Raw genomic sequence first — 55,620 nt, 5'->3', positions numbered from 1 at the left:
CTCGGCGTGCGCCGACGCCGCGGCGGCGAGCACCCGTCGAGAGAACCGCGTGATCTTCCAGTAATCGATCCCCGCCTTGACGATTCCCGACCGGCTCCTGAGGTCCTTTGTGAAGCGCCGCGCGAGGTCCGCCTCGTTCAGCGCGACGAGAGGATGGTCAGCGCGGTAATGCGATTCCCGGTGGGCCCCCGTAGCCGACACGATCCGAAGCCCTGTGGCGGCGGCGACGCGTGCCAGCGCGGGAACGTCCCGGCCGAGACCGAGCGGGGTCGCGTCGATCATCGCTTCGAAGCCGGACTCACGCAGCTCGGCTGCCTCGGCCGCTGCGGCCGACTCGTCATCGAGCTCGTCGCCGGGAAGCAGGGGCGTCACTTGGAAGAGATGCTCGTGGTAGTCCACGCGACCGAGGTCGCCGGCCGCGACATCACCGGCGACTGTGCGTACGCGCCCCGTCATCACCTCGGGCTCGAAGGGCGGCGTCATGCTTCTTTCTCCAGGGCCGTGATCAGGTTGCGTACCGCATCGGCGGCCGCGCGGCGCACGCTCGCATCCGTGTACGCGCCAAGGTGGGAGGTCGCGATGGTCGCGGGGTGGGCAAGCAGGCGGCTGGGTGCCGGGGGCTCCGTGTCGTAGGCGTCGACCGCGTAGGCGGCGAGCTGATCACTCTCGAGGGCCGCGAGGACCGCGTCATCGTCAACGAGCGCGGAACGCGAGGTGTTGATGAGCACTGCGCCGCGTCGCATCCGCGCGAGGCGCGCTCCGTCGATCACCGGACGCCCTTGCGGGCTTGGTGGAATGTGCAGGGTGACGACATCGGCTCGTGCGATGAGGTCGTCGAGGGGAACAAGGTCGAAAGGCGCCTCGGCGACGAACGGATCGTGCGCGACGACGTCCGCGCCCAGTGCCGCGGCCATCGTCGCGACGCGGCGACCGATCGCACCGAGACCGACGACGCCGATCGTCACGTCGCCGAGCTCACGGCCTTCGCGGCGACGCCACTGGCCATCCGCGAGTGCGCGTGCCGACCAGGTGATGCCACGAAGCCCGTCGATCGCGAGTCCGATGGCGAGTTCGGCGACGCCTTGTGCGTTGGCCCCGGCCGCGCGGACGACCCGTACTCCGCGCTCCGCGGCCGCGTCGTGATCGATTCCATCGACCCCGGCGCCGTTGCGGCTGATCACCCGCAGCGCGTCTGCCGCATCCAGCACGCGGGCGGTGATGGGTTCAACTCCAGCCAGCCAGCCGACGCAACCGGGAAGAACTCGGCGCAGCTCCGCTTCGGCTGGGATCTCTCCAGGGGTGCATCCGACCAACTCGTAGCCCGCCTGCCGGAGCAGATCAAGCGGGCCCTCCGCAATGAGACCTTGTCGTGTGAGGGAGCGCGGTGTGATGAGAATTCGGCCGCGTCCGATCACGGTGCGGCTCCAGGTCGCGAGGCGGCGCTCTCCTCGCTGCCGCGCATGCGCGCCAGACTCTGCTTCATCTCCTGGACGCGCTCGAGATCCGCAACGGAGCGCCGGGTCGCAACCGCTGTTGCAAGGATGTCAACGATGACGAGGTCTGCCAGGCGGCTCACGCTCGGGGTGTATACGTCGGTGTCCTCGAATGTGCTGCTGCGGATCTCGACGTGGGCGAGCGAGGAGAGTGGCCCCTCGTCCCCCGTGATCGCGACAACACGGCCTCCGGCGGCGCGGGCAGCCTCGGCGACCCGCACCACCTCTCGAGTGCGCGCGGTGTGAGAGATCGCCACGGTGACCGTTGTCGGGCGGCTCATCGACGCGGCGATGAACTGCTGATGGAAGTCCGACGGTGCCTGGCACGGCACGCCGAACAGAGGGAACTTCTGCTGGGCGTCCTGCGCGACGATCCCGCTCGCGCCGAATCCCACGAAGATCAGATCGTCGGCCTTCACAAGAAGATCGACCGCGAGGCCGATCCGCTTTGTGTCGAGGTGGCGTCGCGCGCGATCGAGGCTCGAGATCGTGTGGTTGAAGACCTTCTCTGCCAGGGCGTCGAGCGAATCGCTGCGGCTGATCGCGGAGTACGTCAGCGGGAGCCCGACCGCCACGGACTGCGCAAGCGCGAGCTTGAACGACCGGAAGCCGTCGAATCCCAATGCGGCGCAGAACCGCATCACGGTCGGCTCGCTCACACCCGCGGCGTCCGCGAGGCCCGCCATGTTGAACTCCACAGCCTCGGCCGGGTCCGCCAGGACCACGTCGGCGACCTTGCGTTCGGACGCGCGGAGGTCCGGCATCGTCGCGGTGAGGGTCTCGAACAGACCCGATGCGGGGGCGGCGGAGCCGGCGGAGAGGGCGTCGTTCATGGCTTCCATTCAGCGGGTCGAAGCGGCGAGCATGGCGAGATCGTCGAACACCGGACCCGCCGTGGGGACATCCTCGTGAAGGACCTCGGCGATCACCCGCGTCCAGCCGTGGAGGAAGTACACCCATCCATCCTCGATGCGTAAGCGGCGGGGGCCCGCTTGGGCGCGCGCCTGATCGAGGAACACAAGCTCGCCGCGATAGTTCAACTCCCACGCGAAGCCGTCGGCGGGGAAGCGTGCGTCATCCGTGAGCGGTGAGCCCGGCGCGTCCTTACCGAGTCCCGTCGCGTTCACCACGAGCGAGCCGGACGGCATGCGCGTAAGCACGCGGTCGTTGTCCACCGGCGAGGGCGCGAGCACGGTCTCCAGAGGCACGTCGGTGCCGAACTGCGCGTACACGTGCTCCAGATGCGCGAGACGCTGAGGGGAGCGGTTCGTGACAACGATCCGATCGGGGCGGTCGGCGCGATCGGAGTGGGAGAGATGCCAGGCGATGGCGATGGTCGAGCCTCCCGCGCCAAGACTGAGCACCTGCCCACCGGTGTCCGCCCAATGCCGTTCAGGGATGAACGCGTCCATCGCGAGCCCGCTCGAGATCGGATCCTTCGCATGGCAGACCAGGCGGCCGTTCGACTTCGACAAGCAACTCGTCTCGCCCATGAGTGCCGCGAGCGGGTCGATCTCATCGAAGAGGTCACGGCATGCGGTGAAGAGGTCGATCTTGTGAGTCGTCACCAGCCCGCCGAGACTGAGGGGATCCGTCGCGATGAACTCGACCACGGCTCGGTAGTCCTCGGCCGGGGCATGCAACGGAAGATCGATGCCACGCAGTCGCACGTCGGGGCGGCCAAGAGCGCGAGCCCACTGCGGGAAGACGCGCTGGATGGACGAGCGTCCGGTGGTCACGCCGATGAAGTACAACGTCGGTTCCTCGGCCGCGGTGAGGCTGGAGGCAGTGAGGACCGGCAGCACGTCCGTCATTCGTCAGTCTCCCCGGAACGGTATCCGCGATGGTCAGGGTTCGGCACCTGTGCCCATGCGCCGCCGGCTCCGCGCACGATGAGGCTCCGCATTCCGCCCGCGTGGGCGATGACGTCATAGTCTTGCCCAGCATCCGTGGCGTAGCAGAAGAGGGTCGTGAACAACTCGTCGCCGACGTTCACGCTGCGGTGGATCCAACCGCCCGGCACGTGCACAGCGACGCCTGGCGTGATCTCGACGGCGCGTGAATCGCCGTCGAGTGCGTCCATCAGCATCACACCGCGACCGGACAGGCCGTAGTACAACTCGGCGGCGCCGACGGTCCTATGAATGTGGCCTCGCGTCATGGCGAACTCGTTGCCTATCGTCCCCGGGCGCAGGCAACTGACTCCGATGGTGAGGGCGCCGGCGACCTGAGACGGGGTGCTCGACTCGACCCAGTACACGGGCTCGCCTTGGTCGGCTTCGAGCGCACGCGCATATGCCGCATCGTCGCGGTAGAGGCCTGCGAGATCTGACAACCGCTTCTCGTAGCGTCCGTCGGAGCCTTCCAGCGTCCCTTCCGCATCCGGGGCGAGGCGCACTGGGGCTCCGTAGATGTCCTCGGTCCTCATCTGTCTCCTTCCCTCGCGACTGCGGCTGCGGCTGCGCGATCCTCGAACCAAGGCTCCAGTCGTCGGTAGGCGTCGGTGAACGCCTCATGGGCTTCGCGGTACTTCGCAGTCGCGGTGTGGTCTGGTTGAAGCGGCTCGTCCAGTTCCGACATCCGCCGAGAGATTCCGAAATCGGAGAACACCCCGACGCCGACTCCGCCGACCACGGCTGCGCCGAGCGCCGTCGATTCGTCGACGAGCGCTCGCCGGCGCACGGGCACGCCCCAGACGTCGCACAGCACTGACATCACGACCTCGGAGTTCGCGGCGCCGCCGATCAGGTCCACGCCTGTGATGGCGGCGCCGCCTTCGCGGAATGCGTGTAACCCGCTCATGAGAGTGAATGCCACTCCCTCGAGAACCGCGCGCACGAGGTGCGGGCGATCGTGATGGCGCCCGAGGCCTACGAAGGCAGCGCGAGCGTGAGGGTTCCAGTAGGGCGAGCGCTCCCCGAGCAGATGCGGCAGGAAGAAGAGACCGTCGTCCGCGGCCGCCGCGCTTCTCGCCGGGCCGAGCAGTGCGGCGTAGCGCTCCCCGCCCGATTGCGGCTCGAGCACATCCGCGATCCATTCGATCGCGCCTCCGCCCGACTGCATGGTGGCGGTCGGGACGAACAGGCCGGGCACGACATGGTTGAACGTCATCGAGCGCATCTGGGGATCGTGGAGCGGGGCGGTCGAGGCGTACGACACCCATGAAGACGTGCCGAGATAGCCGTATGTGCCAGAGGATGGGGCGTGCACGCCGGCGCCGAGAGCGGCCATCGGCCCGTCGCCACCGCCGATGACGACGGGCGTGCCGGCCGCGATCCCGGTCAGTGATGCGGCCTCCCCCGTGACATGCCCGATGATCGTCGTGGAAGGGACGATGGGCGGCAGGACGCCGCGAGGCACCTCCGCCGCGGCCAGCAGCTCGTCGGACCAATCGCCGGATGTCTGATCGAACGCATTGGTGCCACTGGCATCCGACGGATCCGTTGCGAGTTCGCCCGTGAGCCGAAGCACGACGTAGTCTTTCGCGAGCACAACGTGCCGCACACGGGCGAACACGTCGGGCTCCCGGTCACGCACCAGCATGAGCTTTGGAAGGGTGTAAGTGGGATTGAGCCGGTGTCCGGTGATGCGGTACGCACGGGCCATCCCCACGCGCTCCACCAGGCGGTCGGCCTGCGCACTCGAGCGGGTATCCGCCCAGATGATCGCAGGCCTCACGGGGGCCAGATCCCCATCCAGCATGACCGCACCCATCATCTGTCCGGAGAAGGCCACAGCGGCCAGGGCACCTCGTGCCTCTGGATGAGCATCGATCAGCTGCCGCGACGCGACGCAGACTGCTCGCCACCAGTCATCGGGGTCCTGCTCCGCCAGCCCACCCGGGCCGAACGTGACACTGTACGTGGCGGTGGTTGTATCGACCACGCGACCGGCATCGTCGACAAGAGTCGCTTTGTCGCCGGTCGTGCCCAGGTCGTGGGAAAGGATGTACGCGGTCACCGCAGGGACGACCCGCCATCGACTAGGAGCTCGGCGCCGCAGAAGTAGGCGGCGTCGTCGCTCAGCAGGAACGCGACGGTGCCGGCGATCTCCTCGACCAGTGCGAAGCGCCCGACGATCGTGCCTTCGATCCAGCCCTGGTGCATGTGCTTCTTCAACGCATTCAACGGCGTGTCCACGTACCCGGGGGAGACGGCGTTGACTCGCACGCCTCGTCCGCCCCATTCGACGGCGAGAGATCGTGTCAGCGCACTGACCCCTGCCTTGGAGGTGTTGTAGACGCTCTGTCGCTGGGGGAAGTTCACCAGAGCGTTCCCGGACATCGAGGCGATGTTGACGATACAACCGCCCTGGCGAGCGAGCAGCTGCCGGCCGAACTCCCGGGACGTGAGGAAGACGCCACGCAGGTTCACGCCCATGACGCGGTCGTAGGTCTCCATCGGCATATCCTCCGCGGCCACGTCGTCCTCGACGATGCCCGCGCTGTTGACGAGGTCGATCGGCCGGTCGTCATGGGCGTACAGGCGGGATACGACATCGGCGACGGACTGCTCGTTGGCGACGTCTATCGGGACCGTCTGGATGTGCGCGGGTACGTTCTCCAGCCCACGCAGGTCGAGTGCGTATACCTCGGCTCCCTCGTCGGCGAGGCGACGCGCGATTGCGGCGCCGATACCGCCGGCGCCCCCCACCACGGCGACGCGGCGACCGGTGAACCGGCCGGAGATGACTTCTGACACTGCAGCTCCTCACTGAACTCAGCTCCGCGGGTGGCGCTGATCGCGCGCCCGATGCATCGACAATAGCCGAATCCTGTAGTTCTGCTACATCCTCGATCGGATGTGAGGGTTTCCGGGCTGGCGCTCAAAGATGCGCGACGGGTGTCATGCGGTTGCCGCTGCGGCAGGCATTCGGGGCGACCCGGATCCGCTGGCCACCGTCGGTGAGGAGGGGTGTGGCAGGGCTGTTGGGCGTGCGGGCATCGGGGTGAGTACGGCTGCTGCGGACGCCTCTTCCTCAAGCTAAATAACAAAAGTGTAGTAAGTAGTAGCGCAAACGCGACGACGCGTGTAGCGTCACTACATCGACGGACCGCGGACCCTGCGCGGCGTCGATGGAGCAGCACCCCACAACGATGTGATGGAGGAACACCGATGTCCCGTATCAAGATGTCCCGTGCGCGCGGCCTGGCAGCGGCTGGGGCCGTCGTCGCGCTCGCGCTCAGTGGCTGTGCTGCGGGCGGCGCAGCCGGCGGAGGAGAAGAAGTCGAGCCCGCTGAGTCGGGCGAGGTCGTCTGGTGGGGCTGGACCCCCGATACGCCGGTCGCCGAGCGTTACATCGCGGCGTTCAACGAGGAATACCCGGACATCAAAGTCACCTACAAGAACTTCGAGAACGTCGACTTCCGTAACGCCATCGTGCCCGCGCTCGACTCGGGCACGGGCCCCGACATCTTCAACCTGTCGCCTGCAGGCGGCTCTCCCGATACCTACGGCGGGTACGCACTCGACCTTGAGCCGCTCGCCGCCGACGTGCTCGGCAGCGACTGGGAGTCGAAGTTCGCGGGCGGCTACGCCGAGCAGCTGCGGGCGTCGGATGGTCGCCTCGTGTCGATGCCGCTCGGCGGCATGGCGGCGGGATTCCTCTGGGTGAACCAGGACATCCTCGACGAGGCCGGCACCCAAGCGCCGACCGACTACGACTCGTGGGTCGACGCCTGCGAGAAGATCAGCGCGATCGGCAAGACCTGCTACACGATGGGCGCCGGCGGCGAGGACACGTTCCCCACCGAGATGTTCCACTCGATCGCGAACTCGGTCGACCCGGAATGGTTCATCAAGGCCGCCACGGGTGAAGCGCAGTGGGACGACCCCCAGGGCATCGAGGTGCTCGAGATCCTCCAGAAGATGCGCGATGACGGAATCATCGCCGCCAACGCACTCGACGGCCCCCAGTACCCCCTCGCGAACGAGGCGTTCATGAAGGGCGAGGCCGCCATGGTGCAGATGGGCTTCTGGTACACGCAGTACGCGGAAGCCGAGTCGTGCAAGACCGCCATGGAGGGCGCGGGTGTGAGCAACGCCACGTGCTTCGTGCAGCTTCCTGCCGAGTTCCCGGATGTCGCAGGCAAAGGCAACGGCTCGGCGTACTTCGGCGAGGCCGACTACGGCCTGGCGATCAACGCGGACTCCGAGAACATCGGTGCGGCCAAGACATTCCTGTCGTGGCTGACGATGTCGGAGGCCGGTCAGCAGCACGTCGCGAACGCTCTCGACCTGCTCCCCGCCCTCCAGGGCGTCACACCCGCGTGGGATGAGATCGCCCTCGTGGACGATGCGGTGCAGCGTCCCGCGATCGAGAAGCTGATCGCCGACAGCGCCGCCACGACCCAGTCGCGCCAGTGGCAGACGCACGAGAAGACGCTGGATGCGATCGTGCTCGCGATGCAGCAGGTGCTCGATCCCTCGATCGACAAGAGCATCGAGGACATCGCGGCCGAGATGCAGGCCGGTTCGGAGCCGACGGACATCGGCAAGTGACCGACGCCGCACCAGCCGTCGACATCCACTGAATGCAAGGAAGGCACCCGCACATGACCGCTCTCGCAGAGCACACCGCCACTGTGCCGGGTCCGACCACGCCCGCGAGGCGAGGGGGACGGCACCGCGCCGGCTCCCTCGTCCCCGGCGGGATGGCGTGGATCCTGCCCGGTCTGATCGTCTCGGTCGGACTGATCTACTACAGCATCGTTTACGCCGGGTACCTGTCGTTCTTCGACTGGGGTGGCGGACGCTCGCTCATGGTGCCCGCCGGATTCGACAACTACGTGCGCGCGTTCACCGATCCGGTGTTCTGGATCGCGATCCGCAACACGGTGATCTTCTTCGTCGTGGTGTACGTCGTCCAGGTCGTGGGCGGCGTGCTGTTCGCCGCCGCGATGCACTCCAAGGTGTGGCTCGCGAACGTCTACAAGGTGATCGTCGTCGTCCCTGTCGTCGTGGCACCGGCCACCCTCGCCCCCGCGCACATCCAGGTGTGGCAGACGGATGGCACGATCAACGAGATCCTGAACGCGATCGGGCTCGGGTTCGTGGCGCAGTCGTGGCTCGGGCAGTCGTCGACGTCGCTGCTCGTGATCGTGCTCCTCGGCTGCTGGGGCTCGGTGGGATTCGGCTTCATCCTCTATTTCGCGGGGATGGCGCAGCTCGACCCCGAGATGCTGGAGGCCGCCCGCATCGACGGCGCAGGCAACCTCCGCGCGCTGTTCTCAGTGGTGCTGCCGAACCTGCGCCCCATCACCGTCTCGCTCGCGATCCTGAACTTCATCACCGCCCTGAAGCTGTTCGACGGCGTCTGGCTGATCACGCAGGGCGGACCTGCGAACTCCTCCGAGTTCCTCGGCACGATGATCTACTCGCAGACCGCGTCGTCGACCCGCGAGGTCGGATACGCCGCCGCGCTGTCGGTCATCCTGCTCGTGATCGCGGTTGCGACGAGCATCTTCATGCAGGTGCGCGGACGCGAGCGCGACGCACGCCGCACCACCCAGATCGCGACCGAGCCGCTCGCCGTCGAGTCGACCCGGGCGATCGTGCAGCCCCACGCCGCGCGCCGTCGCGGCGGACAAGGAGACTGATCATGTTCGAGACCCGTTCTCTCGCGGCCCGGATCGTGCTGCAGGTGATCATCACGATCGCCGTGATCCCGTTCCTGATTCCGCTCTACGCCATGTTCACGAAGTCCTTCGAGGGCGCGGGCTGGGGCAACTACTCCGCGGTGCTGCAGGTGCCCGGCTTCGCGCGCTTCTTCCTGAACACCGCGATCGTCGCCGGCGGATCGATCATCATCATCTACTTCGCGACGATGGCCGCTGCCTACGGCTTCTCGAAGCTGCGCATCTGGAACAAGGAGCTGTTCTTCTGGCTCATGATGGTGTGCCTCACGCTGCCCGAGGTCGTGCTGATCGCGCCGCTGTACTCCACCGCCGTCACGCTCGGGATGCTCGGCACGTTCTGGTCGGTGATCCTGCCGATCGCGGCCCTGCAGATCCCGTTCACCGTGCTGATCACGCGCGGCTTCGTCGACGGCATCCCCGACACGCTGTTCGAGGCGGCCCGCATCGACGGTGCCGGCACGTGGCGCATCTTCTGGAATGTGCTCGTGCCGCTCGCCCGCCCGATGGCCGTCGCGCTGATCGTGCTTGTGCTGATCAACGCGTGGAACGCGTATCTGCTGCCGAAGGTGTTCCTGGTGAACGAGGATATGGGTGTCGTGACGCTGCTGCCGGAGTTCTTCCGTCGCCAGTACAACGACGACATCCCGAAGATCCTCGCCGCCTCGGTGATCACCGTTATCCCGACAGTCGTCGCCTACGTGGCACTGCAGAAGCAGTTCGAGCGCGGCATGGCCGCCGGAGCCATCAAGTGAGGGACGTGCGGGGAGAATGACGACAGCATTCGCGCGCCGACGCGCGCAAGGGGGGAGAAGCTGATGGTGCGTCCGATCGGGCCGTCTTCCGAGCACACGCGCAGCGCGATCCTCGACATGGTGCGCTCCAGCGGCACCGTGAGCAGGATCGAGCTCGCAGAGATGTCGGGGCTGACCGCGACGTCGATCACACGGATCGTGAAGTCGCTTATCGAGGACGGGCTCGTGATCGAGACCGGCTTCGGAGATTCGACGGGCGGCAAGCGCCGCAGCCTGCTCGAACTCAACCCGAAGGCGGGGTTCGCTGTCGGGATCTCCCTGGACGAGGGGAGGCTCACCTACGTGGTGGTCGACCTGGGCGGTGACGTCATCGGCCGGGTCGTGACCGCGGGCATCGGCAAGGCGTCGCCCAGCGCCGTTCTCGAGCGCATCGTGGAAGAACTCGAGGAGTTGTTCCGGGAGCTCGAGGTTCCCCGATCCCAAGTGCTCGGCGTCGGCGTCGCCGGTGCGGGCCTTGATCTCGGCGCGGGGTCCCGTCGCCTTTCAACGACGGCCGACGAATGGGACGAGTTCGCCGTTCAGGAGATCCTCGAGGCCCGGCTCGGACTGCCCGTCGTGCGCGACAATGACGCGGCGTGCGCCGCTCTCGGGCAATACTGGGTCGGTCGAATCCCAGCGACGCAGGACTTCTGCACTCTCTACATGTCCAACGGCTTCGGCCTCGGGCTCGTCTCCGGCGGACGCGTCGCGCGTGGCGCGTCGTCCAATGTCGGCGAGATCGGTCACGTGATCATCGACGTCGACGGCCCCGCCTGCTGGTGCGGTGCGAGCGGGTGCTTGGAGATGCTCGCCGCGCCGCGCGCGATAGTGCGCCGCGCGCTGGGCGATCCTGAGCTGACGAAGGAGTTGGAGCTGTCTGGGGAGGACGCTGCGCTGCGGCGCGATTACGACGCGCTGGCGCGAGCGGCCGCATCGGGGGAGGAACGCTCGCTCGCGCTGGTGCGGGAGTCGGCGCGATACGTCGCTGCAGCGGTGCTGTCCACCGTGAACGTTCTCGATCTCGATCGCCTCCATCTCAGCGGGCCCGGCTTCGACGACGCGGGACCCATCTACGCCCAGGCCATCTCCGATCTCGTTTCCCGACACGCGCGTGCGCGCGCGGTGCACGGGGTTGATGTGGTCCTATCCGATCCGGGGTTCGACGCCGCCGCCGTCGGGGCTGCAGCGCTGGCGCTTCAGCATGTGCTGACCCCGCACGCCCGCAACCCCCGTATCGCGCCGATGCGAGCCTCCGCCTAACCGATCCGCGTCGCGACAGGCCCGAGGCGTGTCCTCACTTCGTACCTAAATGTCAATAAGTAGATCTGCGGCGATCACGCCGCGAAGCGGGGGAACCCGCGCCAACCAGAGAGGAATGGCACAGTGGCCATCCGTTCCGTGCTCATCAATGTGACCGACGTCCAGCGCTCGGTCGACTTCTATACGCGCTTCCTCGATGTCGAGGTCCTTTCCCAGGACGACGACGGGGCCGTGCTCGATGCCGTCGTCGGCGTGATTCGCCTCGTGAAGGTGTCTGGCGAGACGGTCTCGACGTGGGACAGTGATGATCTGCAGGCCGGCTTCCGCCATGTCGGATTCAAGGTCTCCGACCTCGATGCCCGCGTGGAGAGCCTCAAGACGGCGGGCGTGCCGTTCCACCTCGACCCGATCGAGGCGGAGGGAGGGGTGCGCATCACGTTCTTCTTCGATCCGGACGGCACACTGCTCGAGCTCGTCGAGCGCGCGCTCCAGTACCACGAGGTCTACGATCGCGAGCTCGTAGACGCAGACTGGGCGCTCGGCGACCCGGAGCGGCCGCGCTTCGATCATGTGGCGGAGACCGTCGAGGACATCGACGCCACCATCGCGTACTTCGCGCAACTCGGCTACGCGCGGATGTCGGGCATCCACCAGGCATGGGATCCGCGCGGATACGAGATCGACTTCCTGCGCGACGGGGACAGCTCACTTGAGATCTTCACGTACGCGAAGGCGGACAAGACCCATCGCGTGCCGCAGCTGGACGCCCCCGGGTTCCTCGCCGTCGAGTTCGACGGCGCGATCCCCGTCGATGCGACTCCCGTCGGCGATACAGCGGGTGTGACCCTGGTCGCCGATCCCGACGGTCTCGTCCACACGGCGACAGAGGACTGAGCGTGCGCTGGGACCTCCGTCCCCTGGGGGCGACCGGGTTGCGGGTGAGCCCGGTCACGCTCGGAGGAGCGCCGCTCGGCAGTATGCCCGAGAACTTCGGGTACGAGGTCGCCGAGCGCGACGCCATCGATCTGGTGCGGGCCGTGCTCGACAGCGGCATCCGCACGATCGACACCGCGAACGGGTACTCGGGTGGACGCAGCGAGATGCGGATCGGAAAGGCGATCGCCGAGCACGGCGGTCTGCCCGACGACGCGCTGGTGATCACGAAGACCGACGCGCAGGGATCCGATTACAGCGGGGAGCGGGTGCGGCGTTCTCTGGCGGAGAGTCGCGAGCGCCTCGGGCTGGAACGACTGCCGGTAGTGCACCTCCACGATCCGGAGTTCCACGACTTCGGTGCGATTGCAGGACCCGGGGGCGCTGTCGAAGCGCTCGTCGCCGCGCGCGAAAGCGGCGAGATCGGCCACATCGGTCTCGCGGGCGGCGACGTGCGCGTGATGCGTCGATACCTCGACCTCGACGTGTTCGATGTCCTGCTGGTCCACAACCGCTGGACGCTCGTGGATCGCAGTGCGGGGGAACTGATCGAACGCGCCCGTGAGAAGGGCATGGGGATCATAAACGCCGCCGTGCTGGGCGGGGGCATCCTCGCCGACCGGACGGGTCGCAATACCACCTACGGCTACCGCCCGGCGCCCGCGGCGACACTCGAAGCGATCGAGCGCATGCGTGGGATCTGTTCGCGCCACGGCACCGATCTCGGAACCGCCGCGATCCGGTTTTCGACGCGCGATCCGCGGATCGACAGCACGATCGTCGGGATCAGCAAGCGCGAGCGCATCGAAACGACGATCGAGGCGGCCACCACGGCGCTCCCCGACGATTTCTGGGCGGAGCTCGAGCAGGTCGTGCCCGGCCCAGAGAACTGGCTCGACCACAGCCAGCTCGGCTGAGCCGAGCGGCTCACTGACCACCGACGACGGATAGAACACACAGAGAGAGAAGCAGCAGAAGATGCCACTTGTCAGAGTCGACCTTCACAGCCACCTGGCGGAGCTCCGCCCCCAGATCAGCGCGGCGATCCACGCGGGCCTGGTCGAAGGTTGGGACTTTCCCGCCGACGACCTCTTTCAGATCTTCAGCGTGCACGAGCAGGGTGACCTGTTCTACAGCCGCACCTTTCCCGATGCCGACCGGTCCGACATCGTCTTCATCCAGATCCTCGCCTACAACGGATACACGCCCGAGGTGAAGCAGCGGGGCGCGGGCCTGGTCGTCGACCGGCTCGCGGCGCTCGGGATCAAGCGTGACGACATCCTGATCGCGCTTCACGAGAACGGCGACGGCGACTGGCTGTCGCCCGCGAAGGAGGCCTGAGATGCAGCGCACGCATTTTCCGCCGTCGTTCGTCTGGGGATCGGCGACAGCGTCGTACCAGATCGAGGGCGCGGTCGCGGAGGACGGCCGGGGTCCGAGCATCTGGGACACCTTCAGCCACACGCCCGGCCGTGTCGCGAACGGCGACACGGGCGACATCGCTGACGACCACTACCACCTGTACGCGGACGACGTCGCGATCATGGCCGACCTGGGGCTAGACGCCTACCGGTTCTCGATCGCGTGGCCCCGCATCCAGGCGGACGGGAGTGGGCCCGTGAATGCGGCGGGGATCGGGTTCTATCGCCGTCTCGCCGAGCAGCTGCTCGAGCGCGGCATCACGCCATGGGCGACGCTGTACCACTGGGATCTGCCCCAGACCCTCGAAGACCGCGACGGCTGGCTGAACCGCGATACCGCGCTGCGGTTCGCGGAGTACTCCGCGCGCGTCGCGGAGGAGCTCGGCGACATCGTGAAGCACTGGATCACGCTCAACGAGCCGTGGTGCTCGGCGTTCCTCGGCTACGGCAGCGGGCACCACGCCCCGGGGCGTCAGGAGGGCTCGCGTGCTGCGCGCGCCGCGCATCACCTGCTGCTGGGCCACGGCCTCGCGATGCCCGCCTTGCGCGACGCGCTGCCGTCGGATGCGCAGGTCGGCATCACGCTCAACCTGTACTCAGTAAAGCCCGCTAGTGACGCGCCCGCCGACCTCGACGCAGCGCGTCGCATCGACGGCCTCAGCAACCGGCTGTTCCTCGACCCGGTGCTGCGCGGCGCGTATCCGGAGGACGTCGTCGCCGATCTCGGCGAGCAGGCGTGGTTCGCCGGGCAGTCGGAGGACCTGCCGGTGATCGCCGCGCCGATCGACTTCCTCGGCATCAACTACTACAGTCGGCACACCGTGCGCGCGGGCGAGGCGCGCGTGCAGAACGACCGCGGCGAGGCGAGCGCCTACCCCGGCAGCGAGTCAATCGAGTTCGTCGACACGGGCGCGCCGCGCACGTTTGCGGGGTGGCCCATCCATCCGGATGGCATGGTGGACGTGCTTGAGCAGGCGCACGCGATCGCGCCGGAGCTGCCGCTGTACATCACGGAGAACGGCTCCACGTACGTCGATACCCTGGAGCCGGATGGATCGATCAACGACGTCGAGCGCACGGACTATCTGGCGCAGCACGTCGGGGCGTGCCTCGAGGCCGTGGAGAAAGGGCTGCCGCTCGCTGGCTACTTCGTGTGGTCGCTGATCGACAACTTCGAGTGGGCATGGGGGTACTCACGCCGCTTCGGCATCGTGCACGTCGACTTCGAGTCGCAGAAGCGCACGCCGAAGCGCAGCGCCCGCTGGTTGAAGGACTTCCTCGCGGGAGAGGACGCCCCGGCGTGAGGTGACGCTGCGCAGAGCGAAGGGGGCAAGATCGATCGGGTTCGATCTGGCCCCCTTCGTGCGCGCGGCCGGCACGGGCCCGCGCGGCGGACAGCCTGACGAGCACGCCCTCGTAGGCTGGCAGGCGTGTCCGCCACATGGGTCGCCGATGTCCTCGGTGAGGGGTTCGAGGCCCTGACGCTGCCGCTGGGCGCGGATGAGGAGGGCGAGGTCGTCGCCACGGTGGTGCGGCACCTCCCCGCTCCGCGGCGGTTCTGGCAGCGGCCGCGGCTGCTCGAGAACGTCGACGTGCTGTACGTGCACGGCTGGTCGGACTACTTCTTCCAGCGCCGTCTCGCCCGGTTCTGGACGGATCGGGGCGCCCGGTTCTTCGCGCTCGATCTGCGCAAGTACGGCCGCAGCCTGCGGGAGTGGCAGACGCCGGGCTACGTGACCGACCTCGCCACCTACGACGAGGACATCCGGGCGGCTCTCGACGCGCGCGGCGACAGCGACGGGCGCCGGCTCATCCTGCTCGGCCACTCGACGGGTGGCCTCGTGCTGAGCCTGTGGGCGTCGCGGCACCCCGACGAGGTCGCGGCGCTTGTACTCAACAGCCCGTGGCTCGAATTCCAGCTGAGCGCCGTGGCCCGCACCGCCTTGTCGCCCATGGTCGAACTGCGCGCGCGGTGGCGTCCGCTGGACAAGATCCGGATCACCGACCACGGCTTCTACTCGCGGGCGGTGGAGGAGGCGGCCGACCCCGACGATCCCGTGTCGATCGACGCGGACTGGCGCCCCGCGTCCGGCTTCCCTGTCTATGCGGGCTGGCTCGACGCCATCCTGGGCGGCCACAATGCCGTGGCGAAGGGCCTCGGCATCACGGCGCCCGTGTGCGTCATGCTGTCGGCGCGCAGCACGCTGCCGGTCCGCTGGAGCGACGACCTCACCCGGTCCGACACCGTGCTGTATGTGGAGGACGTGGCGCGGGCGTCGCTGCGGCTCGGTCGGACGGTGACGGTCGAACGCCTCGACGGGGCGCTGCACGACGTGTTCCTGTCGCACCCCGCGGTGCGTCGCGACGCGTATGCCCGCCTGGATCGCTGGATCCGCGGCTTCGCGGCGTCCTCGGACTGAGCCGCTGTCCTCAGAGGCCGAACTGCTCGCGGACGAGACGCTCGGCGGCGACCTTGTCGCGCGCGCGGATGGCCTCGCGCAGCCGGCGGTAGTTCTCGCGCAGCTCGTCGTCGGAGACGACGGGACCCACGTGGGTCAGGTTGCGCTCGAGGGCGAGGTCGAGATCCTCGAGGTGCTGCTTGTAGACGTTCTCGGCGGTCAGCGAGGCGATGTACCGCGAGAAGGCGATGCGGGCGGCGATCGAGGCCGCGGCGTCGCCGAGGGCGCCGTCCATCGCATCGAGCAGCTCGACGGCGTGGTCGGCCTGCTCGTCGGTCATGCTCGGCAGCGTGGCGTAGATCTCGATGCCGCACTTGTAGCCGGCGTAGGCGAGCGAGGCGCGGACGAGCTCGTCGGTGACGACCGTCACCCGCGTGTAGCGGCTGGGCATCATCTCGACCAGGCCGATGCGCTCCAGGCGCTGCAGCGCCTCGCGGATCGGCATGCGCGACACGTTCAGCTTCTCGGCGAGCTCGGCATCGCGGATGCGCGAACCCTGCTCGAGGGTTCCATCGATGATCGCGGCACCCAGGTACTGGAAGACCGAGTCCGCCAGCAGCTGCTTGCCCTTGTCGATCGGCGTCAGGCCGCTCATTCAACTCCTGCCATGGCTGTGGGATCGCGCGGCTGAGGAGGGGAGCGTGCTGCACACGCCAACCGCGCCCGCAGCGATCAGATCCTCGTCATTCTACGCGAGCAGAGGCAGGCCCAGCAGGGTGCAGCCCGGCGTCGTGCCGCTCAGTGGCGCTCGTACGCGGGGCCATCCCGGCCGGGCTTCGCCGGTGGGATCAGCGGTAGTTGATGAACTGCAGATCGATGTCGAGATCGGCGGCCTTGAGGAGGCGGATGACCTCCTGCAGGTCGTCGCGGCTCTTGCTCGACACGCGCAGCTCGTCGCCCTGGATCTGCGACTTGACGCCCTTCGGGGCCTCGTCGCGGATGATCTTGCCGATCTTCTTCGCGTTCTCCTGCGAGATGCCGTCCTTGAGGCTGGAGACGAGCTTGAACTCCTTGCCGCTCGGGGTCGGCTCGCCCGACTCGAGGCTCTTCAGCGAGATGCCGCGCTTGATGAGCTTCGACTGGAACACGTCGAGCACCGCCTTGGCGCGCTCCTCGCTGTTGGCGGTGATCAGGATCTGCTCGCCGCTCCAGGCGATCGACGCATCCGTTCCCTTGAAGTCGTAGCGCTGCTCGACCTCCTTGCGGGCCTGGTTGAGGGCGTTGTCCGCCTCCTGCTTGTCGACCTTGGACACGATGTCGAAAGAACTGTCAGCCATGGCGCCAGCCTACTTGCGTCGCGTCGCCCAGCCGAGGCCCCACGTCGTCAGGGATTCGTAGACTCGTCAGGGATCCGCGCGACGGCGGATCCGGCAGACATCCGGGAGGTTTGCATGCGCGCGCTCACCGAGGCGGAGATCCGCGAGTCGTTCGTCAACGCCGAGCGGACCGACGCGTCCGCGATCGCCCTTCCCCACGACTTCCTGCTCACGGAGTGGGATCACCTCGACTTCCTCGCCTGGCGCGACCCCCGCACGCGCAGCCGCGGCTACATCGTGGCCGAGATCGACGGTGAACTCGCGGGCGTCGTGCTGCGCGCGGCCGACGGGGCGTCGAACGCGCGCTCGGCGTTCTGCAACATCTGCCGCACGATGCAGCCGGGCAACCAGGTGGCGCTGTTCACCGCGCGGAAGGCGGGAAGCGCGGGGGAGCACGGCGACAGCGTCGGCACCTACATCTGCGCCGATCTGTCGTGCCACGAGAACGTGCGCCTGGCCCTGCCGCTCGCCCCCAACGAGTACCGCACGAGCGTCGACATGAAGATCGACGGAACCAAGCGCCGCACGCGCGATTTCGTCGAGCGGGTGCTGGCGAAGGCCGCCTGACACCGACGCAGGATCGCGCCGCGCCCGGGGCGAGGGGCTGGATTTCAGTGCACGGCAAGGTGCAGGTAACATTGACACGCGTCTCCGGTCGGCTGGATAAGTCGGTCGGGTACGCCTGGCAAGTTGCCCGAGCGGCCAAAGGGAGCTGACTGTAAATCAGCCGCGTCATGCTTCGGGGGTTCGAATCCCTCACTTGCCACACCGATCGAAGCCCCCAGGGAGACCTGGGGGTTTCGTCGTTCCCGGCACCGGGCTGTCCACCGTCCTGTCGGCGCGCGCTCGCCCCGTGCCAGGATGATCCCGCAGGGCCGCTGGTCCGCATCGAGAAGGGGGATCTCCATGTCGACACCGAACGGTGCGCCGTACGAGCCGGCGCCGCAGCAGCAGGCGCCGCATCAGGCACCCGCTCAGGGCACCGCGCCCGCCGCCGAGCCCGGACGCCCGCAGGTGCCCGGCATGCCGAAGGTGCTGCGCGGCGCGATCTGGATCGCGATCGGCGCGCTGATCGCGGCGGCCATCGTCTGCGTCGTGTGGGTGCTGATCGGCCCGCAGGGCAACGAGCTCGTCGGGCGCGCGTTCCTCACCATCGTGCTCCTCGCCACCATCGTGCTCCTCGCCGGATTCTCGGCCTGCGTGCTGCTTGAGGCGAGCCTCGCCGAGCGGCGGCCCCCGTGGCTCGTGCTCGCCAGCATGGTCGGCTGGGTGCTCGTGCTGCTCGTCGGCGCCGTGAAGATCTGGGCGCCTTTCGAGGTGGTCGAAACCGACTTCGGCGACACCTACACCGACGAGAACGTCGCCGAGCGCATCTGGCATCTCCTGCTCGCGATCGGTCTCGTGCAGCTCGCGGTGTGGACGCAGCACTTCCTGTGGAAGGCGCACCAGCGCCACGTCACCACGTTCACCCGAGCCATCACGATCGCCACGACCGCGCTCACCGGCGCTCTGGTGCTGATGCTCCTCTTCTTCCTCGCCTTCGCCGACACGTTCGACTTCCACGAGTTCTACTGGCGGGTGGTGGTCGCCCTCGCGATCCTCGCCGTCGTGGGCACGCTGATGATCCCGCTGCTGAACGCCCTGTTCGCTCCGAAGAAGCCGCGCCCCGCCCCGTACGCCGCGGCACCGGGCTACGGCGTGCCGCAGGCGGCGCCGCAGCTTCAGCAGTGGCCGACCTACGCCGACGGTCGCACGCCGCTTCCGGTGATGCCCGACGGTTCCCCCGACTGGAACGCCTACTACACGGGTGTCCCCACGGTGTTCCAGACGCCCACCTCGGCTCCGCAGTCGCCCATGCAGCAGCAGCCGCCCGCGCAGCAGGCTCCGGCGCCCGTGCCGCCGGTGCCTCAGGCGCCGCAGCCCCCGGTCCCGCCGGTCCCGCCGTACCCGGGTGACCGGGGCGGGCATATGCCGCCGCGCTGAGCGCCCGCACGGAGGGCCGTCATCCGGCCCCGATACCGTGAAGGCATGACCTCGCCGCTCGAACTCCAGGAGATCGCCCGCGCCATCGCCGAGGAGGCGGGCGAGCTCGCCCACCGCCGACGCGTCGCGGGGGTCGCGATCGCGGCCTCGAAGTCGACGCTCGCCGATATCGTCACCGAGGCCGACCGCGAGGTCGAGGCCCTCATCCGCAGCCGCCTCGCGGCGGCGCGGCCCGAGGACGGGTTCCTCGGCGAGGAGTCGGGAGACGCGGAGGGCACGAGCGGCATCACCTGGGTGGTCGATCCGATCGACGGCACCGTCAACTACGCGTTCGGGATCCCGTCCTGGGCCGTCTCGATCGCCGCGGTGAGCGGCTCGGTCGACCCGGGGGAGTGGCGCGCGCTCGCCGGCGTCGTTCACGCTCCCACCCTCGGCGAGACGTTCCGCGCGGCGGAGGGCGAGGGGGCCTGGCTGGGCGACATCCGGCTGCAGGTGAACACGGACGCGCCGGCGGGAGCGCTGCTCGGAACCGGGCTCGGCTACGACCCGCGCACTCACACCGGCGACCTCGAGACGCTGCGGCGTGCAATGCCGCTCGCGCGCGACATCCGCCGGATCGGCGCCGCGTCGCTCGACCTCGCGTTCGTCGCGGCGGGGCGCCTCGACGGGTACTTCGAGCGCGGACTGCGACCGTGGGACATCGCCGCGGGGCGGCTGCTGGTCGACGAGGCGGGCGGGCGCACCGGCTGGTTCGCGCCCGACGAGTTCGGCCGGCACCTGGCGATCACCGGCGGGCCAGAACTCTATGAGCGTCTGCGCGAACGGATCCTCGGATGACGCCCGATCGGTCGTCCACAGCGGGCTGCCGACTCCGGTCCCGCCCACAGGGAGTGCCGCACATGGCGTTTTCAGTCGCAACCGGTTAGTGTTTACCCAATCGTTACTCTGTCACCCGAGACGGACGACGATGAACCCGTGCCCCTCGCCGACCCTCCCCAAAGTGCCTCGGCGCACCAACCCGAAAGTCTCTCTGTGCCCTTCGACGTCCCCCCGTCTGAGTCCGCGCCCACGCGCCGCTCACGTCGCGTCGCAGCGCCGCGCCCGGAAGTCGAGGCGCCGCTGTCGCGCCGTGAGCTCCGCGCCCGCGCACCGCACACCGCGATGAACGCCTCGGAGCCCCTGCCCGAGATGCTCGCCGAGGTCGCGCCCCTCACTCGCCGGTCCTCGCGCGTGCGCTCCGCCGCGGCCGTGCCTGCGGTCCCCGTGCCGAGCGAGCCCGTGCTGCACCTGCCGTTCCTCTCGACTGAGGAACCCGCCGCCGCGAAGCCCGCCATCGCCGACGAGCCGACGGTCACGCAGTCCGCCGTGGAGCAGCCCGCGGCCGAGGCGTCGCGCGTCGCCGAGGAGCCTGTGGCCGAGGTCATCGAGGCCGCCACGGCCGAAGAGCCGGCGGACGAGCCCGTCGATCTCTTCATCGAGGCGGCACGTGCCCTGAACTTCACGGGCGAGACCCCGATCGCGTCGGATGAGCCGCGCCCGGCTCCGCAGACGAAGGCCCGCCCCGCGCACCGCGGCCGGCCCGCCACCGTCCGCCGCGTCGCCACGCTCACGGCCTCGATCAGCGCCTTCGGCGTCGTCGGACTTCTCGCCGTGGGGATGACCACTCCGTTCTCCGCGCTCGCGCCCACGAAGAGCGCCTCGGCCGCTGCAGGCGTCTCGATCGCCGCCGCCGACGAGACGGAGCAGGAGATCCAGGCCTTCGTCGCCCCCGCCGAGGTGAAGAACGCAGAGGTGCAGAGCTCGGCCGGTTACGAGACCGCCACGTTCGCCGAGCTCGCCGAGGTCACCGGCATCAACACGGCGAACGCCTTCTACGTGAACGACCCGACGGCCGACATCCAGTGGCCAATCGCCCTGGGCACGAGCAAGTCGTACTCGTTCGGGCAGCGCTGGGGTCGCCTCCACGAGGGAATCGACTTCACGCCCGGCAACGGGGCGCCCGTGCAGGCGATCGCCGACGGCACGGTGCGCATCGCCACCGAGTCGGGCGGCGCCTACGGCGTGAACGTCTACATCGACCACGTCATCGACGGCGAGATGATCACGAGCCACTACGCGCACATGCAGTACGGTTCGCTGCGCGTCAGTCAGGGCCAGCAGGTTGAGGTCGGCGACGTGATCGGCCTCGTCGGCAACACGGGCCGCTCGTTCGGCGCCCACCTCCACTTCGAGCTGCGCCTGCCGAACAATCAGGCGATCGACCCGATGCCGTGGCTCGAGCAGTACGCCGGAACGCACTACCCGAAGACCGACGCGGCCGAGGAAGAGGTGGCGAGCGCCTCCGACGAGTGAGACGCGCGCGGGCGGGGACTCGTTTCGAGTCCTGGCCCTGAGGATGATATCCTCGTGTGGTTGCCCCGGCGCGGGCAGCACGCCCCGATAGCTCAGTGGCAGAGCACTTCCATGGTAAGGAAGGGGTCGTCAGTTCAATCCTGACTCGGGGCTCTCGACATCTTGCGACCGAGATGCGAATGGCAGGGTAGCTCAGTTGGTGAGAGCGCACGACTCATAATCGTGAGGTCGCGGGTTCAAGCCCCGCTCCTGCTACAGATCAACACCTCCGAAACCTGATTCGATCAGGGATTTCGGAGGTGTTGTCGTTTCTGCGGCATCGTACTGAATCCCGGGACATCGCGGGACGGTGCACGATAGCCTTGGGCGGACGTGCCGGCAAGGGCGCGCACGGATTCTCACCCGAGGAGAACGATGACTGCACTCGACGCTTCCCTGAGCGGCGACTGGCTGTTCGACCCCGATCACACCCGGATCGGGTTCTCGGCCCGCCACGCGATGGTCACGAAGGTGCGCGGCGCCTTCAACGACGTGGACGGCCGCATCCACCTGGATGTCGACAACCCCGAGGAGTCGTGGGTCGAGGTGCGCGTGCAGACCGCCAGCATCGACACCCGCAGCAAGCAGCGCGACGAGCACCTGCGCAGCGCCGACTTCTTCGACGTCGAGACCTACCCCGAGATCGTGTTCCGCAGCACCGCGATCGACGAGGTCGACGAGAACGCGCTCAACGTGATCGGCGACCTGACGATCCGCGACGTCACGCGCCAGGTCACGATCCCGCTGGCGTTCACGGGCGTGGAGCGCGACCCGTTCGGCAAGCTGCGCGCCGGCTTCGAGGGCACCCGACGCCTCGACCGCCGCGACTTCGGCCTCGAGTGGAACGCGGCGCTCGACACTGGTGGCGTGCTCGTGTCGGAGAAGATCACGCTCGAGTTCGAGATCTCGGCCGTGAAGGACGAGGGCCCCGCGGAGGGCTGAGGCCACCCGGACTGTGGTTGCACGTCCGGCCTCTCGCGGCAACCCCATCCACATCGGGACATCGCACGCATAGCGTGCCGGCATGAGCACCGAACACGAGGACCTCCCGGACCACCACGGATCAGACGGCGGCGCGCAGGGCGAGGCCGCGAACCTCGACCACGAGGACGCCGATCGTCTCGCCACCGAGCACGGCGAGACGGACTTCGCCGGGTTCACGGATCCGGATGCCGACGCCGACGCCGATCAGGGAGACGACCGCGCGCGGCCGCATCCGTCCTGATCCGGTCGGCCCCACCGCTCAGCGGCGGCCGATCGTCCTCCGCAGGAGCGAGACGACGCTCCAGGCGGCGAGCACCCACGGCCCGGCCACGATGATCGGATCCAGCCAGTGGTGCTTCACGTCCGCCCGCCGGGTGCCGAAGCGCGAGGCGACACCGTGGCGGCGCCCCTCGCTCAGGATGCCCGTCTGCGTGATCGGGTTGTCGGGCCGTCCCTTCGCCACCGACAGCAGGTGACTCTCGACGGCGTCGACGCGGTCGCCGACGATCAGCAGCAGCCAGTGCGCGGCGCGGCCCTCGCTGAACCGGGCGTACGCGAAGCGCCGGATCGCCCCAGAGAGCCCGTGCAGGGGAGCGGCGGTCCCGAACACCGGCGTGAGCCGCGCATGCTCGATCGACCTCTCCCGCGGCGTGCGCTCGGGCTGCTGCTCGGGCAGCTCCCAGTGCGCGCCGGTCTCTCCGGGCGCGAACCGCTGCTTCGGGTACGACGGCCGGTCGGCCGGGTCGGCGTCGACGCCCCAGCCGGGGATGCGCGCGCGCAGCTCGTCGGGAGACCAGTGCCTCGGGTCCTCAGCGGTGTACGGCATGTCGTTCTCCTTCCTCGCTCGTCTCAGGCGGCGCTCGGCACGATCACGGGCTTGATGCAGCCATCGAGCTTCGCCGAGAACATGTGGTACCCCTCGGCGATGTCCTCGAGCGGCAGCCGGTGGGTGATGATCTCGCTCGGCGTGATGTAGCCGTTGCGGATGTGCTCGAGCAGCCGCGGCCACTGCCGCTTGACGGGGCACTGGTTCATCCGCAGCGTGAGGCCCTTGTTCATCGCGTCGCCGAACTTCACGGCCGAGAACAGTGGGCCGTACGCCCCCATGACCGAGACGTTGCCGCCCTTCCGCACGGAATCGATCGCCCAGTTCAGCGCCACGGGCGAGCCGCCCTGCAGCTTGAACTTCGCCGCGGTGATGTGCTGGGTGAGGTTGCCGTCGGCCTCCGCCCCGACCGCATCGATCGCGACATCCGCCCCGAGATGATCCGTCGCCTTCTTCAGCGCGACCACGATGTCGTCGTGCTCACCGAAGTGCAGCGTCTCGGCGTGCGCGAACTCGCGCGCCTTGGCGAGGCGGTTCTCCAGGTGGTCGACGACGATCACCCGGCCGGCGCCCATGAGCCACGACGACTTCGCCGCGAAGAGCCCGATGGGGCCGGCGCCGAACACCACGACCGTGTCTCCCTCGGCGATGTCGCCGAGCTGCGCGCCGAAGTATCCCGTCGGCAGGGCATCGGTGAGCATCAGCGCGTCGTCGTCGTCGAGCCACTCGGGGATGACGCTCGGGCCGACATCCGCGAACGGCACGCGCACGTACTCGGCCTGCCCGCCGTCGTAGCCGCCGCACGTGTGCGAGTAGCCGTAGATCCCGCCGATCGCCGTGGCGTTCGGGTTCACGTTGTGGCAGTTCGAGTACAGGCCGCGGGCGCAGAACCAGCACGAGCCGCAGTACACGTTGAACGGCACCATCACGCGGTCGCCCACCTGCAGGTTCTCGACGGACGGGCCCACCTCCTCGACGACCCCGATGAACTCGTGCCCGAACGTGGTGCCGACCCGGGTGTCGGGCATCATGCCGTGGTACAGGTGAAGATCCGAGCCGCAGATCGCGGCGCGCGTGACGCGCACGATCGCGTCGTTCGGATGCTCGATCGGGGGGATGTCCTTCTCCTCCACCCGCACCTTGTACGGGCCGCGGTACACCATCGCCTTCATCGCGCCTCCTGTCTCGCTCGTATTGGTCCACTGTCCGGCGGGCGAATCATCCGCTCAAGGCTCTTGCCCTCCGGGAGACGATGTGCGATGAACGGGACCGTCACATCCGCCCGGTAGGGTGGCACGGTGATCGATGCCCTCCGCTCCCGCGGACCCCGTGCCCTGCTGACCTACGCGGGCATCGGCCTCCTCACCGGGTTCCTGTCCGGACTGTTCGGCGTCGGCGGCGGAACGGTGATCGTCCCTCTGCTCGTGATGCTGGCGGCCTTCGGGCAGCGCCTCGCCTCCGGAACCTCCTCGGCCGCGATCATGCCCATCGCCGCGGTGGGAGTCATCACCTACGCCGTGCACGGCGACGTCGACTGGATCGCCGCCCTGCTGCTCGCCGCGGGTGCGGTGGTGGGCGCCCAGCTCGGCACCCGCCTGCTGAACCGCCTGTCCGAGCCGCTGCTGCGGTGGATCTTCGTCGGCTTCCTGATCGTGGTGATGGTCAGCCTGTTCTTCGTCATCCCCTCGCGCGACGCCGAGCTGCACCTCACCTTCTGGTCGGGCGCGGCCCTCGTCCTGACCGGCCTGGTGACGGGCGTGATGTCGGGCCTCATCGGCGTCGGCGGCGGGATCGTCGTCGTGCCGGTGCTCATCCTGCTGTTCGGGGCGAGCGACCTGATCGCCAAGGGCACCTCGCTGCTCATGATGATCCCGACCACGATCTCCGGCACGATCGGGAACATCCGTCACAAGAACGTCGATCTCGTGGCCGGGCTCGGGATCGGCGTCGCCGCCTGCGTCACCACCCCGCTGGGCGCCCTGACGGCCGGTGCGATCGACCCGCAGCTCGCGAACATCCTGTTCGTCGTGTTCCTCACGCTGATCCTCGTGCAGATGACGCAGCGCGCGATCCGCGCGAGCCGCAAGCCGAAGGACGACTGACCTCCGCCGCCCTCGACGGGCGGCACGCGGCGGGGCAGGATGAGAGCATCCGGCCCGGCCTCAGGAGGATCCGCGATGTCCCGCACACCCGTCACCGTCACGGTCACCGGCGCGGCCGGTCAGATCGGCTACGCGCTGCTGTTCCGCATCGGCGCGGGAGACATGCTCGGGCCGGATGTGCCCGTCCGGCTGCGGCTGCTGGAGATCCCGCAGGCCCTGAAGGCGGCCGAGGGCACCGCCATGGAGCTCGACGACGGCGCGTTCCCGCTGCTGGCGGGCGTCGACATCACGCACGATGCCCGCGTCGCGTTCGACGGGACGAACATCGCGCTGCTGGTGGGCGCGCGGCCGCGGGGGCCGGGGATGGAGCGCGGCGACCTGCTCGAGGCGAACGGCGGCATCTTCGGGCCGCAGGGCGCGGCGATCGAGGCCGCCGCCGCGGACGATGTGCGGGTGCTCGTCGTCGGCAACCCGGCCAACACCAACGCGCTCATCGCGCAGCGGCACGCGCCGAGCGTGCCGGCCGGGCGCTTCACCGCCATGACGCGCCTCGACCACAACCGCGCGCTCAGCCGGGTGGCGGGGCACCTCGGCGTGCCGGTGGCCGACGTGTCGCGCGTCGCCATCTGGGGCAACCACTCGGCCACGCAGTACCCCGACCTGACCCACGCGCTCGTGGCGGGCGAGCCCGCGGCGGCCAGGCTCGACCGCTCCTGGATCGAGGACGACTTCATCCCCGGCGTCGCGAAGCGCGGCGCGGCGATCATCGAGGCGCGCGGGGCCTCGTCGGCCGCCTCCGCCGCCAGCGCGGTGATCGACCACGTGCGGGACTGGACCCTCGGCACGGCGCCGGGCGACTGGACCTCCGCCGCACTGCCGTCCGACGGCTCGTACGGCGTCCCGGAGGGGCTCGTCTGCTCGTTCCCGGTCACGGCCGAGGGCGGCGAGTGGCGGATCGTGCCCGGCCTCGACATCGACGACTTCTCGCGGGCCCGGATCGACGCGTCCGTCGCCGAGCTGATCGAGGAGCGCGATGCCGTCGCCGCCCTCGGCCTGATCTGAGCGATCCTCAGGCGCCGAGGGCGCGCGCGAACGCGCGGACGTGCTCGCCGAGGCGGCGGATGCGCTCGTCGCGCGCGGCCTCGCGGTCGAACCCCTCGTAGGCGAGCGGCGGGAGCTTGCGGACCACCGCCGAGCAGCCGAAGTTCGCGCACACGAGCGTGCCGACGGTGTCGCCCTTGCGGCCGGCGGGCCCCGCCTTGCGTGCGGCGAAGAACTGCACGTCGTTTGTCAGCATGACGTCCTCGCACCACGAGCACTGGGCCCGGGCCGACGTGCGCTGCTCGGCCTGCTGCAGCAGCATGCCGACAAGCCGGCCGTCGAGCTCGACGACCGCGTAGGCGCGGCGCGGGAACTTCGGGTCGGACCAGCCGAGGTAGTCGAGCCGATCCCAGTCGAGGTCGGCGAAGCCGGCGGGCAGGGTGAGGTCGGAGACCTCCTTGCGGCTGGCGTTGACGAAGGAGGCGCGGATGTCGCGCTCGGTGACGGGAAGCATGGATGTGTCCTTGTGAGTGAGGGTGCGGAGCACCCGGATGTCGCCGCGTGCGGCGGGAAGGGGACGGCCGGAGCCGGGCGGCTGGTTCAGCCGAGGAGCGCGCGAGGGTGCGCGTCAGCTCCTGCCGGCGCGGGACGCGCCGACGACCTCCTCCGCCCCGACGGGGCCTCGATCCATCCAGAACACGCGCGACAGCTTACGGGCTCCACCTGGCCATACGCTCGATGCATGGCAGGAGAAGACGCGGCGGTCGAGTGGCACGAGGCGCGCGAGGCGAACCTCGCGAACTGGGAGGAGCGGGTGGCTCTTCACGAGAAGGCGTACGGGCTCGAGGCGTACGACGACCCGACGCACCTGTCCGACGTGGTGCGGCACGACCTCGCCGCGCTCGAGCGCTTCCTTCCGTCCCTGGCGGGCCTCGACGTCTGCCACCTTCAGTGCCACATCGGCACGGACACCCTCTCGCTCGCGCGGGCCGGCGCGACCGTGACGGGCGTCGACTTCTCGCCCGAGGCGCTCGCCGCCGCCGCGCGCCTCTTCGAGCGCCAGGCGGCCGACGCGACGTGGGTGCACAGCGACGTGCTGGAGGCCCGCGCGGCGGTCACCGGGGACTTCGACCTCGTCTACACCAGCATCGGCACGATCTGCTGGCTGGCCGATCTCGATCGCTGGGCCGCGCAAATCGCGGGGCTGCTTCGCGCGGGTGGCCTGTTCTACATCCGCGACGGGCATCCGGCGCTGTACTCGCTCGACGAGAACGCCGAGGGGCTCGAGATCCGATACCGGTACTTCCCGAACGGGCAGGCGCAGCAGTGGGATGAGGAGACCACGTACGCCGGCGACGGCACCCTCGCCAGCACCCGCACCTACGAGTGGCCGCATCCGCTGTCCGAGGTCGTGAACGCGCTCATCGGCGCCGGGCTGCAGATCCTGCGGCTCGACGAGGACACGACCCTGCCGTGGCGCTTCAGCGACCGGATGGTCGAGGTGCCCGGCGGCTACGCGTGGCCCGAGGACGAGCGCGACCGCGTGCCGAGCACGTTCACGGTCGTCGCCCGCAAGCCCGCCTGACCGGCGAGCGACCAGCGCTCGGTCGATAGGATCGGGTGGTGCCAGTGAATCCCGAACTGCTCGGTCGTGAGTTCCCGCCGACGCCGCCGTACCTGGTCGGCCGCGAGAAGGTGCGCGAGTTCGCCCGCGCCGTCTTCGCCGATGCGCCGGAGCACCACGACCCGGAGGCCGCGGCCGCGCTCGGCTACGCCGACGTCGTAGCCCCACCGACATTCGCCATGGTGATCCAGGACCTGACGCTGCAGCAGCTGCTCGCCGAGCCCGACTCGGGCATCGTGCTCGAGCGCACGATCCACGCGAAGCAGAGCTTCCGCTGGACCCGGCCCATCGTCGCCGGCGACGAGGTCACGGGCCGGATGACCGTCACGGGCGTCCGCGCGATGGGCGCGGGGGCGATGGTCACGAGCGAGACAGAGATCCTCGACGCCGAGGGCGGCCACATCGTCACGGCGACGTCCGTGCTGCTGATCGGGGGAGAAGAGTGAGCGAGCTCACCGTCGGCGACGTGATCGCCGAGCGCACCGTCCACCTGACCCGCGAGTCGCTCGTGCGCTACGCGGGAGCGTCGGGCGACTTCAACCCGATCCACTACCGCGACGACGTCGCCGCCCGCGTGGGCCTCGCCGGCGTGCTCGCGCACGGGATGCTCACGATGGGCCTCGCGGTCGCGACGATCGGGGAGTGGCTCGGCGATGCCGGCCGGATCGTCGACTACGCCGTGAACTTCAGCAAGCCCGTCGTCGTCGATGCCGAGACCGGCGCGGATGTGACCGTCTCGGCGAAGGTCGGCCAGGTCGACGACGAGACCGCCCGCATCGACCTCACGGTCACCTTCGACGGCACCAGCGTGCTCGGCAAGGCGCAGGTGCGCGTCCGGAGGGCGTGATGCCCGAGGTCGCCCCGATCCCGCTGCGGGACCTGACGACGCTGCGCGTGGGTGCCGCGCCCGCGCGCATGGTCGACGCGCACACGCGCGACGAACTCGTCGCGGCGCTCCGCGACGTCTGGGAGACGGGCGACGAGCCGTGGTTCGTGCTCGGCGGCGGATCCAACCTGCTCGCCGGAGACGAGCCGTTCCCCGGCACGGTGATCCGGATCCTGACGTCCGGCTTCGAGGAGATCCCGGGTGCGCGGGACGGCTTCGTGCGGCTGCGCGTGGAGGCCGGGCAGAACTGGGACGAGCTGGTCGCGTGGACCGTGTCGCAGGGGCTCGCCGGCATCGAGGCGATGTCGGGCATCCCCGGCACCGCGGGAGCGGCCCCCATCCAGAACGTCGGCGCGTACGGCCAGGAGATCGTGCAGACGCTCGTCGAGGTCGAGCTCATCGACGAGGCCACCGGCGACGTCTCGACGGTGCCGGCCTCCGAGCTGGGCCTCGGGCCTCGAACGTCGGTGCTCAAGCACCACTACGGGTCGGTCGCGCCGCGTTCGGCCGTTGTGCTCTCGCTCACGATCGACCTCGCGCGGGTGGGGCACGAGGCGCGCCCGGTCGCGGATGCGCGCCTGCGGTCGGCCCTCGGGCTGACACCGGATCAGGCGGTGTCCGGATCCTGGATCCGCGAGACCGTGCTCGCCATCCGCGGCAGCAAGGGGATGGTGCTGAACGAGCCGGATCACGACACGCACAGCGCCGGATCCTTCTTCAACAACCCGATCGTCTCCGAGGCGGTCTCCCGCACTCTTCCCGCCGAATGCCCGCGGTGGCCGATGACGCCCACGGTCGACGCGGTGTCGGTCATCCCGCTGTCGCAGTGGGACGGCTACGTCCCGCCGCCGGCGCGGACCGAGACGCAGGTGAAGGTCAGCGCCGCGTGGCTGATCGAGAACTCGGGGCTGCCGAAGGGCTTCTCGCTGCCGCGCTCGCGCGCATCGCTGTCGACGAAGCACACGCTCGCCCTCACGAACCGCGGCGGCGCCACGGCCGGCGAGGTCGGCGAGCTCGCCCGCTTTGTGCAGAGCCGCGTCGCCGCGGAGTTCGGCATCGTGCTGATGCCCGAGCCGGTGCTCGTCGGCGTCGAGCTCTAGCCCATCCCGTCGCTCGCGACGTCCGTCAGCGGCGGCGGCGGATCCGGCGGATCACCGGGATCGGCGAGGTCACGACGGCGTCGACGACCATCGAGCCGTCGGTGGGGCCGATCACGGGGATCGTCGTCGTGGGGGTGACCTCGCGCGGCTCCACCCGCATGGTCGCGAGCTTGCGGTGCGCGCTCACGTAGGACGGGATCAGCAGTGCGACGGCGCCGAGCCAGGCCAGCGGGTTGCTGAGCGCGACCCCCATGAAGCCCATCACGCCGCCGAGCACCACCGCCGCGGCGGTGCGCATCACGAGCTCGACGATGCCCGTCACCGTCGGGATGAGCGTGTGGCCGAGTCCCTGCAGGGCGCCGCGGATCACGAACAGCACGCCGAGCAGCGAGTAGGCGGCGCCGTTGATGATCAGCATCCCGTGCGCGAGCTCGACGACGGCGTCCGCGCCGTCCCCGACGAACAGCCGCACGATGGGCGCGCCGAGGAGGATCATGAACAGGCCAAGCAGCACGGCCGCGGCCACCGCGAGCCAGGTCGCCTGCGAGACGCCGCGACGGATGCGGTCGGGGCGGCGGGCGCCGAGGTTCTGCGCCGCGTACATCGACACGGCGAGGCCCAGCGACTGCAGCAGCGCGATCGCCAGGCTGTCGATGCGCGACGCGGTCGTGTACGCCGCCACCGCCTCGGTGCCGAGCGTGTTGAGCGCGACCTGCACCGTGATCGTGCCGATCGCGATGATCGACGCCTGGAAGCCCATCGGCAGGCCGAGGCGCAGGTGCTCGCGCAGATCATCGCGTGCCGCGCGCCAGTCCTCGCGTCGCACGTGAAGCACCGGCAGGCGGCGCCGCACGTAGTCGAGGCACAGCAGCACCGACACGCTCTGCGCAAGCACCGTCGCCAGCGCCGCACCGGCCACGCCGAAGTCGAGCACGCCGACGAACAGCAGGACGAGCGCGATGTTCAGCACGCACGAGACAGTGAGGAACACCAGCGGCGTGCGCGAGTCGCCGATGGCGCGGATGATCGCCGAGAGGTAGTTGAAGAACATCATCCCGGCGGCGCCCAGGAAGCTGATCTGCGTGAACACGGTCGCCTCGTCCATGAGCTCGGCGGGCGTCTGCATCAGCGCGAGCGCGGGGGCCGCGATGAGCGGGGCACCCACGGTGATGATCACAGTGACGATCGCGGTCAGGATCGTCCCGGCCGCGACCGAGCGGCGCACGGCGGCGTCATCCTGCGCCCCGAACGCCTGCGCGGTGGGGATGGCGAAGCCGCTTGTGAGGCCCCACGCGAATCCGAGCAGCAGGAACAGCAGGCTTCCCGTCGCGCCGACGGCGGCGAGGGAGTCGACACCGAGGTAGCGGCCGACGACGATCGTGTCGGCGATCTGATACGCCTGCTGCACGATGTTTCCCAGCAGCAGCGGCACCGAGTACAGCAGGATGACACGCCACGGGGTGCCCGTGATCAGGGAACGAGCCATGTCTCTCCGATGAGGATGGTACGGCGCACGGCCGCCCGCGGACGCGGACGACCGTGCGGAAGAGTTGTCAGCTGAACAGGCGCTGCAGGCGCTGCACGCCCTCGAGCAGGGCGTCGTCGCCCAGGGCGTACGACAGGCGCAGGTAGCCGCTGGGGCCGAACGCCTCGCCGGGCACGACCGCGACCTCGGCCTCGTCGAGGATGAGGTCGGCGAGCTCCAGCGACGTGGCCGGCGTGCGGCCGGCCCACTCGCGGCCCAGCAGGCCGCGCACGTCGGGGTACACGTAGAACGCACCCAGCGGGTTCGGCACCTCGACGCCGGGGATCTTCGACAGCTCTCCGACGATCAGGCGGCGGCGGCGGTCGAACGCCACGCGCATCTCCTCGGCATCCGTCTGCGAGCCCGTCAGGGCGGCGAGGGCCGCGCGCTGGGCGACGTTGTTGACGTTGCTCGACAGGTGCGACTGCAGGTTCGCCGCGAGCGAGATCGCATCGGCGGGCCCCACCATCCAGCCCACGCGCCATCCGGTCATCGCATAGGTCTTCGCGACGCCGTTGAGCAGGATGGTCTGCTCGGCGAGCTCGGGGACGGCCTCGACGATCGACATGGCGCGGGCGCCCTCGTAGACGAGGTTCTGGTAGATCTCGTCGCTGATCACCCAGATGCCATGGGCGAGCGCCCATTCGCCGATCGCCTTCGTCTCCTCCGGCGTGTAGACGGATCCGGTCGGGTTCGACGGGGATACAAACACCAGCACGGTCGTGCGGTCGGTGCGCGCAGCCTCGAGCTGGTCGACGGTGACCTTGTAGTCCTGGTCGGCGCCCGCGAACACCTCGACGGGAACGCCGTCGGCGAGGCGGATCGCCTCGGGGTAGGTGGTCCAGTACGGCGCGGGCAGCAGCACCTCGTCGCCGGGGTTCACGACCGCCTGGAACGCCTGGTACACCGCCTGCTTGCCGCCGTTGGTGACGACGACGCGCGACGCGGGGACGTCCAGGCCCGAGTCGCGAAGCGTCTTCGCCGCGATCGCCTCGCGCAGCGCGGGGAGGCCGGCGGCCGGGGTGTACCGGAAGTTTCCCGGGTCCTTCAGCGCCTCGGCGGCCGCATCGACGACGAACGCGGGCGTCGCGAAGTCGGGCTCCCCGGCGGCGTACGAGATGACGGCCTTTCCCTCGGCCTTGAGGGCCTTCGCCTTTGCATCCACCTTCAGCGTGGCGGATTCGGCGATAGCGGAGAGCTTGCGGGAGAGGGGGGCGCGGTCGGTCACACGCACGAGCGTAGTAGCTGATGCCCCGTCGCATGAGAGCCGTTACGGTCGCGCGCCCGCCCCCGGCGGCAGGCGTAATGTCGGCAGTGCAGGACGGTCTGCGGCGTCGGCGCCGACGCGATCGCGGACTGAGACAGACGCGAACTCGGAGGAGAACCGTGAACGAACGCGAGAAGGCGCTGCTGGACGAGGTCGACACCCGCCTGTTCATCGGGGGCGAATGGGTCGACTCCTCGTCGGGGAAGACCTTCCAGGTGCGCGATCCCGCCACGAACGAGGTCGTCGCGCACGTCGCCGACGCGACCGAGGAGGACGGGATCGCCGCGCTCGATGCGGCCGTGGCGGTGCAGGACGAGTGGGCGAACACCCCGCCGCGCGTGCGCAGCGACATCCTGCGTCGCGCGTTCGAGCTCGTCCGAGAGCGCGCGGATGACGTGGCGCTGCTGATGACGATCGAGATGGGAAAGCCCCTCGCCGAGGCGAAGGGCGAGGTCACATACGGCAACGAGTTCAACCGGTGGTTCAGCGAGGAGGCCGTGCGCATCGCGGGCCGCTACGGCTCGAACCCGGAGGGCACGGGCCGGATCATCGTGTCGCAGCGTCCGGTGGGGCCGTCGTTCTTCATCACGCCGTGGAACTTCCCGTTCGCGATGGCGACCCGCAAGATCGCGCCGGCGCTCGCCGCGGGCTGCACGGTGGTCATCAAGCCCCCGCAGCTGACCCCGCTGACGACGCTGTTCTTCGCGAAGCTGCTCGTGGAGGCGGGCCTTCCGAAGGGTGTTGTGAACGTCGTGACCTCGGCGTCGTCGAGCCGGGTGTCGGCGCCGATCATCGCCGACCCGCGGCTGCGCAAGCTCTCCTTCACCGGGTCGACCGAGGTCGGGCGCAAGCTCATCGCGCAGGCCGCGGAGGGCGTGCTGCGGGTGTCGATGGAACTGGGCGGCAACGCGCCGTTCGTGGTGTTCGAGGACGCCGACCTGGACAAGGCGGTGGACGGCGCGATGCTCGCCAAGTTCCGCAACATCGGCCAGGCCTGCACAGCGGCGAACCGCTTCATCGTGCACGAGTCGGTCGCCGAGGAGTTCGCGCAGCGGATCACCGAGCGCGTCACGAAGATGAAGATCGGTCGCGGCACGGAGGAGGGGGTCGAGATCGGCCCGCTCATCGATTCCGATGCCGTGGACAAGGCGGTCGAGCTGGTGGCGGATGCGACAGAGCGCGGCGCGACGGTGGTCGCGGGCGGCGAGCGGCTCGACGGCCCCGGCACGTTCTACCAGCCGACGGTGGTCACCGGCGTCCAGCCGGGCAGCGCCATCCTGCGCGAGGAGATCTTCGGCCCGGTGCTGGCGATCGCCACGTTCGCCACGGAGGACGATGCCGTGCGCCTCGCGAACGACACCGAGTACGGCCTGGTGTCGTACGTGTACACCGAGGACCTGCAGCGCGGGCACCGGATGATCGAGCGCCTGGAGACGGGGATGATGGGCCTCAACGCGGGCGTCGTGTCGAACGCCGCGGCCCCGTTCGGCGGCGTCAAGCAGTCGGGCGTGGGCCGCGAGGGCGGCTTCGAGGGAATCCACGAGTACCTCTCCACGAAGTACACGTTCCTCCCGAACGCCTGACGCAGCCCGCGTCCGGCGCCACGCGCGGGCGGCCCCACGGTTCGCGGGGTCTCAGGGCATGCCGTATGCTTGTGTGGCAGTTGTCATCTGCATTCTTTCGCCGTGCCCGGCTTCCGGACGGGCGGGGGAGCGGATGATCCAGGGGTCCGACGGATCTCTAGGGCGGTAGCTCAATTGGCAGAGCAGCGGTCTCCAAAACCGCAGGTTGCAGGTTCGATTCCTGTCCGCCCTGCGCGTCAGCGTCAGCTGACTCACGAAAGGCAGTCAATGGTCCAGGACGCAGCAAGCGGCGACGTCGTCGCGGCAGGCACGAGCGGTGAGAAGAAGCCCGGCTTCTTCGCACGGATCGTGATCTTCTTCCGCCAGGTCATCGCCGAACTCCGCAAGGTCGTGACTCCGACCCGCTCGGAGCTGCTGAAGTTCACGGCTGTCGTGCTGGGATTCGTGGTCGTGATGATGGCCCTTGTCTACGGTCTCGACTACCTCTTCTCGTGGGTCACGACGGTCGTCTTCGGAGTCCCGGCCTGACCTGCTGACGCATCGCTCGTCCTGTCTCGGCAGGTGAGCATGCGGATGAAGCGCACCCGCTCATCCGCCGTTGAACGGAAGAGATGAACGCCAGTGTCTGAAAAGCACGTCGACGACGCCGACTGGGCGCCGGCAGCCGAGCAGTCGAGCGAGGAGGACGAGGCCCAGGAGGGCAACGTCCTGTACGCCAACCTGCACGCCAGCGACTCCGCCGAGCACCTCGCGATGCACATCGACGGCCCGAATGACGAGGACGACGAAGTGAGCGACGAAGACATCGAGATCGACGACCCGGAGGCTGACGCGATCGTGAACGACGCCCTGAACATCGACGAGACCGAAGAGGTCGAGGCCGCCGCCGAGGTGCTGAACGACTCCGTGGAGGAGGAGGCCGCCGAGCGCGAGGCCGCCGAGGCCACCGAGGTCGCCCCCTACGACGGCCCCGACGTGAACGGCGACGAGGATGAGGCTGACGCCGACGCGGATGCGGACGCCGACCCGTACGAGGCGTTCCGCCAGGAGCTGCGCTCGCTCGAGGGCAAGTGGTACGTCATCCACTCCTACGCCGGCTTCGAGCGCAAGGTGAAGGCCAACATCGAGCAGCGCAAGTCGACGCTCGAGGTCGAGGACGACATCTACCAGGTCGAGGTCCCGATGGAGGACGTCGTCGAGATCAAGAACGGCCAGCGCAAGATGGTCACGCGCGTGCGCATCCCCGGCTACGTGCTTGTGCGCATGGAGCTCAACGAGGACACCTGGTCGGTCGTGCGCCACACGCCGGGCGTCACCGGCTTCGTGGGCAACGCCCACAACCCGACGCCGCTGCGCTTCGAGGAGGCCTTCAACATGCTGAAGCCCCTCGTCGAGATCAAGGAAGCACAGGCTCAGGCGAAGAGCGGCGCCCCCAAGGGCAGCGCCACGCAGGCCCGCGTCATCCCCGCCGAGGTCGACTTCGAGACCGGCGAGACGATCACGATCAAGGAGGGCTCGTTCGCGGGCCTTCCCGGCACGATCAGCGAGATCAAGCCCGAGAGCGGCAAGCTCACGGTCCTCGTCTCGCTCTTCGAGCGCGAGACCCCGGTCGAGCTCAGCTTCGACCAGGTCACCAAGATGGTCTAGTTCTTCTCACGAGCGCGAGGGGGTCGATCCACAGGATCGGCCCCCTCTTGCTCTGCTAAGATCTACTGGTTTGCGCCATGTCTGCGCGAACGACACCGCTCGCAGGATCCGGATCTCCGGATGGTCCTGCGTGCGGGAGAGCGGATGCAACCGGCATCCGCTCGATGAGAGGAAGAGGAAATGGCACCGAAGAAGAAGGTGACCGGCCTGATCAAGCTTCAGATCAACGCCGGTGCAGCCAACCCGGCGCCGCCGATCGGCCCGGCCCTGGGTCAGCACGGCGTCAACATCATGGAGTTCTGCAAGGCGTACAACGCCGCGACCGAGTCGCAGCGCGGCAACGTCATCCCCGTGGAGATCACCGTCTACGAGGACCGCAGCTTCACGTTCGTTCTGAAGACCCCGCCGGCCGCGGAGCTCATCAAGAAGGCCGCCGGCCTCGCGAAGGGCTCGGCCACGCCGCACACGGTCAAGGTCGGCAAGCTCACCAAGGAGCAGGTCGCCGAGATCGCCAAGACGAAGCAGCCCGACCTGAACGCGAACGACATCGAGGCCGCCTCGAAGATCATCGCCGGCACCGCCCGCTCCATGGGCATCACGGTCGAGGACTGAGGGGGATAACCAACATGGCTACCAAGTCCAAGGCTTACGCTGCCGCCGTCGAGAAGCTCGAGGCCGGCAAGTTCTACACGCCCACCGAGGCCGTCGCCCTCGCGAAGGAGACGGGCTCGAAGAAGTTCGACTCGACCGTCGAGGTCGCGCTGAAGCTCTCGGTCGACCCGCGCAAGGCAGACCAGATGGTGCGTGGCACCGTCATGCTGCCGCACGGCACGGGTAAGACCGCCCGCGTCATCGTCTTCGCCAACGGCCCCGCGGCCGAGGCCGCCATCGCGGCCGGTGCGGACGAGGTCGGCGGCACCGAGCTCATCGAGAAGGTCGCCGCCGGCTGGACCGACTTCGACGCGGCCGTGTCCGTGCCGGAGCTCATGGGCCAGGTCGGTCGTCTGGGTAAGGTCCTCGGCCCCCGCGGCCTGATGCCGAACCCCAAGACCGGCACCGTGACCCCCAACCCGGCCAAGGCCGTCGAGGAGATCAAGGGCGGCAAGATCGAGTTCCGTGTCGACAAGCACGCCAACGTCCACTTCATCGTGGGCAAGGCGTCGTTCTCGGCCGAGCAGCTCGACGCCAACCTGCAGGCCGCGCTCGACGAGATCGTGCGCCTGAAGCCGTCGAGCTCCAAGGGCCGTTACATCCAGAAGGGCGCCGTGTCGACCACGTTCGGCCCTGGCATCCCGCTGGACGTCAACGTCATCGCGTAACTCGCGCATCGCAGAAGGGGCTCCGCCGCCAGGCGGGGCCCCTTCCGCATTCCCGGATGATCCGGATCAGGCGGTGCGACGGATCTCGAAGCCGCTCGCACCGGTCGGCTCTGCGGGGGAGGTGTCGAGCGACGTCACCGCGGCGCCCGCCGGCCCGTGCTCCATCCAGGCGAGCAGCGCGTCGACGGCCGCGACCTCGCCCTCGACGAGGGCCTCTACGGAGCCGTCCGCGAGGTTGCGCACCCACCCGGCAACGCCCAGGCGCCGGGCCTGTGCGCGCGTCTCGAAGCGGAACCCCACGCCCTGCACCCGGCCGCGGACGATGACGTGGACGCACAGCTGCCGAGGAGTCATGCCTCCATCGTGGCGCGCGGATCAGGCGACGGCGAGCCCCGCGGCGAGCAGCAGCATCGCGACGGCGATGAAGGCGTCGAGGATGCGCCATGCGCGCGGGGAGCGCAGCCAGCGCGCCGCGAAGCGTGCGGCGACCGTCATCAGCGAGAACCAGATCGCGCTTCCCACGACGGCGCCGGCGCCGAACACCCAGCGCAGGTCGCCGTAGCCGGCCGACACCGAACCGACGAGGAACACCGTGTCGAGGTAGGCGTGCGGGTTCAGCCAGGTGATCGCCAGGCACGACAGGATCGCCGGCGCCAGCGTGCGGGAGGGTGCGGTCTGGGCGACGCGCACCAGCGTCGCGGTGCCGCCGCCGAGGTCGGATGCGGGAGCGGCGACCGGTGCCGCCGGCTCGTCGAGCACGATCGACTGCTCCTGCGGGCGCAGCGCCCGCCAGGCGGCCATCAATCCGTATGCCGCCAGGAAGACGACGCCGCCCCAGCGCACGAGCTCGAACAGCCAGGGGAGGTGCTCGACGACCACGCCGAACCCGGCGACGCCCGCCGTGATCAGGATCGCGTCGCTCACCAGGCAGGTCACGGCGAGCGCGATGACGTGGCGCCGCTGCACGCCCATCCGCAGCAGGAACACGTTCTGCGCGCCCGGGGCGATGATCAGCGAGAGGCACAGGCCGAGGCCGGCGAAGAAGGCGGTGAGCACCCTTCGACGGTAGGAGCGTTCGTGCGATGATCAAAAGCGACGTTCAAGATTCTTCGCTCGATTAAGGACTGCTTCATGTTGATCGCGCCCGATCTGGCCGCCACCGTCGCGGCGATCGTCGACGAAGGGAGCCTCGACGGCGCCGCCAGGCGGCTGCGCATCACGCCGTCCGCGGTGAGCCAGCGGCTCCGGGCTCTCGAGGGCCAGCTCGGCCGGGTACTCGTCGTGCGGGCGAAGCCGGCGCGGGCGACGGAGGCCGGCGCGGTCGTCGTGCGACTCGCGCGGCAGTACGCCCTGCTCGGCCACGACGCCGGCGTGGAGCTCGGGCTCGAGGGCCCTGGTCGGATGCACGTGCCGATCGCGGTGAACTCCGACTCGCTCGCGACGTGGTTCCTCCCCGCGCTGCAGCCGGTGCTTCACGCGCACGACATCGCGCTCGAGCTTCACCGCGACGACCAGGATCACACCGCCGAACTGCTCGAGGCGGGAACGGTGACGGCCGCGGTCACCTCGCAGCGCGACCCCATCGCCGGCTGCGTGGTCACGGACCTCGGATCGACCGTGTACCACCCGGTCGCATCGCCCGCCTTCATCGAGCGCTGGTTCCCGGCGGGATCCGGGCTCGACGCCCTCGCCGCAGCTCCCGTCGTCGACTACGACCGCACCGACGACCTGCAGACGCAGTGGCTCGAGGAGCGGGGAGTCGACCCGACCCGTCCGCCGCGGCACTATGTCCCGGCCTCGGAGGACTACGCGACCGCGGTGCGGCTCGGCTTCGGATGGGGCCTGCTGCCGCCGATGCAGGCGCAGTCATCGCTCGACGCCGGCCGCCTCGTGCGACTTGACGGGCCGCGCATCACCGTGCCGCTGTACTGGCAGCAGTGGAACCTGCGGTCCCCGCTGCTCGCCGACATCCGCGAGGCGGTCATCACCGCCGCCCGCGCCGCGCTCGAGCAGGACTGATCCGCGGGATCCGGATCAGTCGGCGGAGACCCGCAGCACGAGCTTGCCGCGGGTGTGGCCGAGCTCGAGTTGACGATGCGCCTCGGCGGCGTCCTCGAGCTCGAACACCTTCTCGATGTAGACCTGGATCGCGCCGGAGTCGAGCAGCCGCCCGATCGTCCCGAGCGCGGTGCCGTCGGGCGTGACCTTGAAGCTGGTCGCGCGCACTCCCGCCTCCGCGGCGGCCTCGGCATACTCGGGCCAGCTGCCGGTCGGGACGACGACGAGCAGACCACCCGGGCGCAGCACGCCGAGCGAGCGGCGCCCTGTGTGCGCATGCGCCTCGCCGACGAGGTCGATCACGACGTCGACGTCGGTCACCACGCCCTCGAAGCGCGTCGTCGTGTAGTCGATCACGACCTGGGCGCCGAGCTCGCGCAGCCAGGGGCCGTTCGCCGAGGACGTGGTGGCGGTGACGTGCGCCCCGAAGTACGCGGCGAACTGCACGGCGAAGTGGCCGACGCCGCCCGATCCCGCGTGGATCAGGATGCGCTGCCCCTCGTGCGCGCGGGCGGTCTCGACGACAAGCTGCCACGCCGTCAGGGCCGCGAGCGGCACGCCCGCGGCCTCGGCGTGCGACAGTGACGCCGGCTTCGCGGAGAGCGACAGCGACGGCGCGACGACGTACTCGGCGTAGCTCCCCGGCGTGCGCGGGGCTGCCACCATGCCGTACACCGCGGTGCCGGGAGGAAGCGGATGCGCCTCGTAGGGCGAGGTGACGACCACGCCCGAGAAGTCGAACCCCGGCACGGCCGGGTATGCGCCGACGGCGTGCGAGACGCCCCGGCCCGCGCGGGTCTTCGCGTCGATCGGGTTCACGCCCGCGGCGACCACGCGCACGAGCACCTCGTCCATGACCGGCACCGGCGCGGGGACCGTCTCCACCCGCAGGATGGACGCGTCGCCCAGTCCGTCGTACACGACGGCGCGCATCTGCTCGGGGGGAGGCGCCGGCAGTGTGCCGGCGAGGCCTGCCGAGCGCGGAGTGATCGTGCGTGCCGGGCGGAATCTCATCGATCGTCCCCTTCTCGGCGTTCCAGCGGATCGTGCGTCGTCGCCCGATCCCTCGTATCGAGAGTCAACCCGTCCAATGTCTCGCGGGTGTTTCGGCGGTGAAACAGATCCGCGGCGCCGGTGCGGGAGGCGGGATGGCGACCCGCGGGCGTTGCGTCAGGATGGTGTCGGCCGCCGGGGTTAGGGTCGATGGGTGACCCCCGAACTGCAGGCCCGGATCCTCGCGGACTCCCGCGACCGGGTCGCGTGGCTCAGGGCTCGCGCCCGGGGAATCACCGCGACGGATGTCGCCTCGCTCACGGCGAGCGACAAGTCGATCGCCCGCGCCGCCGACCAGAAGCTGATGGGCTCGCGCTTCTCCGGCAACTCCTACACGGACCACGGCCGCCGGCGCGAGCCGGAGATCGCCGCGTGGGTCGCCGCGACCCACGGCATCCAGCCCTCGAGCGCGCTGTTCCACGCCGTCGTCGAGAAGCGCCACCTCGCGACGCCGGATGGCATCGGGGTGGATGCGCAGGGCCGGGTCGCGCTCGCCGAGATCAAGACCACGAACAAGTCGTGGCGCTCGATCCCGCGCAGCTATCTGCGGCAGGTCTGGTGGCAGCAGCACGTGCTCGGTGCCGAGCGCACGCTGTTCGTGTGGGAGGAGCACCGCGACTTCCAGCCGCTCCACGACGAGCCGAAGTGCACGTGGATCGAGCGCGACGATCGCGAGATCGCCCAGCTCGTCCGCCTGGCGACGCGGCTCATCGACGAGCTCTACCAGCGCACGACCGGCAAGACCGTCGCGGAGGTCGCCCCCGCGCCGGCGTCAAACCGCGAGCGCCTGCGCGAGCGCGACATGTTCCGCGCTCTCGCGCTGTCCGACTGACGGTTCGGGGGCGCCCGCACGGCGTGCTAAGCTTGTCGAAGCCGAAGACCGCCGGTCATCTTCTCGCGCTTGCGCGGAACGATCGAAGCACTGCATCGCAGGGGCCCGCGCAGGTGTACGAATGAGATCTCCGGATCTGAGCTCCGTGCGCTTGCGCCGGAGCTTTTCTGCGTTTCGGGGGTGGTCCTCGGTCGGTGCCTCACCGCCGTGAGGCATCTCGTACCCACCAAGGAGTGACCATGGCGCAGAAGGATGCATCGGTCAACGAGCTCACGAAGTCTTTCGAGAGCTCGAACGCCGTCCTGCTGACCGAGTACCGCGGTCTGACGGTTGCCCAGCTCAAGGAGCTGCGCAACAACATCCGTCAGGACGCGGAGTACGCCGTGGTGAAGAACACGCTGACGAAGATCGCCGCCAAGGCTGCGGGCTTCGACTCGCTGGAGGACGACCTCAAGGGTCCGTCGGCCATCGCGTTCGTGCACGGTGACTTCGTCACCACCGCCAAGACGCTGCGTGACTTCGCCAAGGCCAACCCGCTTCTCGTGATCAAGGGCGGTGTGTTCGAGGGCAAGGCCCTCTCCGCCGACGAGGTCAACACGTACGCGTCGCTCGAGAGCCGCGAGGTTCTGCTGGCGAAGGCGGCGGGCATGATGAAGGCCACGATGGGCAAGGCCGCGGCCACCATCGACGCTCTTCGCGAGAAGCTCGAGACCGCTCAGGCCGCGTAAGCAGCCGGCGTTTCATCCCCACAAACCACTTATCTATCTAGGAGATACATCATGGCGAAGCTCACCACCGAGGAGCTGCTCGAGCAGTTCTCCGAACTGACCCTCATCGAGCTCAGCGAGTTCGTGAAGGCGTTCGAGGAGAAGTTCGAGGTCACCGCTGCCGCTCCCGTCGCCGTCGCCGGTGCCGGCGGTGGCGCCGCTGCCGAAGAGGTCGAGGAGAAGGACTCGTTCGACGTCATCCTCGAGGCCGCCGGCGACAAGAAGATCCAGGTCATCAAGACCGTCCGCGAGCTCACCTCGCTGGGCCTCGGCGAGGCGAAGGCCGTCGTCGACGGCGCGCCCAAGGCCGTGCTCGAGGGTGCGAACAAGGAGACCGCCGACAAGGCCAAGGAGGCCCTCGAGGCCGCCGGCGCCACGGTGACCCTCAAGTAATCCATTCGGATTCACTTCGCGCGAAAGCCCCGGGATCTCCCGGGGCTTTCGTCGTCTGCGGGCTTGCCGCTCAGTCCGTGACACTCCCGTGACTCGGGGATCGTTGTCCGCGATCCCGGGGGCTACTAGTGTCGGCGGCACAGCCCTCCGAACCCGAGGGAAAGGCGCGCGGCAGGATCGCGCGACGACAGACGGGAGCAGACGATGTCGACTGCACAGCGAAAGAGGCTCATCCTCTCGACCACCGGCCTAGGGATCACCGTGCTCGCACTCGCGGGCTGCAGCGGCGGCCCCGGAGTGCAGGGTGGCGGCGGAGACGGCGGCGGCGGAGACGGCGGCGGCGGAGACAACCAGGTGACCGTGTACGGCACGATCATCGACGCGGAGCAGGAACTCCTCGAGCAGTCCTGGGCGGACTGGGAGGAGGAGAACGACATCGACATCGTGTACGAGGGGTCGCAGGAGTTCGAGGCCCAGATCGCCGTGCGTGCGCAGGGCGGTACTCCGCCTGACCTGGCGATCTTCCCGCAGCCCGGTCTTCTCGCCGACATGGCGAGCCGCGGCTACCTGCTCGAGGCCCCCGAGGGCGTCGTGAACAACCTCCGCGAGAACTGGGCGGAGGACTGGGAGGGCTACGCCACCTTCGAGGACAAGATCTACGGCGCGCCGCTCATGGCGAACGTCAAGGGCTGGGTCTGGTACCAGCCGAGCGTGTTCGAGGAGAACGGCTGGGAGGTCCCGACCGACTGGCAGGGTCTGCTCGATCTCACCCAGGAGATGCGCGACGCGACCGGCAACCCGCCGTGGTGCGCCGGCTTCGGATCGGACGCGGCGACCGGATGGCCGGGAACCGACTGGATCGAGGACCTCGTCCTGCGTCAGGCCGGCCCCGAGGTCTACGACCAGTGGGTGGCGAACGAGGTGCCCTTCACGGATCCGCAGATCAAGAGCGCCTTCGACGAGACTGCGAAGATCCTGCTCAACCCCGACTACGTCAACGCCGGCTTCGGTGACGTCGCCTCGATCGGCACGACGCCCTTCGGTGACGTCGCCACGGCACTCGTCGAGGGCGACTGCATGCTGACGCACCAGGCGTCCTTCCTGGACGGCTTCATCGTCGAGGCCGGCGGCGAGGTGGCCCCCGACGGCGACGTCTGGGCGTTCATGCTTCCGCCGTACGACTCCAGCGCGGAGGGTGAGGTCGTCACGGGTGGTGGCGAGATCGTCGGCGCGTTCAGCGACGAGGAGGCTGTGGTCAAGGTGCAGGAGTACCTGTCGAGCCCGGAGTGGGCGAACTCCCGCGTCTCGCTCGGCGGTGTCATCAGCGCCAACAAGGGCCTCGACCCGGAGAACGCGCAGAGCGAGATCCTCAAGGAGGCGATCGAGATCCTGCAGAGCGAGGAGACGACGTTCCGCTTCGACGGCTCGGACCTCATGCCCTCGGTCGTCGGCTCCGGCTCGTTCTGGCAGGGGATGCGCGACTGGGTGAACGGAGCCGAGACGTCGCAGGTGCTGGAGCAGATCGAATCCGGCTGGCCGGCCGAGTAGCAGCCGACGACCATGGCGTCATTCCTCACATGGTTGAGCACACTGTCGCCGTGGCTTGAGATCCCGATCATCATCGGGGTGTTCGTCGCTGCGGTCGGCATCCTGCTCTTCTTCATCGAGATCGCGCCGCGCGCGGGCCGGATGTACACCATCATCCGGCTCGCCGCGTGCGTGCTCATCCCGCTCGGCATCATGTGGGCGCTTCAGTCGTACACATGGGCGATCATCGCGGCGGGGGTGCTCGGCGCGCTGTTCTTCTGGCTCGACCTGCGCTCCCGCGACGGAGCGGGAACGCTCTTCCAGCTGTTCGGGTTCCTCGCTCCGGCGCTGATCCTGCTGCTTGTCGGGCTCGTGTTCCCGGTGATCCAGACGTTCGCGCAGTCGATGATGAACTCGCGCGGCACGGCGTTCGTCGGCTTCGACAACTTCCTGTGGATCTTCACGCAGCCGCAGGGGATCCGGACCGTCGTGAACACGATCGTCTGGGTGCTGATCGCGCCGGTGCTCTCGACCGTGATCGGTCTCGTGTACGCGTACTTCATCGACAAGACGCGGGGGGAGAGGGTCTACAAGATCCTCGTGTTCCTGCCGATGGCGATCTCGTTCGTGGGCGCGTCGATCATCTGGCGCTTCATGTACACGGCGCGTCCGGCGGACGCCGAGCAGATCGGCTTCGTGAACCAGCTGATCGTGTGGCTCGGCGGCAGCCCCGTCCCGTTCCTGCAGGTGCAGCCGTGGAACACGCTGTTCCTGATCATCGTGTTCGTCTGGATCTACACCGGATTCGCGATGGTGGTGCTCTCCGCCGCCATCAAGGGCGTGCCGACCGAGCAGCTCGAGGCCGCCGAGCTCGACGGCGCGAACGGCTTCGAGCGGTTCATGAACGTCGTCGTGCCGGGAATCCGCCCCTCGCTGATCGTGGTGCTGACGACAATCGCCATCGCGTCGATGAAGATCTTCGACATCGTGCGCACCATGACCGCCGGCGCCAACAACACCTCGGTGCTCGCGAACGAGATGTACCAGCAGTTCCGGAGCTTCGAACCCGGACGGTCGGCGGCGTACGCCGTCATCCTGTTCATCCTCGTGCTGCCGCTCGTCATCTACAACGCGAGACAGCTCCGGGCGCAGAGGGAGGTGCGGTGATGGCTGCCACAGAGGAGGTCGTGGCGACGACCCAGGCCGTCACGACGGCGAAGAACGGCAGGAAGCCGGTGCTCGGCGACACCAAGCGGCGGCTCACGTCGCCCGTCGCCACCATCGCGGCGATCGTCATCGCGGCGATCTGGACGGTGCCGACCTTCGGCGTGCTGGTGTCGTCGTTCCGGCCCCGTCAGCAGATCGAGCGCAACGGATGGTGGACGGCCCTGCAGAACTGGGGCTGGACGACCGACAACTACAGCGAGGCGCTCAACTCGAGCACGGGCGGTCTGACGATGCTCGGCGCGTTCGTGAACTCGTTCGCGATCACGCTGCCGGCGGCGATCATCCCGCTGATCATCGCCACGCTCGCCGCGTACGGCTTCGCGTGGATCGAGTTCCGCGGGCGGAACCTGCTGTTCGTGCTGGTGTTCGCGCTGCAGATCGTGCCGATCCAGATGGCGTTCATCCCGCTCCTGCAGCTGTTCTCGCGGGGCGAGCTGTTCGGCTTCCCGATCATCCAGGCCTTCGGGCAGGCGGGGTACGCGCAGGTCTGGATCGCGCACACGATCTTCGGCCTTCCGTTGGCGATCTTCCTGCTTCACAACTTCATCTCGCAGATCCCGCACGAGGTCATCGAGGCCGCGCGCGTCGACGGGGCGGGCCACGGGCAGATCTTCTTCCGGATCGTGCTGCCGCTCAGCATGCCGGCGATCGCGTCGTTCGCGATCTTCCAGTTCCTGTGGGTGTGGAACGACCTGCTCGTGGCGCTGATCTTCGCCGACGGAAACGTCGCGCCGATCACGAAGCTCCTCGCGCAGATGACGGGATCGCGCGGCGAGGACTGGCACCTGCTCACGGCCGGCGCGTTCATCGCGATCATCGTGCCGCTGCTTGTGTTCCTGTTCCTGCAGCGCTACTTCGTCCGCGGCCTGCTCGCCGGGTCGGCGAAGGGCTGACGCGACAGCGGCTGCGGCGGCGACGATCGGTCTCCGCCGCAGCCGCTGTGCGTGTGAGGCCGCTCAGCTGCAGCCGAGGCGCTCCTGCACCGACTGAAGGGCCTGGATCTCGCGCTCCTGCGACTCGGCCATGCCGCCCGCCACACGCCCCACGCGGGGATCGCTGCCGAGCCGCTGGATGGCATCCACCATCTCGATCGCGCCCTCGTGGTGACGGATCATCAGGGACGCGAAGAGGCAGTCCTGCGCGGTGCCGGTCGCCTCGCGCAGCGCGGAGAGCTCGTCCTCGTCGGCCATTCCCATCGCCGCCCGCAGCTCGTCCTCGCTCGCGGGCTCGGTCGAGGAGCCGCCGTGGCCGTGGCCGCCGTCCTCGGACATCCACTGCATGAGCGGATCCGAGCCGTGCTGCGGCACACCCCAGTCCTCGATCCAGCCGAACATCTGGCCGGACTGCTGCGACTGCGCCGTGGCGATGTCGTAGGAGAGGAGGCGCACCTCCTCGTCCTCGGTGTCGCGGTACACGATCAGCGCCATCTCGACGGCCTGCGCGTGATGGACCTGCATGTCGCGGGCGAAGCCGATGTCGGCGGCGTTCGGGCCGCCCTGGGCCGCGCCGAACGTCGAGAACCGGCCGATCGCGAACGCCAGGCCGGCGACGAGCACGATCGCCAGAGCGATCAGCGGCCAGCGGCGCGGGCGGGTGACGGTCTCGTCGGAGCCGGACACGTCAGAGCTTGCCGGGGCCCTCGATGCCCGTGCACGAGGCGCCGAGCTCGGGGGCGGTGCCGCCCTGCCAGTACTCCTCGATGAACTGGGCGATGCGGGGGTCGTCGACGGAGTCGACCTTCAGCTGGTGCTCCCAGGCGCTGACGGCGATGGGGGTGTCGAGGCCCTCGTAGGGCGACACGATCGAGTAGGTGCGCGGGGCGAGCTCGCGGAGCGCCTCGAGGTCGTCGCCCTGGATCTCGTCGGCGTCGTACGTGATCCACACCGCGCCGTGCTCGAGCGAGTGGACGGCGTTCTCGTTCGCCTGCGGCTGGTCGTAGACGCCGCAGCTGAGCCACGCGATGTTGTGGGGTCCGCCGGCCGGGGGGTTCTGCTCGTACTCGACGACGCCCTCGACGTGGTCGGACTCGAGATCGAACGTCTCGACGCCCTCGATGGTCGCGCCCTCGCTGCCGGCGGTGTACGACCGGGGCGCGAACACGATCGACGCGACGATGACGGCAACGACCGCCAGGACCGCGACGATGCCGACGACCCACCAGAGCAGCTTGCCGCGCTGGCGCTTCTTCAGCTGGCGCTGGTACTCGGCGAGCTTCTCCTGGCGCTTCGCCTCGCGCTGCTGCTTGACGGTCTGCTCGATCTGCGCCTGGCGCGCGGGGTTGCCGGACTGCTTCTGCGGGGACACGCGACAATCCTATTCGGACACATGGAGCGAAAGTGCTGACCGGAGGCTCGGAGAACGCTATGTGGGCGTAGGATCGATCCCTCTCCCCGACGATGAAAGGGCCCCGTGCCTGACGCCCTGCCCCCGCGCACAGACTCGATCACCCTCCCGTTCACGGGGAGCATCCCGATCCCGCCCGCCACCGGCGCGATCCGCACGCTCGGGCCGAACCCGGCGACCGCGCCCATCGTGCTGCACCCGGGCGATGCGATCTCCTCGTCGCGGCGCCTGCTGTACGTGCTGCTGCTCGGCGCGCTCACCGCGCTCGGCCCCTTCACTGTCGACCTGTACCTGCCGGCGTTCCCGCTGCTTCAGCGCGACTTCGCCACCGACGAGGCGGCGATCCAGCTGACGCTGACGGGCACGATGATCGGCTTCGCCTTCGGCCAGCTGCTTGTCGGGCCGCTCAGCGACACGGTGGGGCGGCGCGGTCCACTGCTCGTGGCGACGGGCCTGCACGTGGTCGCGAGCATCACGGCCGCGCTCGCGCCGAACCTCGCGCTGCTCGGCGTCGCCCGCGTCGCGATGGGCTTCGGTGCCGCCGCCGGTGCGGTCGCCGCGATGGCGATCGTGCGCGACCTGTTCGGCGGGCGCCGGCTTGTGGTGATGCTCGCGCGGCTCGCGCTCGTGACGGGGGTCGCCCCGGTCGTCGCGCCGCTCATCGGATCCGCCCTGCTCGGCGTGATGCCGTGGGAGGGAATCTTCTGGGTGCTCGCCGGCTACGGCTTGGTCATGCTCGCTGCGGCAGTGTTCGGCATCCCCGAGACCCTTCCCCGCGCGCGGCGGCAGGAGCGCGGAGCGAGCACCGTGTGGCAGCGCTACCGGTCGGTGCTGTCCGACCGCGTCTACGTCGGCGTGCTGATCATCGGCGGGATGACCTTCGCCGGTCTCTTCTCCTACCTGTCGGCCTCGCCGTTCCTGTTCCAGGAGAGCTACGGCTTCGACGAGATCCAGTACGGGCTGCTGTTCGCGGCGAACTCGATCGGGCTCGTCATCGGCAACCAGGTCGCCTCGCGCCTCGCCGCCCGCTTCGGGCCGCAGTGGGTGCTCGGCGGCTCCACCGCGGTGCTCGTGATCGCGGCGACGCTCATCGTCGTCTTCGACCAGCTGGGGCTCGGCCTGTGGGGCACGGCCATCCCGCTGTGGTTCTTCATGAGCGCCTGCGGCTTCACGTTCCCGTGCGCGCAGGTGCTCGCCCTCGACCGCCACGGCAAGGCGGCCGGGACGGCGGCCTCGCTGCTCGGTGCCAGCAACGCGGGCATCGCGGGCCTCATCTCGCCGATCGTGGGCGCGGTCGCGGGCCCCGAGGGGATCACGGGCACGTCCATGGCGGTGGTGATGATCGGCTGCGCGCTGGTCGCTGTGGCGATGCTCTGGCTCGTCGTGCGGCCGCGCACGGTGGAGATGCTCAACCCCTGACGGGAGGGACCGCATGAGCGCGCGTCGGGATCGGATCAGCCGGGCCTGGCTGTGGTGGGGAGTCGGGCTGCTCGCCGCGGGCATCGCGCTCGGTGCCGGCCTGCTGCTTCCCGGCGCGGACCCGACGGTCGTCGACCTGTGGTGGGACGGCGTGCTCGCCGGCACGCCCGACGGTCTCGCGCTCTGGGTCTCGCTGTTCATGGACGCGGCCGGGGGCGGCCGCATCGCGACGCTGTGGCTGCCCCTCGCCGTGGTTGCCGTCCTCCTCGTCGCCCGGCGGCCGTGGGGCGCGGGCTACTTCGTGGTCGCGTCGCTCGCGAGCGCCGGGGTGGTGCAGATCCTCAAGCACGTCCTCGGCCGGGCACGCCCGGAGGACATCCTGGTCACGGTGGATGTCGGATCCTTCCCGTCCGGACACGTCGCGAACGCCGCGACCCTGACGCTCGCGCTCTGGATCATCCTTCCCCGACGGTGGGTGGCGGCGCTCGCCGCCTGCTGGATCGCGCTCATGGCGTTCTCGCGCACCTACGTGTCGGCGCACTGGCTGACGGACACGATCGGCGGCGCGCTGATCGGGGCGGCGGTCGCCCTCCTGATCGCGGTCGCGTTCGCGCGCGGGCTGACCGTCGAACGTCGCGCCGGACGCGGCGGTCGCGGGGGAGCGGCGCGTCGCTAGGCTGACTGCCATGAGCGCCGAGAAGGATCCCGCTGTCGTGGCCGCCGAGGCCGAACTCGCCCGACTGCAGGCGGAAGCCGAGGCCGCGGAGGCGGCCCTGAAGGCGGCGGAGGCGAAGGCCCGGCTGGCGGCCGCGCAGGCCGCGGCCGCGCAGGGCGCCGCAGGTGAGGCGGCGGACGACGAGACGGCTCCGGCCGATCCCGAGCCCGGTGTCGAGCAGGAGGCACCCGAGGCACCGGCCCCGGAGGCGCCCGAGGCGCCGGCCCCCGAGGCCGAGGCTGAGGAGACGCCGGCCGCGACCGCCGCGACCGGGCCGCTCGACGACGACGCCGTGACGGCGATCGTCGCGGGCTACACGTTCGACGCCGAGACGCTCGACATCGGCGCCCTCGTGAACGGAGACCCGCTTCCGCAGGCGCAGATCCGGATCCCGCTCGGCATGCTGAACCGGCACGGCCTCGTGGCCGGCGCGACCGGCACGGGCAAGACCCGCACGCTGCAGGGCCTCGCGGAGCAGCTCGCGGCGAAGGGCGTGCCCGTGTTCGCCGCCGACATCAAGGGCGACCTCTCGGGAATGGCCACGCCCGGCGAGCCCAGCGAGAAGCTGCTCGCGCGCACAAAGGGCATCGGCCAGGACTGGGCGCCGGCCGCATCCGCCGTCGAGTACTTCGCGCTCGGCGGCATCGGCAAGGGAGTGCCGGTGCGGGCGACGGTCACGGGCTTCGGCCCGCTGCTGCTGTCGAAGGTCCTGGGGCTCAACGACACCCAGGAGTCGAGCCTCGGCCTCGTCTTCCACTACGCCGACAAGAACGGCCTGCCGCTCGTCGACCTCGAGGACCTGCGCTCGGTGCTGACCTACCTGACGAGCGACGAGGGAAAGCCCGAGCTCAAGGAGCTCGGCGGCCTGTCCAGCGCCACCGCCGGGGTCATCCTGCGCGAGCTGATCACGTTCGCCGAGGGCGGCGCCGACGTCTTCTTCGGCGAGCCCGAGTTCGACGTCGCCGACTTCCTGCGGATGGCCCCGGATGGGCGCGGCATCGTCTCGCTGCTCGAGGTGCCCGGCGTCGCGAGCCGGCCCGAGCTGTTCTCGACGTTCCTGATGTACCTGCTCGCGGAGCTGTTCGAGATCCTGCCCGAGGTGGGGGACCCCGAGAAGCCGAAGCTGGTGTTCTTCTTCGACGAGGCGCACCTGCTGTTCAACAACGCGTCGAAGGACTTCCTCGCAGCGATCACGCAGACCGTGCGGCTCATCCGCTCGAAGGGAGTGGGCGTCTTCTTCGTGACGCAGACGCCGAAGGACGTGCACGAGGATGTGCTCGCGCAGCTCGGCTCGCGCGTGCAGCACCAGCTGCGCGCGTTCACCCCGGACGACGCCAAGGCCCTGCGCGCCACGGTTGGCACCTACCCGAAGTCGGGGTACGACCTCGAGCGGGTGCTGCAGGAACTCGGCACCGGCGAGGCGATCGTCACGGTGATGAGCGAGAAGGGCGCGCCGACGCCCGTCGCCTGGACCCGCGTGCGGGCACCCCAGGGCCTCATGGAGCCCACGCCGGAGGCGCAGATGGACGCCGCGATCGCCGCGTCCTCGCTGCTGCCGAAGTACGGCGAGCGTGTCGACCGTGAGTCGGCGTACGAGATCCTCACTGCGAAGGTGAACGCGGCCGAGGAGGAGGAGCGGCGGGCCGAGACCGAGGCGGAACTCGCCCGTCAGCGCGCCGAGATCGACAAGGCGAATGCCGCGGCCGAGAAGAAGGCCCAGCAGGAGTACGAGCGCCTGCTGAAGAAGACCTCCGGCACCGGCGGGACGCGCACCTCGTCGCGCGCCGAGAAGTCGACGCTCGAGAAGGTGCTCGGCTCGCGCACCACGCAGACGCTGCTCAACGGCGTGATCCGCGGCCTGTTCGGCACGGGGCGCCGCCGGTAGCGCGGGCCCTTGAGGGGCGTGCGCTAGACGGGCTCGCCGTCGAGGAAGCGCCCGACGATGCGCGCGCCCGGCCCGCCCTCGAGCAGGATGCCGTGCCGCGCCTCGGGCACGACGACGAGCTCGGCGTCCGCGATCCGGTCGTGGAGCAGGCGCGCGTGATCGACGGGGGCGAGTTCGTCGGCGCCGCCGTGCAGGATGAGCGTCGGCCCGGCGACGGAGTGCAGGTCGGCGAGCGCGTCATGGCGCCGGCTGGCGCGGAAGTGGCGGCCTCGGATGTTCGGGTCGCCGCTGATCGCGAGGAGGTGCATGAACCACTCGGGGTGCTTCGTGAAGAACACGCGCGCGATGCGCGCGCGATCACCGGAGCGCAGCGCCTCCTCCGCGGCGGCGGTGCGGGGCGCGCCGTGCGCGTCGCCCGCCGACGTCGACACGAGCACCAGGCGCCGCACGCGCTCCGGCGCATCGATCGCGAGCCACTGCGCCACGCGGCCGCCCATCGAATGGCCGACGACGTCCGCGCGCTCGATCCCCGCGTGATCGAGGATCGCGACGAGATCCCTGGCGAACAGGCGGGTCTCGTAGCGATCGGCGGAACCTCTGCCGCTGTCGCCCGTGCCGCGGTGATCGAACACGATGACCTGCCGTGATGCCGTCTCGCCGGAGTGCAGCAGAAGCTCTGCCGCGATGCGCCATGAGGCGTGCTCGACTGCCTGACCGGCGATCAGGATGACCGGGTCGCCCTCGCCGGCGACCCAGTACGCGAGGGTCGAGCCGTCGTCCGCGGTGGCATCGGCGCGCCTCCAGAGCGGAGGAACGCCGACGCTCACTGGTCGTTCATGAGGTCGCTGAGCGCGCCCAGGTGGATGATCGTGCCGTCGTTGAGCTGGATGTACAGCACCGAGGAGCGCGGGGTGTTGCCGTCGAGAGTGATCTCGATCGGCACACCGGGCGCGATCCCCGAGCGACGCTCGGGATCGCCGTTCGGCTGCTGCAGGTACACGCTTCCCCACACCCGACGGTCGTCGGTGCCGATCACGCACGTCAAGCCGCCGAAGAATCCGTCACCGCACGATGCCCATACCTCGGGCTGCGCGGTCGGCGGCGGCGTCGTCTCCACCGGAGTCGGCTCCGGCGTCGGCGTCGCGGTCGGCGTCTCCGTGGGCGTCGGAGTCGGCTCCGGCGTGTCCGTCGGCTCGGGCGTGGGCGTCCCCGAGGGGCTGTCGGTGGGGGTGGGCGTCGGTGCGTCGGGCTCCGGCTCGTCGAGCAGTAGGGTGCGGATGTCACCGAGTTCGCTCAGGCGGTGCGCGGCGATCCCCTCGTCCTCTCCCGCGTAGACGACCTCGATCGTCACGTCGGCCTGCGCCTGCGCGCGCGTCAGCTCGAACACGAGCGTTCCGGTGCCCTCGGCCGAGAGCGTCGTCTCGTCGAGCACCTCGTCCGACGCCATCGCCACGGCCAACGGCACGCCCACCGAGAACCCGCCATCGCCCGAGGCGTCATCGGAGCGGGCGAAGGCCTGCACGTCGCTGTTCGGCTCGCCGGTGACGGCGAGGGCGACGGCGCCGTCGTCGGTGCGCTCCGCCGAGGTCATGGCGAGCTGGGCGCGGTCTGTCGGCGCCTCGGTCGGCGCGGGGTCAGGGGTCTGTGACGGGGTCGGCTGTGCCGACGGCGGGGCGACGGCGGGGGACGATGCCGTCGGCGAGGGGCCGGGCTTCGCGGCGTCGGTCTCCTCGGGCTCCGGGGTCGCGGACGCATCCTCGGGGGCCGGCGTCTCGTCGATCAGCTCGGGCGACGCCTCGACCTCGGTCGACGGAGGCGCGGCGTTCTCACCGGCCGCGGGCGTGGTCGCCGCGGAGCCTCCCCCGGGGAACAGCCCGAGCGAGGCGGCGACGACGACACCGGCGACGGTCAGCGCCGTGGCACCGGCGGCGACGAGGCCGCCCACGGTCCACGCCGAGGCGGAACCGCCCGCCCCGGGGCCGCCCGATCCGCCGGAGGCCCCGCCCGACACACCGGCGGCGGCGCCGCCGACGGCGACGACCGCGCCCTCGACGACGGAGGACGGCATCGCGGCGAGGGCGACAGCCGCGGCGTCGCCGCGCTGCAGCGACGCGAGGTAGGCGGCGGTGGCCGAGACGCCGATCGAGAGGGGCAGCAGGACGAGCGCGAGGCGGCTTCCCACCTCGTGCGCCTCACCGGCGACGATCGTGCATCGCGCGCAGTCGGCGAGGTGGGCGTCCAACCGGGTGCGATTGCGCACGCCGAGGTTGCCGCGGGTGTGGGCGCCGAGGTGCTCGATCGCCCACTGGCACTCCGAGCCGTCCTCGACCGCGTTGAGGTGCGCCTGGATCCATGCCTCGCGCAGGCCCTCGCGCGCGCGAGAGGCGAGCTGCGCCACGGCGACGGGCTTCATCGCGAGCAGCGGTGCCACCTGGGACGGCTTCATCTGCTCGATCTCGGTGTACCAGAGCACCTCCTGCCAGCGCGTCGGCAGGCTGCGGAAGGCGGAGTGCGTGAGGCTGCGGTCGAGCGCGGCGATCGTCGCCTCGTCGGTGGTCTCGGGATCCTCGAGGGTGTCGAGCTCGTCGATCGCCGTCTCGCGCGCCGCGCGGCCCCAAGCGGCGGCGGTGTTGCGGATCGCCGTGAACAGATACGCGCGGAACGAGCCGCTGGGTCCGTGACCGCGGCGGATCGCCTGGAAGATGCGGGCGTACGCCTCCTGCACGAGGTCATCCGGATCGATCGTGCTGGAGACGGAGCGGGCCACCACGACACCCGAGCGGTAGTGGCGACGCCAGAGCTCGCCGAAGGCATCCGCGTCGCCGGAACGCGACCGCAGCACGAGGTCGGCGTCAGGCGCGGCCTCGGGGGCGTCGGGTGCTTCGTGGGTCGTCATGTGTGTGCTCGATACGGATGGTGTCCGGTGCGCGGACGGCGGATGGGCGACAGGCGCTCGGGAACGGATCGCCCCGCGCCACCTGGTGTCTCCATTCTCGTCGCTCGCGGGCCTGAACCGCCACTGAAAGGCCCGGTTTGTGGGTGGATTCTGCGCTGTGGACGAGTTGTCTGGACGTCCGCGAAGAAATTCTCGGAAGTCGCGTCATAGAACCGGCCCCACCGCATCTCATGAGGTGAGAGCACATATCGGTTCGCACTGCCGGGGGGCATGCGGGCAAGGCGCGCCGGATCCTGACCGATGCGGCGCAACGGGGCTCGAGAGATTCTCGGGGGAGGGCTCTCGAGCCCCGTTTCTGTGCCTGCGCGCTCAGCCGAGCTTCAGGCCGAGCAGGCCGCCCTTGCCGCCGAGCGAGACGCCGAGATCGATCCCGCCGACGCTCACGCCGACATCGACGCCGTCGCCGACCTCCGCGCCGACCCCGGCGAGATCGCCGGCCACGCCGGCGCCGACGCCGATTCCGTCGCCGTCGACCGTGACGTCGGTCGAGACCGTGCCGCCGGCGACATCCGCGCCGACGTCGATTCCGTCTCCGCCGACCGAGACGTAGGTCGTCACGGTGCCGCCGGCGACATCCGCGCCGACGTCGATCCCGTCTCCGCCGACCGAGACGTCTGCCTCGACGGCTCCGCCCGCGACGTCCGCGCCGACGGACACCCCACCGCTGCCGACTCCGGCGGTCACGTCGGCGACGCCGGGCGCCGTGACGCCCACCGACGCGCCGGGGGCCGACGGCGAAGGAGACGGCGCCGTGCTCGGGGTGGCGCCCTCGGCGGGACGCGTGCTCTTCGACGGCGTCGGCGTGGGGGCCGTGCTCGTCGTGGGAGCGGGGCTCTTGACCGGGGCGGGGCTCTTCGC

The 55,620-nt window shown here is 69.6% G+C and carries 57 protein-coding genes, 4 tRNA genes and 1 pseudogene (1 of these 62 only partly in view); 40 read left to right on the top strand and 22 right to left on the bottom strand.

Annotation, left to right across the window (positions count from 1 at the left end; all coding sequences use genetic code 11):
- The 7 genes in view from IR155_RS05995 to IR155_RS05965 are tightly spaced (at most 9 nt apart) and all read right to left on the bottom strand, a layout consistent with a single transcriptional unit that may run on beyond the window.
- Nucleotides 1-483: the 5' portion of a phosphotriesterase family protein gene (locus IR155_RS05995; RefSeq protein WP_228066709.1), read on the bottom strand. The gene continues 435 nt to the left of window position 1, outside the view; 483 of the gene's 918 nt are visible here — the first part of the coding sequence; its start codon is at nt 481-483; its stop codon lies off the left edge, out of view.
- Nucleotides 480-1,415: a phosphoglycerate dehydrogenase gene (locus IR155_RS05990; RefSeq protein WP_209306738.1), complete on the bottom strand. Its 936-nt coding sequence runs from the start codon at nt 1,413-1,415 to the stop codon at nt 480-482. The genes IR155_RS05995 and IR155_RS05990 overlap by 4 nt, the downstream gene beginning before the upstream one ends.
- Nucleotides 1,412-2,326 (bottom strand): SIS domain-containing protein, encoded by a 915-nt coding sequence (locus IR155_RS05985; RefSeq protein WP_135113915.1) that lies wholly within the window; start codon nt 2,324-2,326, stop codon nt 1,412-1,414. Before IR155_RS05985 ends, IR155_RS05990 begins: the two co-directional genes overlap by 4 nt.
- Nucleotides 2,327-2,335: 9 nt before the next feature.
- Nucleotides 2,336-3,307: a shikimate dehydrogenase family protein gene (locus IR155_RS05980; protein WP_135113914.1), complete on the bottom strand. Its 972-nt coding sequence runs from the start codon at nt 3,305-3,307 to the stop codon at nt 2,336-2,338.
- Nucleotides 3,304-3,921 carry a glucose-6-phosphate isomerase family protein gene (locus tag IR155_RS05975; RefSeq protein WP_135113913.1) on the bottom strand — a complete coding sequence of 206 codons (618 nt, stop codon included), beginning with the start codon at nt 3,919-3,921 and terminating at the stop codon, nt 3,304-3,306. Before IR155_RS05975 ends, IR155_RS05980 begins: the two co-directional genes overlap by 4 nt.
- Nucleotides 3,918-5,453 (bottom strand): xylulokinase, encoded by a 1,536-nt coding sequence (gene xylB / locus IR155_RS05970; protein ID WP_233441115.1) that lies wholly within the window; start codon nt 5,451-5,453, stop codon nt 3,918-3,920. The genes IR155_RS05975 and xylB overlap by 4 nt, the downstream gene beginning before the upstream one ends.
- Nucleotides 5,450-6,193 carry an SDR family NAD(P)-dependent oxidoreductase gene (locus IR155_RS05965; RefSeq protein WP_209306737.1) on the bottom strand — a complete coding sequence of 248 codons (744 nt, stop codon included), beginning with the start codon at nt 6,191-6,193 and terminating at the stop codon, nt 5,450-5,452. Before IR155_RS05965 ends, xylB begins: the two co-directional genes overlap by 4 nt.
- 414 nt (nt 6,194-6,607) lie before the next feature.
- Between IR155_RS05965 and IR155_RS05960 the strand changes: the two genes are divergently transcribed.
- From IR155_RS05960 to IR155_RS05920, 9 genes are all read left to right on the top strand, one after another.
- The gene (locus tag IR155_RS05960; protein ID WP_228066708.1) at nt 6,608-7,993 is read left to right on the top strand and encodes an ABC transporter substrate-binding protein; all 1,386 of its coding nucleotides are present in this window, start codon (nt 6,608-6,610) and stop codon (nt 7,991-7,993) included.
- Between the two features lie 53 nt (nt 7,994-8,046).
- Complete coding sequence (locus tag IR155_RS05955; RefSeq protein WP_135113911.1) at nt 8,047-9,090, top strand: carbohydrate ABC transporter permease; 1,044 nt, start codon at nt 8,047-8,049, stop codon at nt 9,088-9,090.
- 2 nt (nt 9,091-9,092) lie between these two features.
- Nucleotides 9,093-9,881, top strand: coding sequence for a carbohydrate ABC transporter permease (locus IR155_RS05950; RefSeq protein WP_135113910.1), 789 nt, complete (start codon nt 9,093-9,095; stop codon nt 9,879-9,881).
- Nucleotides 9,882-9,944: 63 nt separating this feature from the next.
- The gene (locus IR155_RS05945) at nt 9,945-11,180 is read left to right on the top strand and encodes an ROK family transcriptional regulator (RefSeq protein ID WP_135113908.1); all 1,236 of its coding nucleotides are present in this window, start codon (nt 9,945-9,947) and stop codon (nt 11,178-11,180) included.
- Nucleotides 11,181-11,303: 123 nt separating this feature from the next.
- The gene (locus IR155_RS05940) at nt 11,304-12,074 is read left to right on the top strand and encodes a VOC family protein (RefSeq protein WP_135113907.1); all 771 of its coding nucleotides are present in this window, start codon (nt 11,304-11,306) and stop codon (nt 12,072-12,074) included.
- 2 nt (nt 12,075-12,076) lie between these two features.
- Nucleotides 12,077-13,030 (top strand): aldo/keto reductase, encoded by a 954-nt coding sequence (locus IR155_RS05935; protein ID WP_233441114.1) that lies wholly within the window; start codon nt 12,077-12,079, stop codon nt 13,028-13,030.
- 61 nt (nt 13,031-13,091) lie between these two features.
- Nucleotides 13,092-13,454, top strand: coding sequence for a tautomerase family protein (locus IR155_RS05930; protein ID WP_135113905.1), 363 nt, complete (start codon nt 13,092-13,094; stop codon nt 13,452-13,454).
- A 1-nt stretch (nt 13,455) separates the two neighbouring features.
- Nucleotides 13,456-14,838, top strand: coding sequence for a GH1 family beta-glucosidase (locus IR155_RS05925; RefSeq protein ID WP_135113904.1), 1,383 nt, complete (start codon nt 13,456-13,458; stop codon nt 14,836-14,838).
- Nucleotides 14,839-14,964: 126 nt separating this feature from the next.
- A complete protein-coding gene (locus IR155_RS05920) occupies nt 14,965-15,954 on the top strand; it encodes an alpha/beta hydrolase (protein WP_409366546.1) in 990 nt (329 codons plus the stop codon).
- Nucleotides 15,955-15,964: 10 nt separating this feature from the next.
- Here the strand turns inward: IR155_RS05920 and IR155_RS05915 are convergent, their stop codons facing one another.
- Complete coding sequence (locus tag IR155_RS05915) at nt 15,965-16,588, bottom strand: GntR family transcriptional regulator (protein ID WP_135113902.1); 624 nt, start codon at nt 16,586-16,588, stop codon at nt 15,965-15,967.
- A gap of 193 nt (nt 16,589-16,781) precedes the next feature.
- On the bottom strand, nt 16,782-17,270 hold the full coding sequence (locus tag IR155_RS05910) for a YajQ family cyclic di-GMP-binding protein (RefSeq protein ID WP_135113901.1): 489 nt from the start codon (nt 17,268-17,270) through the stop codon (nt 16,782-16,784).
- Nucleotides 17,271-17,384: 114 nt separating this feature from the next.
- On the opposite strand from IR155_RS05910, the gene IR155_RS05905 reads away from it, so the two are divergent.
- From IR155_RS05905 to IR155_RS05865, 9 genes are all read left to right on the top strand, one after another.
- A complete protein-coding gene (locus IR155_RS05905; protein ID WP_135113900.1) occupies nt 17,385-17,876 on the top strand; it encodes an FBP domain-containing protein in 492 nt (163 codons plus the stop codon).
- 117 nt (nt 17,877-17,993) lie between these two features.
- A tRNA-Tyr gene (locus tag IR155_RS05900) sits at nt 17,994-18,075 on the top strand.
- Between the two features lie 140 nt (nt 18,076-18,215).
- Complete coding sequence (locus tag IR155_RS05895; protein ID WP_135113899.1) at nt 18,216-19,292, top strand: hypothetical protein; 1,077 nt, start codon at nt 18,216-18,218, stop codon at nt 19,290-19,292.
- Nucleotides 19,293-19,337: 45 nt separating this feature from the next.
- Complete coding sequence (locus tag IR155_RS05890; RefSeq protein ID WP_135113898.1) at nt 19,338-20,129, top strand: inositol monophosphatase family protein; 792 nt, start codon at nt 19,338-19,340, stop codon at nt 20,127-20,129.
- A gap of 324 nt (nt 20,130-20,453) precedes the next feature.
- Nucleotides 20,454-21,644 carry a M23 family metallopeptidase gene (locus IR155_RS05885; protein WP_228066707.1) on the top strand — a complete coding sequence of 397 codons (1,191 nt, stop codon included), beginning with the start codon at nt 20,454-20,456 and terminating at the stop codon, nt 21,642-21,644.
- Nucleotides 21,645-21,725: 81 nt separating this feature from the next.
- Nucleotides 21,726-21,797, top strand: a tRNA-Thr gene (locus IR155_RS05880).
- Between the two features lie 28 nt (nt 21,798-21,825).
- Nucleotides 21,826-21,899: transfer RNA gene (locus IR155_RS05875), tRNA-Met, on the top strand.
- A 159-nt stretch (nt 21,900-22,058) separates the two neighbouring features.
- Nucleotides 22,059-22,625, top strand: coding sequence for a YceI family protein (locus IR155_RS05870; RefSeq protein ID WP_135113896.1), 567 nt, complete (start codon nt 22,059-22,061; stop codon nt 22,623-22,625).
- 82 nt (nt 22,626-22,707) lie between these two features.
- Entirely contained in the window at nt 22,708-22,908 is a 201-nt protein-coding gene (locus tag IR155_RS05865) for a hypothetical protein (protein ID WP_135113895.1), read from the top strand.
- Nucleotides 22,909-22,926: 18 nt separating this feature from the next.
- Here the strand turns inward: IR155_RS05865 and IR155_RS05860 are convergent, their stop codons facing one another.
- Both IR155_RS05860 and IR155_RS05855 read right to left on the bottom strand, forming a co-directional pair.
- Complete coding sequence (locus IR155_RS05860; RefSeq protein ID WP_135113894.1) at nt 22,927-23,493, bottom strand: hypothetical protein; 567 nt, start codon at nt 23,491-23,493, stop codon at nt 22,927-22,929.
- Nucleotides 23,494-23,516: 23 nt separating this feature from the next.
- A complete protein-coding gene (locus IR155_RS05855) occupies nt 23,517-24,665 on the bottom strand; it encodes a zinc-dependent alcohol dehydrogenase (RefSeq protein WP_135113893.1) in 1,149 nt (382 codons plus the stop codon).
- A gap of 126 nt (nt 24,666-24,791) precedes the next feature.
- On the opposite strand from IR155_RS05855, the gene IR155_RS05850 reads away from it, so the two are divergent.
- Together IR155_RS05850 and IR155_RS05845 are read left to right on the top strand one after the other, a co-directional pair.
- Complete coding sequence (locus IR155_RS05850; protein WP_135113892.1) at nt 24,792-25,595, top strand: sulfite exporter TauE/SafE family protein; 804 nt, start codon at nt 24,792-24,794, stop codon at nt 25,593-25,595.
- Between the two features lie 75 nt (nt 25,596-25,670).
- Nucleotides 25,671-26,657, top strand: coding sequence for a malate dehydrogenase (locus tag IR155_RS05845; protein ID WP_135113891.1), 987 nt, complete (start codon nt 25,671-25,673; stop codon nt 26,655-26,657).
- A 7-nt stretch (nt 26,658-26,664) separates the two neighbouring features.
- Here IR155_RS05845 and IR155_RS05840 read toward each other — a convergent pair whose 3' ends face one another.
- On the bottom strand, nt 26,665-27,150 hold the full coding sequence (locus IR155_RS05840; RefSeq protein ID WP_135113890.1) for an FBP domain-containing protein: 486 nt from the start codon (nt 27,148-27,150) through the stop codon (nt 26,665-26,667).
- A gap of 228 nt (nt 27,151-27,378) precedes the next feature.
- Between IR155_RS05840 and IR155_RS05835 the strand changes: the two genes are divergently transcribed.
- From IR155_RS05835 to IR155_RS05820, 4 genes are read left to right on the top strand one after another with little or no spacing between them, the layout of a single operon-like run.
- Nucleotides 27,379-28,221 (top strand): class I SAM-dependent methyltransferase, encoded by an 843-nt coding sequence (locus IR155_RS05835; RefSeq protein WP_135113889.1) that lies wholly within the window; start codon nt 27,379-27,381, stop codon nt 28,219-28,221.
- A gap of 38 nt (nt 28,222-28,259) precedes the next feature.
- Nucleotides 28,260-28,706 (top strand): FAS1-like dehydratase domain-containing protein, encoded by a 447-nt coding sequence (locus IR155_RS05830; RefSeq protein ID WP_135113888.1) that lies wholly within the window; start codon nt 28,260-28,262, stop codon nt 28,704-28,706.
- On the top strand, nt 28,703-29,107 hold the full coding sequence (locus IR155_RS05825) for a MaoC/PaaZ C-terminal domain-containing protein (protein ID WP_135113887.1): 405 nt from the start codon (nt 28,703-28,705) through the stop codon (nt 29,105-29,107). The genes IR155_RS05830 and IR155_RS05825 overlap by 4 nt, the downstream gene beginning before the upstream one ends.
- Nucleotides 29,107-30,246, top strand: a complete 1,140-nt coding sequence (locus IR155_RS05820; protein WP_135113886.1) for a UDP-N-acetylmuramate dehydrogenase — start codon at nt 29,107-29,109, stop codon at nt 30,244-30,246. Before IR155_RS05825 ends, IR155_RS05820 begins: the two co-directional genes overlap by 1 nt.
- Before the next feature lie 25 nt (nt 30,247-30,271).
- Here IR155_RS05820 and IR155_RS05815 read toward each other — a convergent pair whose 3' ends face one another.
- Both IR155_RS05815 and IR155_RS05810 read right to left on the bottom strand, forming a co-directional pair.
- The gene (locus IR155_RS05815) at nt 30,272-31,732 is read right to left on the bottom strand and encodes an MATE family efflux transporter (RefSeq protein ID WP_135113885.1); all 1,461 of its coding nucleotides are present in this window, start codon (nt 31,730-31,732) and stop codon (nt 30,272-30,274) included.
- A 67-nt stretch (nt 31,733-31,799) separates the two neighbouring features.
- On the bottom strand, nt 31,800-32,999 hold the full coding sequence (locus IR155_RS05810; RefSeq protein ID WP_135113884.1) for a pyridoxal phosphate-dependent aminotransferase: 1,200 nt from the start codon (nt 32,997-32,999) through the stop codon (nt 31,800-31,802).
- Between the two features lie 158 nt (nt 33,000-33,157).
- On the opposite strand from IR155_RS05810, the gene IR155_RS05805 reads away from it, so the two are divergent.
- From IR155_RS05805 to rplA, 6 genes are all read left to right on the top strand, one after another.
- Complete coding sequence (locus IR155_RS05805; RefSeq protein ID WP_233441113.1) at nt 33,158-34,621, top strand: NAD-dependent succinate-semialdehyde dehydrogenase; 1,464 nt, start codon at nt 33,158-33,160, stop codon at nt 34,619-34,621.
- Between the two features lie 159 nt (nt 34,622-34,780).
- A tRNA-Trp gene (locus tag IR155_RS05800) sits at nt 34,781-34,853 on the top strand.
- A gap of 35 nt (nt 34,854-34,888) precedes the next feature.
- The gene (secE, locus tag IR155_RS05795) at nt 34,889-35,149 is read left to right on the top strand and encodes a preprotein translocase subunit SecE (protein ID WP_135113882.1); all 261 of its coding nucleotides are present in this window, start codon (nt 34,889-34,891) and stop codon (nt 35,147-35,149) included.
- Between the two features lie 93 nt (nt 35,150-35,242).
- Nucleotides 35,243-36,268, top strand: coding sequence for a transcription termination/antitermination protein NusG (gene nusG, locus IR155_RS05790; RefSeq protein WP_135113881.1), 1,026 nt, complete (start codon nt 35,243-35,245; stop codon nt 36,266-36,268).
- 180 nt (nt 36,269-36,448) lie between these two features.
- Nucleotides 36,449-36,880: a 50S ribosomal protein L11 gene (gene rplK, locus IR155_RS05785; protein ID WP_135113880.1), complete on the top strand. Its 432-nt coding sequence runs from the start codon at nt 36,449-36,451 to the stop codon at nt 36,878-36,880.
- A 14-nt stretch (nt 36,881-36,894) separates the two neighbouring features.
- Nucleotides 36,895-37,587: a 50S ribosomal protein L1 gene (gene rplA, locus IR155_RS05780; protein ID WP_135113879.1), complete on the top strand. Its 693-nt coding sequence runs from the start codon at nt 36,895-36,897 to the stop codon at nt 37,585-37,587.
- A gap of 66 nt (nt 37,588-37,653) precedes the next feature.
- Here the strand turns inward: rplA and IR155_RS05775 are convergent, their stop codons facing one another.
- The gene (locus IR155_RS05775; protein ID WP_135113878.1) at nt 37,654-37,941 is read right to left on the bottom strand and encodes an acylphosphatase; all 288 of its coding nucleotides are present in this window, start codon (nt 37,939-37,941) and stop codon (nt 37,654-37,656) included.
- A 21-nt stretch (nt 37,942-37,962) separates the two neighbouring features.
- A complete protein-coding gene (locus IR155_RS05770; protein WP_135113877.1) occupies nt 37,963-38,643 on the bottom strand; it encodes a LysE/ArgO family amino acid transporter in 681 nt (226 codons plus the stop codon).
- A gap of 75 nt (nt 38,644-38,718) precedes the next feature.
- Here IR155_RS05770 and IR155_RS05765 point away from each other — a divergent pair, with 75 nt between their 5' ends.
- The gene (locus IR155_RS05765; protein ID WP_135113876.1) at nt 38,719-39,606 is read left to right on the top strand and encodes a LysR family transcriptional regulator ArgP; all 888 of its coding nucleotides are present in this window, start codon (nt 38,719-38,721) and stop codon (nt 39,604-39,606) included.
- Between the two features lie 15 nt (nt 39,607-39,621).
- On the opposite strand, the gene IR155_RS05760 is transcribed toward IR155_RS05765, so the two are convergent.
- Nucleotides 39,622-40,659, bottom strand: a complete 1,038-nt coding sequence (locus IR155_RS05760; protein WP_135113875.1) for an NADP-dependent oxidoreductase — start codon at nt 40,657-40,659, stop codon at nt 39,622-39,624.
- A gap of 193 nt (nt 40,660-40,852) precedes the next feature.
- Between IR155_RS05760 and IR155_RS05755 the strand changes: the two genes are divergently transcribed.
- The 6 genes from IR155_RS05755 (at nt 40,853) to IR155_RS05730 (ending at nt 46,337) form a co-directional block, all read left to right on the top strand.
- Nucleotides 40,853-41,530, top strand: coding sequence for a YqaJ viral recombinase family protein (locus tag IR155_RS05755; RefSeq protein WP_135113874.1), 678 nt, complete (start codon nt 40,853-40,855; stop codon nt 41,528-41,530).
- A gap of 239 nt (nt 41,531-41,769) precedes the next feature.
- Nucleotides 41,770-42,258, top strand: a complete 489-nt coding sequence (rplJ, locus tag IR155_RS05750) for a 50S ribosomal protein L10 (RefSeq protein WP_135113873.1) — start codon at nt 41,770-41,772, stop codon at nt 42,256-42,258.
- Nucleotides 42,259-42,309: 51 nt separating this feature from the next.
- Complete coding sequence (rplL, locus tag IR155_RS05745; RefSeq protein ID WP_135113872.1) at nt 42,310-42,690, top strand: 50S ribosomal protein L7/L12; 381 nt, start codon at nt 42,310-42,312, stop codon at nt 42,688-42,690.
- A 204-nt stretch (nt 42,691-42,894) separates the two neighbouring features.
- The gene (locus IR155_RS05740) at nt 42,895-44,238 is read left to right on the top strand and encodes an ABC transporter substrate-binding protein (RefSeq protein ID WP_135113871.1); all 1,344 of its coding nucleotides are present in this window, start codon (nt 42,895-42,897) and stop codon (nt 44,236-44,238) included.
- 33 nt (nt 44,239-44,271) lie between these two features.
- Entirely contained in the window at nt 44,272-45,384 is a 1,113-nt protein-coding gene (locus IR155_RS05735) for a carbohydrate ABC transporter permease (protein ID WP_228066706.1), read from the top strand.
- Nucleotides 45,384-46,337, top strand: a complete 954-nt coding sequence (locus IR155_RS05730) for a carbohydrate ABC transporter permease (protein WP_135113869.1) — start codon at nt 45,384-45,386, stop codon at nt 46,335-46,337. Before IR155_RS05735 ends, IR155_RS05730 begins: the two co-directional genes overlap by 1 nt.
- A 63-nt stretch (nt 46,338-46,400) precedes the next feature.
- Here IR155_RS05730 and IR155_RS05725 read toward each other — a convergent pair whose 3' ends face one another.
- Together IR155_RS05725 and IR155_RS05720 are read right to left on the bottom strand one after the other, a co-directional pair.
- Entirely contained in the window at nt 46,401-47,063 is a 663-nt protein-coding gene (locus tag IR155_RS05725) for a DUF305 domain-containing protein (protein WP_135113868.1), read from the bottom strand.
- A 1-nt stretch (nt 47,064) separates the two neighbouring features.
- Complete coding sequence (locus IR155_RS05720) at nt 47,065-47,748, bottom strand: DUF3105 domain-containing protein (RefSeq protein ID WP_135113867.1); 684 nt, start codon at nt 47,746-47,748, stop codon at nt 47,065-47,067.
- A 138-nt stretch (nt 47,749-47,886) separates the two neighbouring features.
- Here IR155_RS05720 and IR155_RS05715 point away from each other — a divergent pair, with 138 nt between their 5' ends.
- From IR155_RS05715 to IR155_RS05705, 3 genes are read left to right on the top strand one after another with little or no spacing between them, the layout of a single operon-like run.
- A complete protein-coding gene (locus tag IR155_RS05715) occupies nt 47,887-49,206 on the top strand; it encodes a multidrug effflux MFS transporter (protein WP_406917160.1) in 1,320 nt (439 codons plus the stop codon).
- 13 nt (nt 49,207-49,219) lie between these two features.
- Complete coding sequence (locus IR155_RS05710; protein ID WP_135113865.1) at nt 49,220-49,882, top strand: phosphatase PAP2 family protein; 663 nt, start codon at nt 49,220-49,222, stop codon at nt 49,880-49,882.
- A gap of 10 nt (nt 49,883-49,892) precedes the next feature.
- Nucleotides 49,893-51,806 (top strand): helicase HerA-like domain-containing protein, encoded by a 1,914-nt coding sequence (locus IR155_RS05705; protein WP_135113864.1) that lies wholly within the window; start codon nt 49,893-49,895, stop codon nt 51,804-51,806.
- Nucleotides 51,807-51,829: 23 nt separating this feature from the next.
- On the opposite strand, the gene IR155_RS05700 is transcribed toward IR155_RS05705, so the two are convergent.
- From IR155_RS05700 to IR155_RS05690, 3 genes and pseudogenes are all read right to left on the bottom strand, one after another.
- A complete protein-coding gene (locus IR155_RS05700; protein ID WP_167760716.1) occupies nt 51,830-52,633 on the bottom strand; it encodes an alpha/beta fold hydrolase in 804 nt (267 codons plus the stop codon).
- Nucleotides 52,630-54,702 (bottom strand): sigma-70 family RNA polymerase sigma factor, encoded by a 2,073-nt coding sequence (locus IR155_RS05695; RefSeq protein WP_167760715.1) that lies wholly within the window; start codon nt 54,700-54,702, stop codon nt 52,630-52,632. The genes IR155_RS05700 and IR155_RS05695 overlap by 4 nt, the downstream gene beginning before the upstream one ends.
- A 369-nt stretch (nt 54,703-55,071) precedes the next feature.
- Nucleotides 55,072-55,620: pseudogene (locus IR155_RS05690) on the bottom strand (hypothetical protein); the annotation flags it as partial.

The sequence above is a fragment of the Microbacterium paludicola genome (assembly GCF_015235415.1).
GTDB lineage: Bacteria > Actinomycetota > Actinomycetes > Actinomycetales > Microbacteriaceae > Microbacterium > Microbacterium paludicola.
This window is presented reverse-complemented; position numbering and strand designations above follow the sequence as displayed.

What these genes read in the sequence shown, in the direction of transcription:
- IR155_RS05985 (WP_135113915.1), bottom strand. Translation starts at nt 2,326, where the DNA reads ATGAACGACGCCCTCTCCGCCGGCTCCGCCGCCCCCGCATCGGGTCTG.
- IR155_RS05980 (WP_135113914.1), bottom strand. Translation starts at nt 3,307, where the DNA reads ATGACGGACGTGCTGCCGGTCCTCACTGCCTCCAGCCTCACCGCGGCC.
- IR155_RS05975 (WP_135113913.1), bottom strand. Translation starts at nt 3,921, where the DNA reads ATGAGGACCGAGGACATCTACGGAGCCCCAGTGCGCCTCGCCCCGGAT.
- IR155_RS05960 (WP_228066708.1), top strand. Translation starts at nt 6,608, where the DNA reads ATGTCCCGTATCAAGATGTCCCGTGCGCGCGGCCTGGCAGCGGCTGGG.
- IR155_RS05955 (WP_135113911.1), top strand. Translation starts at nt 8,047, where the DNA reads ATGACCGCTCTCGCAGAGCACACCGCCACTGTGCCGGGTCCGACCACG.
- IR155_RS05950 (WP_135113910.1), top strand. Translation starts at nt 9,093, where the DNA reads ATGTTCGAGACCCGTTCTCTCGCGGCCCGGATCGTGCTGCAGGTGATC.
- IR155_RS05945 (WP_135113908.1), top strand. Translation starts at nt 9,945, where the DNA reads ATGGTGCGTCCGATCGGGCCGTCTTCCGAGCACACGCGCAGCGCGATC.
- IR155_RS05930 (WP_135113905.1), top strand. Translation starts at nt 13,092, where the DNA reads ATGCCACTTGTCAGAGTCGACCTTCACAGCCACCTGGCGGAGCTCCGC.
- IR155_RS05925 (WP_135113904.1), top strand. Translation starts at nt 13,456, where the DNA reads ATGCAGCGCACGCATTTTCCGCCGTCGTTCGTCTGGGGATCGGCGACA.
- IR155_RS05915 (WP_135113902.1), bottom strand. Translation starts at nt 16,588, where the DNA reads ATGAGCGGCCTGACGCCGATCGACAAGGGCAAGCAGCTGCTGGCGGAC.
- IR155_RS05910 (WP_135113901.1), bottom strand. Translation starts at nt 17,270, where the DNA reads ATGGCTGACAGTTCTTTCGACATCGTGTCCAAGGTCGACAAGCAGGAG.
- IR155_RS05905 (WP_135113900.1), top strand. Translation starts at nt 17,385, where the DNA reads ATGCGCGCGCTCACCGAGGCGGAGATCCGCGAGTCGTTCGTCAACGCC.
- IR155_RS05895 (WP_135113899.1), top strand. Translation starts at nt 18,216, where the DNA reads ATGTCGACACCGAACGGTGCGCCGTACGAGCCGGCGCCGCAGCAGCAG.
- IR155_RS05890 (WP_135113898.1), top strand. Translation starts at nt 19,338, where the DNA reads ATGACCTCGCCGCTCGAACTCCAGGAGATCGCCCGCGCCATCGCCGAG.
- IR155_RS05885 (WP_228066707.1), top strand. Translation starts at nt 20,454, where the DNA reads ATGAACGCCTCGGAGCCCCTGCCCGAGATGCTCGCCGAGGTCGCGCCC.
- IR155_RS05870 (WP_135113896.1), top strand. Translation starts at nt 22,059, where the DNA reads ATGACTGCACTCGACGCTTCCCTGAGCGGCGACTGGCTGTTCGACCCC.
- IR155_RS05865 (WP_135113895.1), top strand. Translation starts at nt 22,708, where the DNA reads ATGAGCACCGAACACGAGGACCTCCCGGACCACCACGGATCAGACGGC.
- IR155_RS05860 (WP_135113894.1), bottom strand. Translation starts at nt 23,493, where the DNA reads ATGCCGTACACCGCTGAGGACCCGAGGCACTGGTCTCCCGACGAGCTG.
- IR155_RS05855 (WP_135113893.1), bottom strand. Translation starts at nt 24,665, where the DNA reads ATGAAGGCGATGGTGTACCGCGGCCCGTACAAGGTGCGGGTGGAGGAG.
- IR155_RS05845 (WP_135113891.1), top strand. Translation starts at nt 25,671, where the DNA reads ATGTCCCGCACACCCGTCACCGTCACGGTCACCGGCGCGGCCGGTCAG.
- IR155_RS05840 (WP_135113890.1), bottom strand. Translation starts at nt 27,150, where the DNA reads ATGCTTCCCGTCACCGAGCGCGACATCCGCGCCTCCTTCGTCAACGCC.
- IR155_RS05835 (WP_135113889.1), top strand. Translation starts at nt 27,379, where the DNA reads ATGGCAGGAGAAGACGCGGCGGTCGAGTGGCACGAGGCGCGCGAGGCG.
- IR155_RS05820 (WP_135113886.1), top strand. Translation starts at nt 29,107, where the DNA reads ATGCCCGAGGTCGCCCCGATCCCGCTGCGGGACCTGACGACGCTGCGC.
- IR155_RS05815 (WP_135113885.1), bottom strand. Translation starts at nt 31,732, where the DNA reads ATGGCTCGTTCCCTGATCACGGGCACCCCGTGGCGTGTCATCCTGCTG.
- secE (WP_135113882.1), top strand. Translation starts at nt 34,889, where the DNA reads ATGGTCCAGGACGCAGCAAGCGGCGACGTCGTCGCGGCAGGCACGAGC.
- rplK (WP_135113880.1), top strand. Translation starts at nt 36,449, where the DNA reads ATGGCACCGAAGAAGAAGGTGACCGGCCTGATCAAGCTTCAGATCAAC.
- rplA (WP_135113879.1), top strand. Translation starts at nt 36,895, where the DNA reads ATGGCTACCAAGTCCAAGGCTTACGCTGCCGCCGTCGAGAAGCTCGAG.
- IR155_RS05775 (WP_135113878.1), bottom strand. Translation starts at nt 37,941, where the DNA reads ATGACTCCTCGGCAGCTGTGCGTCCACGTCATCGTCCGCGGCCGGGTG.
- IR155_RS05765 (WP_135113876.1), top strand. Translation starts at nt 38,719, where the DNA reads ATGTTGATCGCGCCCGATCTGGCCGCCACCGTCGCGGCGATCGTCGAC.
- IR155_RS05760 (WP_135113875.1), bottom strand. Translation starts at nt 40,659, where the DNA reads ATGAGATTCCGCCCGGCACGCACGATCACTCCGCGCTCGGCAGGCCTC.
- rplJ (WP_135113873.1), top strand. Translation starts at nt 41,770, where the DNA reads ATGGCGCAGAAGGATGCATCGGTCAACGAGCTCACGAAGTCTTTCGAG.
- rplL (WP_135113872.1), top strand. Translation starts at nt 42,310, where the DNA reads ATGGCGAAGCTCACCACCGAGGAGCTGCTCGAGCAGTTCTCCGAACTG.
- IR155_RS05740 (WP_135113871.1), top strand. Translation starts at nt 42,895, where the DNA reads ATGTCGACTGCACAGCGAAAGAGGCTCATCCTCTCGACCACCGGCCTA.
- IR155_RS05730 (WP_135113869.1), top strand. Translation starts at nt 45,384, where the DNA reads ATGGCTGCCACAGAGGAGGTCGTGGCGACGACCCAGGCCGTCACGACG.
- IR155_RS05710 (WP_135113865.1), top strand. Translation starts at nt 49,220, where the DNA reads ATGAGCGCGCGTCGGGATCGGATCAGCCGGGCCTGGCTGTGGTGGGGA.
- IR155_RS05705 (WP_135113864.1), top strand. Translation starts at nt 49,893, where the DNA reads ATGAGCGCCGAGAAGGATCCCGCTGTCGTGGCCGCCGAGGCCGAACTC.
- IR155_RS05695 (WP_167760715.1), bottom strand. Translation starts at nt 54,702, where the DNA reads ATGACGACCCACGAAGCACCCGACGCCCCCGAGGCCGCGCCTGACGCC.